Annotated in this window: 53 protein-coding genes (2 of these 53 only partly in view); 26 read left to right on the plus strand and 27 right to left on the minus strand. The window is 61.0% G+C overall.

Annotated features, from left to right (window positions below):
* On the plus strand, positions 1-119 hold the 3' portion of the coding sequence (locus AC1UK9_RS16070) for a DUF2986 domain-containing protein (protein ID WP_081794930.1). Its footprint begins 40 nt before the window's first position; 119 of the gene's 159 nt are visible here — the last part of the coding sequence; the start codon falls outside the window, past its left edge; the stop codon is at positions 117-119.
* Positions 120-134: 15 nt separating this feature from the next.
* Here the strand turns inward: AC1UK9_RS16070 and AC1UK9_RS16075 are convergent, their stop codons facing one another.
* A complete protein-coding gene (locus tag AC1UK9_RS16075) occupies positions 135-731 on the minus strand; it encodes a DJ-1/PfpI family protein (protein ID WP_025113475.1) in 597 nt (198 codons plus the stop codon).
* Positions 732-950: 219 nt separating this feature from the next.
* Between AC1UK9_RS16075 and AC1UK9_RS16080 the strand changes: the two genes are divergently transcribed.
* The 3 genes from AC1UK9_RS16080 to AC1UK9_RS16090 all read left to right on the plus strand — a co-directional run bounded on the left by AC1UK9_RS16080 (position 951) and on the right by AC1UK9_RS16090 (position 3220).
* On the plus strand, positions 951-1874 hold the full coding sequence (locus AC1UK9_RS16080; RefSeq protein ID WP_473012778.1) for a LysR family transcriptional regulator: 924 nt from the start codon (positions 951-953) through the stop codon (positions 1872-1874).
* Between the two features lie 104 nt (positions 1875-1978).
* A complete protein-coding gene (locus tag AC1UK9_RS16085) occupies positions 1979-2704 on the plus strand; it encodes an alpha/beta fold hydrolase (RefSeq protein ID WP_482577957.1) in 726 nt (241 codons plus the stop codon).
* Positions 2705-2950: 246 nt separating this feature from the next.
* The gene (locus tag AC1UK9_RS16090) at positions 2951-3220 is read left to right on the plus strand and encodes a hypothetical protein (RefSeq protein WP_482577958.1); all 270 of its coding nucleotides are present in this window, start codon (positions 2951-2953) and stop codon (positions 3218-3220) included.
* Positions 3221-3401: 181 nt separating this feature from the next.
* On the opposite strand, the gene AC1UK9_RS16095 is transcribed toward AC1UK9_RS16090, so the two are convergent.
* The 5 genes from AC1UK9_RS16095 to AC1UK9_RS16115 all read right to left on the minus strand — a co-directional run bounded on the left by AC1UK9_RS16095 (position 3402) and on the right by AC1UK9_RS16115 (position 8165).
* Positions 3402-4616, minus strand: a complete 1215-nt coding sequence (locus AC1UK9_RS16095; RefSeq protein WP_482577960.1) for an aldose 1-epimerase family protein — start codon at positions 4614-4616, stop codon at positions 3402-3404.
* A 229-nt stretch (positions 4617-4845) separates the two neighbouring features.
* Positions 4846-6198 carry an ATP-binding protein gene (locus AC1UK9_RS16100; protein WP_482577962.1) on the minus strand — a complete coding sequence of 451 codons (1353 nt, stop codon included), beginning with the start codon at positions 6196-6198 and terminating at the stop codon, positions 4846-4848.
* Positions 6174-6839, minus strand: a complete 666-nt coding sequence (locus tag AC1UK9_RS16105; protein WP_473012782.1) for a response regulator — start codon at positions 6837-6839, stop codon at positions 6174-6176. The genes AC1UK9_RS16100 and AC1UK9_RS16105 overlap by 25 nt, the downstream gene beginning before the upstream one ends.
* A gap of 96 nt (positions 6840-6935) precedes the next feature.
* Positions 6936-7373: a hypothetical protein gene (locus tag AC1UK9_RS16110; protein ID WP_482577964.1), complete on the minus strand. Its 438-nt coding sequence runs from the start codon at positions 7371-7373 to the stop codon at positions 6936-6938.
* 27 nt (positions 7374-7400) lie between these two features.
* Entirely contained in the window at positions 7401-8165 is a 765-nt protein-coding gene (locus AC1UK9_RS16115; protein WP_025113481.1) for a COG4705 family protein, read from the minus strand.
* A gap of 208 nt (positions 8166-8373) precedes the next feature.
* On the opposite strand from AC1UK9_RS16115, the gene mddA reads away from it, so the two are divergent.
* A complete protein-coding gene (gene mddA / locus AC1UK9_RS16120) occupies positions 8374-9177 on the plus strand; it encodes a methanethiol S-methyltransferase (RefSeq protein WP_482577966.1) in 804 nt (267 codons plus the stop codon).
* A gap of 122 nt (positions 9178-9299) precedes the next feature.
* Positions 9300-11681, plus strand: a complete 2382-nt coding sequence (locus AC1UK9_RS16125; RefSeq protein WP_482577967.1) for a DUF3772 domain-containing protein — start codon at positions 9300-9302, stop codon at positions 11679-11681.
* A 185-nt stretch (positions 11682-11866) separates the two neighbouring features.
* Here AC1UK9_RS16125 and AC1UK9_RS16130 read toward each other — a convergent pair whose 3' ends face one another.
* Complete coding sequence (locus AC1UK9_RS16130) at positions 11867-12259, minus strand: GFA family protein (protein ID WP_473012787.1); 393 nt, start codon at positions 12257-12259, stop codon at positions 11867-11869.
* A 156-nt stretch (positions 12260-12415) separates the two neighbouring features.
* Between AC1UK9_RS16130 and AC1UK9_RS16135 the strand changes: the two genes are divergently transcribed.
* From AC1UK9_RS16135 to AC1UK9_RS16150, 4 genes are all read left to right on the plus strand, one after another.
* Positions 12416-13084 carry a class I SAM-dependent methyltransferase gene (locus AC1UK9_RS16135; protein WP_482577968.1) on the plus strand — a complete coding sequence of 223 codons (669 nt, stop codon included), beginning with the start codon at positions 12416-12418 and terminating at the stop codon, positions 13082-13084.
* Between the two features lie 217 nt (positions 13085-13301).
* Complete coding sequence (locus AC1UK9_RS16140; protein WP_473012789.1) at positions 13302-13805, plus strand: VOC family protein; 504 nt, start codon at positions 13302-13304, stop codon at positions 13803-13805.
* Between the two features lie 35 nt (positions 13806-13840).
* Positions 13841-14674 carry a helix-turn-helix transcriptional regulator gene (locus tag AC1UK9_RS16145; RefSeq protein ID WP_473012790.1) on the plus strand — a complete coding sequence of 278 codons (834 nt, stop codon included), beginning with the start codon at positions 13841-13843 and terminating at the stop codon, positions 14672-14674.
* Between the two features lie 60 nt (positions 14675-14734).
* A complete protein-coding gene (locus AC1UK9_RS16150) occupies positions 14735-15550 on the plus strand; it encodes a type 1 glutamine amidotransferase domain-containing protein (RefSeq protein WP_482577969.1) in 816 nt (271 codons plus the stop codon).
* Here the strand turns inward: AC1UK9_RS16150 and AC1UK9_RS16155 are convergent.
* Positions 15501-16088, minus strand: a complete 588-nt coding sequence (locus tag AC1UK9_RS16155) for a LysE family translocator (RefSeq protein WP_482577970.1) — start codon at positions 16086-16088, stop codon at positions 15501-15503. The genes AC1UK9_RS16150 and AC1UK9_RS16155 overlap by 50 nt on opposite strands.
* Before the next feature lie 289 nt (positions 16089-16377).
* On the opposite strand from AC1UK9_RS16155, the gene AC1UK9_RS16160 reads away from it, so the two are divergent.
* Complete coding sequence (locus tag AC1UK9_RS16160; RefSeq protein ID WP_482577971.1) at positions 16378-20067, plus strand: hypothetical protein; 3690 nt, start codon at positions 16378-16380, stop codon at positions 20065-20067.
* Positions 20068-20105: 38 nt separating this feature from the next.
* Here AC1UK9_RS16160 and AC1UK9_RS16165 read toward each other — a convergent pair whose 3' ends face one another.
* Entirely contained in the window at positions 20106-22352 is a 2247-nt protein-coding gene (locus AC1UK9_RS16165; RefSeq protein ID WP_482577972.1) for an ATP-binding protein, read from the minus strand.
* Positions 22349-22963 (minus strand): biliverdin-producing heme oxygenase, encoded by a 615-nt coding sequence (locus AC1UK9_RS16170; protein ID WP_482577973.1) that lies wholly within the window; start codon positions 22961-22963, stop codon positions 22349-22351. Before AC1UK9_RS16170 ends, AC1UK9_RS16165 begins: the two co-directional genes overlap by 4 nt.
* Before the next feature lie 276 nt (positions 22964-23239).
* Here AC1UK9_RS16170 and AC1UK9_RS16175 point away from each other — a divergent pair, with 276 nt between their 5' ends.
* A complete protein-coding gene (locus AC1UK9_RS16175) occupies positions 23240-23860 on the plus strand; it encodes a LysE family translocator (protein WP_482577975.1) in 621 nt (206 codons plus the stop codon).
* Here the strand turns inward: AC1UK9_RS16175 and AC1UK9_RS16180 are convergent.
* Complete coding sequence (locus AC1UK9_RS16180) at positions 23857-24270, minus strand: VOC family protein (protein ID WP_482577976.1); 414 nt, start codon at positions 24268-24270, stop codon at positions 23857-23859. The genes AC1UK9_RS16175 and AC1UK9_RS16180 overlap by 4 nt on opposite strands.
* Positions 24271-24378: 108 nt before the next feature.
* Here AC1UK9_RS16180 and AC1UK9_RS16185 point away from each other — a divergent pair, with 108 nt between their 5' ends.
* From AC1UK9_RS16185 to AC1UK9_RS16195, 3 genes are read left to right on the plus strand one after another with little or no spacing between them, the layout of a single operon-like run.
* Complete coding sequence (locus tag AC1UK9_RS16185; RefSeq protein WP_482577977.1) at positions 24379-25461, plus strand: bifunctional transcriptional activator/DNA repair enzyme AdaA; 1083 nt, start codon at positions 24379-24381, stop codon at positions 25459-25461.
* A gap of 30 nt (positions 25462-25491) precedes the next feature.
* Positions 25492-26289, plus strand: a complete 798-nt coding sequence (locus tag AC1UK9_RS16190; protein ID WP_482577978.1) for an isocitrate lyase/PEP mutase family protein — start codon at positions 25492-25494, stop codon at positions 26287-26289.
* A 2-nt stretch (positions 26290-26291) separates the two neighbouring features.
* Entirely contained in the window at positions 26292-26951 is a 660-nt protein-coding gene (locus AC1UK9_RS16195; protein ID WP_482577979.1) for a DNA-3-methyladenine glycosylase family protein, read from the plus strand.
* An 11-nt stretch (positions 26952-26962) separates the two neighbouring features.
* Here the strand turns inward: AC1UK9_RS16195 and AC1UK9_RS16200 are convergent, their stop codons facing one another.
* From AC1UK9_RS16200 to AC1UK9_RS16210, 3 genes are all read right to left on the minus strand, one after another.
* Positions 26963-28060 carry an extracellular solute-binding protein gene (locus AC1UK9_RS16200; protein WP_482580480.1) on the minus strand — a complete coding sequence of 366 codons (1098 nt, stop codon included), beginning with the start codon at positions 28058-28060 and terminating at the stop codon, positions 26963-26965.
* A gap of 2 nt (positions 28061-28062) precedes the next feature.
* Entirely contained in the window at positions 28063-29184 is a 1122-nt protein-coding gene (aguA, locus tag AC1UK9_RS16205) for an agmatine deiminase (RefSeq protein WP_482577980.1), read from the minus strand.
* A 99-nt stretch (positions 29185-29283) separates the two neighbouring features.
* On the minus strand, positions 29284-30168 hold the full coding sequence (locus AC1UK9_RS16210; RefSeq protein ID WP_473012801.1) for a LysR substrate-binding domain-containing protein: 885 nt from the start codon (positions 30166-30168) through the stop codon (positions 29284-29286).
* A 207-nt stretch (positions 30169-30375) separates the two neighbouring features.
* Between AC1UK9_RS16210 and AC1UK9_RS16215 the strand changes: the two genes are divergently transcribed.
* Complete coding sequence (locus AC1UK9_RS16215) at positions 30376-30864, plus strand: GFA family protein (protein ID WP_473012802.1); 489 nt, start codon at positions 30376-30378, stop codon at positions 30862-30864.
* 119 nt (positions 30865-30983) lie between these two features.
* Here the strand turns inward: AC1UK9_RS16215 and AC1UK9_RS16220 are convergent, their stop codons facing one another.
* The 3 genes from AC1UK9_RS16220 to AC1UK9_RS16230 form a co-directional block, all read right to left on the minus strand.
* Positions 30984-32270, minus strand: coding sequence for an ATP-binding protein (locus AC1UK9_RS16220; RefSeq protein ID WP_025111471.1), 1287 nt, complete (start codon positions 32268-32270; stop codon positions 30984-30986).
* Positions 32271-32978, minus strand: a complete 708-nt coding sequence (locus AC1UK9_RS16225) for a response regulator (protein WP_025111470.1) — start codon at positions 32976-32978, stop codon at positions 32271-32273.
* 147 nt (positions 32979-33125) lie between these two features.
* Positions 33126-33734 carry a MiaE family protein gene (locus AC1UK9_RS16230; protein ID WP_025111469.1) on the minus strand — a complete coding sequence of 203 codons (609 nt, stop codon included), beginning with the start codon at positions 33732-33734 and terminating at the stop codon, positions 33126-33128.
* A gap of 158 nt (positions 33735-33892) precedes the next feature.
* Here AC1UK9_RS16230 and AC1UK9_RS16235 point away from each other — a divergent pair, with 158 nt between their 5' ends.
* Positions 33893-34756, plus strand: coding sequence for a universal stress protein (locus AC1UK9_RS16235; protein ID WP_482577981.1), 864 nt, complete (start codon positions 33893-33895; stop codon positions 34754-34756).
* 120 nt (positions 34757-34876) lie between these two features.
* On the opposite strand, the gene AC1UK9_RS16240 is transcribed toward AC1UK9_RS16235, so the two are convergent.
* Positions 34877-35347 (minus strand): DUF1289 domain-containing protein, encoded by a 471-nt coding sequence (locus AC1UK9_RS16240; protein WP_025111467.1) that lies wholly within the window; start codon positions 35345-35347, stop codon positions 34877-34879.
* 467 nt (positions 35348-35814) lie between these two features.
* On the opposite strand from AC1UK9_RS16240, the gene acnB reads away from it, so the two are divergent.
* Complete coding sequence (gene acnB / locus AC1UK9_RS16245) at positions 35815-38424, plus strand: bifunctional aconitate hydratase 2/2-methylisocitrate dehydratase (RefSeq protein WP_025111466.1); 2610 nt, start codon at positions 35815-35817, stop codon at positions 38422-38424.
* A gap of 161 nt (positions 38425-38585) precedes the next feature.
* On the opposite strand, the gene AC1UK9_RS16250 is transcribed toward acnB, so the two are convergent.
* From AC1UK9_RS16250 to AC1UK9_RS16265, 4 genes are all read right to left on the minus strand, one after another.
* A complete protein-coding gene (locus AC1UK9_RS16250; protein WP_482577982.1) occupies positions 38586-40232 on the minus strand; it encodes a SulP family inorganic anion transporter in 1647 nt (548 codons plus the stop codon).
* 80 nt (positions 40233-40312) lie between these two features.
* Positions 40313-41593 carry a serine/threonine transporter gene (locus AC1UK9_RS16255; protein WP_025111464.1) on the minus strand — a complete coding sequence of 427 codons (1281 nt, stop codon included), beginning with the start codon at positions 41591-41593 and terminating at the stop codon, positions 40313-40315.
* 254 nt (positions 41594-41847) lie between these two features.
* Positions 41848-42018 (minus strand): hypothetical protein, encoded by a 171-nt coding sequence (locus tag AC1UK9_RS16260; RefSeq protein ID WP_177327348.1) that lies wholly within the window; start codon positions 42016-42018, stop codon positions 41848-41850.
* 51 nt (positions 42019-42069) lie between these two features.
* On the minus strand, positions 42070-42264 hold the full coding sequence (locus AC1UK9_RS16265) for a hypothetical protein (protein ID WP_482577983.1): 195 nt from the start codon (positions 42262-42264) through the stop codon (positions 42070-42072).
* Positions 42265-42555: 291 nt separating this feature from the next.
* On the opposite strand from AC1UK9_RS16265, the gene AC1UK9_RS16270 reads away from it, so the two are divergent.
* The 3 genes from AC1UK9_RS16270 to AC1UK9_RS16280 all read left to right on the plus strand — a co-directional run bounded on the left by AC1UK9_RS16270 (position 42556) and on the right by AC1UK9_RS16280 (position 44779).
* Positions 42556-42939, plus strand: a complete 384-nt coding sequence (locus AC1UK9_RS16270) for a tautomerase family protein (RefSeq protein ID WP_473012807.1) — start codon at positions 42556-42558, stop codon at positions 42937-42939.
* Between the two features lie 206 nt (positions 42940-43145).
* Complete coding sequence (locus AC1UK9_RS16275; protein ID WP_482577984.1) at positions 43146-43670, plus strand: cysteine hydrolase family protein; 525 nt, start codon at positions 43146-43148, stop codon at positions 43668-43670.
* Positions 43671-43810: 140 nt separating this feature from the next.
* Complete coding sequence (locus AC1UK9_RS16280; RefSeq protein WP_473012809.1) at positions 43811-44779, plus strand: 2-hydroxyacid dehydrogenase; 969 nt, start codon at positions 43811-43813, stop codon at positions 44777-44779.
* Here AC1UK9_RS16280 and tssA read toward each other — a convergent pair.
* From tssA to AC1UK9_RS16305, 5 genes are read right to left on the minus strand one after another with little or no spacing between them, the layout of a single operon-like run.
* Positions 44776-45858 carry a type VI secretion system protein TssA gene (gene tssA, locus AC1UK9_RS16285; RefSeq protein WP_482577985.1) on the minus strand — a complete coding sequence of 361 codons (1083 nt, stop codon included), beginning with the start codon at positions 45856-45858 and terminating at the stop codon, positions 44776-44778. The genes AC1UK9_RS16280 and tssA overlap by 4 nt on opposite strands.
* Complete coding sequence (locus tag AC1UK9_RS16290) at positions 45855-49679, minus strand: type VI secretion system protein (protein WP_482577986.1); 3825 nt, start codon at positions 49677-49679, stop codon at positions 45855-45857. The genes tssA and AC1UK9_RS16290 overlap by 4 nt, the downstream gene beginning before the upstream one ends.
* Positions 49676-50440: a DotU/TssL family secretion system protein gene (locus AC1UK9_RS16295; RefSeq protein WP_482577987.1), complete on the minus strand. Its 765-nt coding sequence runs from the start codon at positions 50438-50440 to the stop codon at positions 49676-49678. Before AC1UK9_RS16295 ends, AC1UK9_RS16290 begins: the two co-directional genes overlap by 4 nt.
* 18 nt (positions 50441-50458) lie before the next feature.
* The gene (tssK, locus tag AC1UK9_RS16300) at positions 50459-51790 is read right to left on the minus strand and encodes a type VI secretion system baseplate subunit TssK (RefSeq protein ID WP_025111457.1); all 1332 of its coding nucleotides are present in this window, start codon (positions 51788-51790) and stop codon (positions 50459-50461) included.
* A gap of 46 nt (positions 51791-51836) precedes the next feature.
* Complete coding sequence (locus AC1UK9_RS16305; RefSeq protein ID WP_025111456.1) at positions 51837-52283, minus strand: hypothetical protein; 447 nt, start codon at positions 52281-52283, stop codon at positions 51837-51839.
* A gap of 226 nt (positions 52284-52509) precedes the next feature.
* Here AC1UK9_RS16305 and tssB point away from each other — a divergent pair, with 226 nt between their 5' ends.
* The 5 genes from tssB to tssF form a co-directional block, all read left to right on the plus strand.
* Positions 52510-53052 carry a type VI secretion system contractile sheath small subunit gene (tssB, locus tag AC1UK9_RS16310; protein ID WP_025111455.1) on the plus strand — a complete coding sequence of 181 codons (543 nt, stop codon included), beginning with the start codon at positions 52510-52512 and terminating at the stop codon, positions 53050-53052.
* Positions 53053-53081: 29 nt separating this feature from the next.
* The gene (gene tssC / locus AC1UK9_RS16315) at positions 53082-54566 is read left to right on the plus strand and encodes a type VI secretion system contractile sheath large subunit (RefSeq protein WP_320328514.1); all 1485 of its coding nucleotides are present in this window, start codon (positions 53082-53084) and stop codon (positions 54564-54566) included.
* Between the two features lie 77 nt (positions 54567-54643).
* Positions 54644-55138, plus strand: a complete 495-nt coding sequence (locus AC1UK9_RS16320; RefSeq protein WP_473012814.1) for an Hcp family type VI secretion system effector — start codon at positions 54644-54646, stop codon at positions 55136-55138.
* A 15-nt stretch (positions 55139-55153) separates the two neighbouring features.
* The gene (gene tssE / locus AC1UK9_RS16325; RefSeq protein ID WP_482577989.1) at positions 55154-55597 is read left to right on the plus strand and encodes a type VI secretion system baseplate subunit TssE; all 444 of its coding nucleotides are present in this window, start codon (positions 55154-55156) and stop codon (positions 55595-55597) included.
* On the plus strand, positions 55581-56710 hold the 5' portion of the coding sequence (tssF, locus tag AC1UK9_RS16330; RefSeq protein WP_482577990.1) for a type VI secretion system baseplate subunit TssF. The gene runs 664 nt beyond the window's last position; only the first 1130 of its 1794 coding nucleotides appear in the window; its start codon is at positions 55581-55583; its stop codon lies off the right edge, out of view. The genes tssE and tssF overlap by 17 nt, the downstream gene beginning before the upstream one ends.

Here is a 56710-nt window from a genome sequence, read left to right on the forward strand (position 1 = left end):
AGGCCAAGAAGGCCAGCGCCAAACTGGCGCCGAAAAAGCCCAAGTACATCAGCAAGGCTGATCGATTGAAAATCGCTGCCGAAGCGGCGTTGGAGCCGGTCGAAACCACAGAGGGCTGATCCCCTCCACGCGCCTTATAAAAACGGCGAAATATTTGCCAGCGCCCGCGTGATGTAGAGGTCTTTCTCGCCAACCGGTACCACGTAGTGCAGCGCATTGCGGGCGGCCTCCTCACCGGCAAGACGGGTGATAAACCAGGTCGCCAGATACTGTGAGGCCAGGCACCCGCCGGCAGTGGCGACATTGCCCTTGGCCACGAACGGTTGATTGAGCACCGCCACGCCAGCCTCCTCCACCCACGGTTTGGTGATCAGATCCGTACACGCCGGAACCCCGTTCAACAACCCGAGCTTTTCCAGAATCAGCGTGCCCGAGCACTGCGCCCCCAGCAGTTGCCGCGCCGGATCGAGCCGCAGACGCGACATCAGTTGGGCATTCGCCACGATGTCGCGGGTCAGGCTCCCGCTGCCGACCAGAACTGCATCCGCCTCGCAGGCCTCCTCCAATGACACCTGTGCCTCGACCACCAGGCCGTTCATTGAACGCACCTTTTGCGTCGGGCCGGCGATCGACACCCGCCAATCGGGCTGCTTGACCCGGTTGAGGATGCTGTAGGCGATGAACGAATCCAGTTCGTTGAAACCTTCAAAAGTCAGGATGGCGATGTGCATGATGAGCCTCGGGTCAGATTGCCGGTGACGCATCGTAAAATCGGCCGATCAATACAATCAAAAAATTGTCATGACTACATTCCTGACCGCTATCGACAGGCCAGCCAGGCCCAAGAAAAGGCTGCTGAAAAAACGCGTAGCCACGCCAAATCCGTAGCTTTCAGCCGATGGCTATAGGACAGTGGCGGCATCGACCGGTGAATCAAAAGGCAATACCGCATGAAGCCCCTGGATCTGACACGCTTCGACCTCAATCTGTTGGTAGTGCTTGAGGCACTCTGGGCGGAAAGGCACGTCGGGCGCGCCGCGCAACGGCTGCACCTGTCCCAGTCGGCTACCAGTCACGCCCTGTCCCGATTGCGGGCGGCTTTTGACGATCAACTGTTCATTCGCAACCCGCGCGGGATGGCGCCGACGCCGCTGGCGGTCGAGTTGATGCCCAGAGTCGCGGCGGTGCTCGAGTCGGTGCGGCTGGTTGCCAGTCCACGGGGGCCATTTGATCCGGCGCGTTTGCAAGCGACACTCTCGGTGGCGGCCACCGATCACGCGGTGTTGACCGTCATCGCTCCGGCGCTGGCGAATATTCAGGCCGCTGCGCCGGATATGGTGCTCAAGCTCGGGCCGGCGGATGGCGAATCGGCGATGCGTCAGCTGGACGCCGGAGAGATCGACATCGTGCTCGGCTCCGGCTCGTTTGCCCAGGTCCCGCAGCGCTTCGATTGCCAATTGGCGCACCAGGAGCGCTTCGTCGGCATCGCGCGCAAGGGTCACTCGGCACTGGTCAAACGTGGCAAGAAGCTGCACATGGAACTGGATGACTTTACCCGTCTGCCGCATATTCTGGTTTCGCCTCGCGGCGACCGTCGGGGCGCTGTCGACGATGCGCTGGAACTGCTCGGTCGCAGCCGCCAGATTAGCGTCACCTGCCCAGGTTTTCTGGCGGTGCCGTTCCTGGTCGGCGCTTCACAATCGATCGCCGTGTTGGCCGAACGGGTCGCCTTGCAGATGCAGGACACCGCGCAACTGAGCCTCTTCGAATTGCCGCTGGCGCTGCCCACCTGGGAGGTATTCGTTATCCGCGCGCGGGGGCGCGCCAACGAGCCCGCTGTCGAGTGGCTCACCCAAATGTTGATCGCCGACTGACGATCAATCTCGTGCATCGAGTTGCTGCGCCAATGCCATTGGATCGCACGCCTCGCTCCTCCTAGAGTGCGGATGTCGTTCATCCCGCCCGCCCGGAGTACCGCATGCAAACCCAATCCACCCTGGTCATGATCCCTTGCTTCGCAGGCGCACCCTGGCAGCTCGAACAAATGACCCACTTGCAGGGCCGCACCCTGCGCACCCTTCGCCTGCCCGACGACGTGCGCGACCTGGAAACACTGGCCAACGTCATCCTCGATCAGGTGCAGGATCTGCAGAGCTACGTGCTGGTAGGCGACTCCTACGGCGCAGTCGCCTCGATCGCGGTTGCAACGCGACAGCCCAAAGGCCTCAAGGGTCTGGTGCTGTCCGGCGGCTTTGCCAAAAACCCGATCACCTCGCCCCTCCTCAAGGCCCTTGCCGCGCTGGCGCCGTTCTTCCCGGGGCCGTTTTACCGCCAGACAACCCTGCGCTTCCACGCCGCGCAACTGGCTTCATCGTTCGACCAGGAAGGAGAAGTCTCTTGGTCAACGGCCAAGAGCCGCGCCTTCTTCATCGCGCAAACGCCGCACTCTGCCTACGTCAACCGCGTGCGCTCAATCGAGAAAATCGACTACACGCCCCTGCTGAAGAAGATCGACGTACCCACACTGATCCTGACCCCTGAAGAAGACAAGCTGATAGGCAAAGCGGCTGCGGGGATCCTGCTGAAGGGCATCAAGGGTTCGCAGGAAGTCATCCTGCCGCGCACCGGCCACATGTTCAGGTTCTCGCATCCGGGGGCGTATTCGCTGGAGGTCAGGAAGTTTCTGGAGCGGGTAGCGCTTTAAGCGAGTTTCTACGGGTGCTTGCTTATCTGTGCTCGTCTGCCGGGGACTGGTCAACCTCGAACTTGGGCAGTTCTCTCGATTTCAATAGTTTGTCAATAGTACAGGTGAGCGACTGTGCGACCGGCAACGCGGTAGTAGGCTTTCATGGCGTCACACTACGCGAATGCCCGATCTGTTCAGATCATTGATGAAGGCAGGTCAGGCCAATGTATAAGCCGCATGTCAGCTAACTGAAAGGATTCGAACATGAAAAAGTCCATTACTGCTCTGGCCGTATCCGCAACGCTCGCTCTCACCGCAACTGTCGCGAACGCCTCCGTGCATCCGACCACCCTCAAGAGTCCCCAGACCGTCAATCAGCTGACCGCTTCGATTGGCACTCCATTCGGAACCCATAAAACAGCGGGCACAATCCAAATGGCCAGCCTGGCCAGAAGTTGCTCCGATGATCGATATTCCTGGTGGGAATACAGCGGTTGGGAAATCGTCGCTTGTCTCGGAAGCGGCCAGTGGTAACTATTCAGCCGAGCCTGGTGCGTGACGTGTGGGGTGAGCACGCACCAGCGCCTGTTGCTCGATGCATAAGCGCTGTGGCGCTTCGCGGGTGTACATGAGGTCAAAGCACGAAGCCCGGGTATCCAGAGCTGAGTAAACCAGAACCCAGGCATTCGATAAGCCGAGACACTACAAGGGCCTGTCAACCCTTGGTCAGATCAACCAGCGGCGTCTGCCGCACCTCAGTCTCGCGCCCAGCCTGAATCTCGCTCACCTGCTTCAAGGCCTTAGCCACAGCCGCCTTATCCGCCAACAAGCTGTAACTGATGCGGAACTGTTTGTGTTCCTTCGGCCCGATTGTGGGTACCAGGTTCAGTGGCCGCTGATAATGGCGGTTGTAGGAAAAACTTGTCCCCGGCTCAAGCCCCGTGACATAACCCTGGCCTTGGGTATCGGTGTTTTTCCAAAGAGAAAACACCGGCAGTGTCTGCGTATTGAAGCCGACCGAAACGCCCAGGCTGCCGGCCTTGTTATGCAACACGGCCAACGTATCGCCCTTGGCATCGGCATACGGCACGATGTTGTAAACCGTTTCGTCGTAGTCCTTGGTTGGTGCGCGGTAGGTTTGCCATTCGGGCAGATCGCCCTTGGCCTTGTCGTTGAACGGCGACACCTGTTTTACCGGCGCAGCGAAACGAGCACCCTGCTCCAGGAACGGGGTGCTGAAGTTACTGTGATACAGCGCCTGGTATTCCTTCGGATAGTCACCGTTGTTGGTGAGGGTGTCATTCAGGGCGAACACGACGCTGCCGGGCTCGGTGACCAGTTCGGTCGCGACGGAGAAGTCGACCTTCTTGAACGCCTGCTCTTTCAGTTCGCCGCGCAGGGTGATGGCGTACGGTGGTAGTTCGTCGATGTGCAGGGTGACTTTGTTCGCAGGAATGTTGGCGGCCCGACCGTGCAGAGTCAGCAGTTCGCCGTTATCGACGCCGGGGTGGCCGACCCATTCATATCCGCAGCGGGTGACCAGTTCATTGAAACCTTCCAACCAGCCCAGACCACCGCGGCCATTGAGTTCGATGAAGGACGGATTGACCACTTCCTTGACCGGAGAGTCCCAGCCCATTCGCACATTGCCGACCGAGGCCTGCAAGACGTTCATTCCCCGTGTCGGCACCACCGAGAGCTTCATCGTGCCGTTATCGATGTCGACGATGCTGACGCCCTCCTGCCGACCGCCATGCAAGGTGCGCAGGGTAACGCTGAAGGGTTTATCGGTTTTCATGCCGAGTTGCTGGCTGGTGATCTGCCAGTTCTGGGCGGCTTTGTCGGTGTCGAGCAGAACGTAATCCCAGGCCATGGCGTGGGAGGCAGCGGACAGCGCGCTGAGGGCAACAACGAGTTTGAGCGGGGTCATGGCAGCAGCCTTTCTTGGAGTTGTGCCCTTTTTATAAACTTGATGAAACGTTTCAGCAAGCTCAAAAACGTCCCTGCACGGGTAAGTACCAGGAAAGATTCGGGACAAACAGGAGAATTGAGCCGATGCCATCGCGAGCAAGCTCTAACTCCCACTCTGGATCGAAGATGAGCACATTTTGTGAGCATTCAAAAAGCGTTTCGGTGGAGTATTTCAGGTGCCGCGATCCTCACGACCGGCCTTTCAACCACACCGAAACCCGCAAGCCACGCTGCCCCACCTCATCCACATACCCCAGGCCCACCCGTGCCCCGGTTCGCTCGGCGATTGCCATGACGATGGACAGCCCCAACCCGGACCCTGCCTCCCCCGTGCCGAGGCTGCGGTAAAACGGATCGAACACCAGCGCCTGCTCTTCAACGCGGATACCCGGCCCCGAGTCCTTGATGTCAATGAGCGCGCCCTGCTCCGCGGGTTCGACACTCAAGTCGACCCGGCCGCCCGCCGGGGTGTAGCGGATGGCGTTGTCCACCAGGTTCTTGATCAGGATGAACAGGTCCAGTTCGTTGATCACGACTTGCACGTCCTCGACGCTTTCCACACCGAGATCGATGCCCTTGTTTTCTGCCAGCGGCAGCAGATCTTCGAGCACCTGACGAAACACGGCGTGCACCGAAACCGTTACCTCTGAGCGTTGCACGACTGATTGCGCGGCGGCCAACGCCAGCAGTTGCTCGATGAGTTTGCGGCTGCGCTCAATGCCCTGGGCCAAGGGCATAAAGCTTTGCCGGGTCGCCTCGGACATGGGCGTGGACGCCAATCGCTCTGCCTGCAGCGATAGCGCGGTCATCGGCGAGCGAAGTTCATGCGCGGCATCGGCGATAAACCGCCGTTGCGTTTCCATGGCCTGCGCAACGCGCTTGAGCAACCGATTGATCGCCACGACAAAAGGCCTGATTTCGCTCGGCAGGTGCTGTTCATCGACAGGATGCAGCGCCTGCTGGTCGCGCTGATCAATCTCTGCCGAGAGCGTCGCGATAGGCCGGAACAGCTTGCGCACCAGGTCCCCGACCACCAACAGCAACACCGGGAACAGAATGAGAAACGGCAGCAGGCTGCGCCAGGCGCTTTCCCGCGCCTCCTTGTCGCGCACGTCGGCCTCTTGCGCGACCACGATGCGTTCGCCTGTCGAAGTGGTCCTGACCAGAACGCGAAAGTCTTCGCCGGCGATGTTCAGTGTCGACAGGCCGTCGGCCAGTGTCACCGGAAACGGCAACGGAATGCTGGCGTCATAGTTGCCGGTCGCTTTGGTGCTGTCGGCCAGGTACTGGACGATGATCCGCGACTCTTCGTCGTCGCCGACGATCCGTTCGGCACCGGGATAGCGCAAGGTCATGTGCTGGCGATCGAACAACACCGCTACCTGGTGCAAGCTTTCGTCCTGCATCTCGTGCGCCTCTTTGAGTGCAGAGATGAACGCGAACGCCCCGGCCAGCACGGCGACGATGAGAATCGCCAGCGACAGCGTGACGGAAAGCCGCAACTGCACCGAGTCGCTCAGACGCCTTTTGAAACCATCCATCCCATCCCCCTGACGTTCTTGATGACATGGTTCCCCAGTTTTCGTCGCAACGCGTGAATCAAAAACTCCACCGCGTTGCTTTCCACTTCGTTGCCCCAGCCGTAGATCCGGTCCTCCAGTTCACTGCGCGAGAGAATCGCTCCCGGGCGGATCAACAGCGCCTGCAACAGTGCGAACTCGCGACTGGAAAGTTGCACCTCGGCGAGGTCGACGGTGGAAGCTTGTTTGGAAACCAGGTTCAACGACACCTCGCCGTTTTCCAGCAACGATTGCGCGTTGCCACCGCGACGGCGCAGTACCGCGCGCATGCGTGCCAGCAATTCGGCCATGGCGAAGGGTTTGAGCAGAAAGTCATCAGCGCCGCCATCGAGCCCGCGCAGGCGGTCATCCAGACCATCGCGGGCGGTGATGATCAGCAGCGGCACGGGGTTGTTGCGTGCGCGAATGGCATCCAGCACATCGAGCCCGTCCTTGCCCGGCAGGCCGAGGTCCAGCAGCACCAGATCGTAGGTCTGGGTGTCGAGCGCCGCCAGCGCAGTCAGGCCGTTTTTCACCCAGTCGGTGGCGTAGCTCGCCTCCTTGAGCGCCCCTTCGATGGCATCCCCAATCATCAGGTCATCTTCGACCAGCAGAATCCGCATGCACCGCTCCGACAGAAAAGGCGCGACGGTGATCCCCGTCGCGCCTGTATTGAAGCACTTGAGCCGGCGTTTGTCCGCCGCCGGCTCAGTGCAGGCTCACTGCTGGCCTTTCATCGCATCGAACGCCTTGAGCAAGTCGTCCATGGCCGACTTGCAGTCAGCCTGCTTCGGCGTACTGGCGCGCAGGGCGTCGAGTGCGCGGTCAATGGCTTTGTCCAGCACATGCCAGTCAGCAGCGGCCCGAGGCTTGATGCCGGCTTCGGCGGAATCCCAGGAGGTTTCCAGATCCTTGATGCGGGTCTTGGCGGCGGGCAAATCATTTTTGTCGACGAGCGCGGTGACGTCGGCAGCGATGCTGCGGAACTCACTCAGATCGCCCAGCTTCGAGCCCGACTGCGCCGGCGCACTCATCGAGCTGGTGGGGGTACCGGCAGCAGGTTTGTCGACGGGTTTCGAACAGCCGGTCAGGCTGCCGAGCAGCACCAGAGACGAGATGATTGCTACATGGCGAAAAGGCGATTGGAAGGCGCGCATGTTGATTCCTTGATAAGTGTCTGAAGGTTATTGAATGGCGGTTTTGCGGTTGCCGAGGCTGATTTGCGCGACCGCCACCAACAGCACGATGACGGTCAGGAAAATTGCGCTGGTCCAGGCGGCGCCCATACCAAGGCCGCCATAAGTCTTGGCCTGAGTCAGCAGGTCACCAAGGGAAGCACCGAACGGGCGAGTGAGGATGTAGGCGATCCAGAAAGTCAGCACCACGTTGGCCCCCAGACGCCAGGCCAGCAGTGTCGCCGCAATCAGCGCACCAAAAATCACCGCACCGACGGTGAATCCCAACCCCAGCGCTTCGGTCGCCAGATCCCCGGCGGCGGTGCCTAGGGCGAAGGTGCAGAGCACGGTGGACCAGTAGAAAAGTTCGCGCCGCGGCGTGTTGATTTCGCGGATCGACAGGTTGTGCTCCAGGCTGAACCAGAGCAGGAAGTTCAACGCCAACAGCACCGAGAACACCGCTGTGCTGACGTACAGGCTGATGTCGAGCATGTCGGTCATGATGTCGGTGATCTGCGTGCCGACGATGCTCACCAGCACCACGGTCAACCAGTAGATCCACGGCGAGTAGGCGCTTTTGCGCATTTGCAGGAACAGCGCGCCACCGAGCAGCAGCGCCATGCCGATGCTGGTCCAGCCAGCGCCGAACCCCGCATCCACGGCGAGGAAGTCGGCGCCGGTTTCCCCTACGGTCGTCGATAGAATCTTGATCACCCAGAAGGCCAGTGTCACTTCGGGGACTTTATTCAGCCATCCGGCTTTAGCGGGATTCATGTGCGGGTAACCTCTCCTGAGCAGCGTCGAACTTGCGCTGAACAAAAGATACGGCCCGATACTTAGCTGAGACTGAGGGCCTCAACCGATTTCTACTCGCCACCCGGCCGCAATGGGCATACGCTGCCAGACTGAAGGATCAGCCTTCTTCAATCCCGACCCCAAGGTGCGAGTTTGCAGTCCACGCCATGACCGCGAGGCATGGATCATGAATACCCCTTCGCCAACACCCCAGCGATCAACTCGCCGGGCCACTCACCTGTTCTATCTGCTGTACAGCCTGACGAGCTATCTGCTGTTTCTCCTCTCCACCCTGTACCTGATCGGTTTTCTGGGCAGATTGCTGGTGCCCAGGCACATCGACTCGGGGCCGCAGCATGCTCTCGTGGTTCCGATAGTTGTCGATATCCTGCTCATCACCCTGTTCGGCGTTCAGCACAGCGTCATGGCCAGAAAAGGCTTCAAGGCCAGACTCGCCCGGGTAATCCCCGCCCCGATCGAACGCGCCACTTACGTGTTATGCAGCAGCCTGGTGCTGGTGCTGCTGTTGTACGCCTGGCGACCGATCGCCACACCGGTCTGGGACGTTACGTCGACAGTGACCGGCGCCCTGCTCTCGGGCCTGTTCTGGCTCGGCTGGGGGCTGGTATTACTGTCGACGTTTCTGATCAGCCACTTCGAACTGTTTGGTCTGAAGCAGGCCATTCGGGCCTTTCAGGATGCTCAGCCGCGATCTTCGCAGTTCCTCACGCCATCGCTTTACAAGGTTGTCAGGCACCCGATGTACCTGGGCTTTCTGATTGCCTTCTGGGCGACGCCGGTGATGAGCGTCGGGCATCTGCTGTTCGCCCTGACCAGTAGCGTGTACATCCTGATCGGCGCGCATCTGGAAGAGAAAGATCTGGTTAGCGCTTTCGGCCGCCAATACCTGGACTATCAGCAACGCGTCGGCATGTTGCTGCCGTTTCGCAAGGCATCGCGGGCGAGCAATAATCCGAAAAGCCCACCTTAGCCGGACGCACACAGGCCGCGGCTGGTGTACCGGCCAGCCCTGCGCGCCTGAAATTTTTCTCGGCTGCCGGTTCGATCACCTAACCTCATAGCGTGTGTGATCAACGAGAACCGGCCCTACTCATGCGCAACGCCTTGAAGTCATTGTTTTTTGTGACGCTGATCCTGCTTGCCCCGGGTGGTTCGGCGCTGTGGGCGGCAGAAATACTGACGCCATCGATGACCACCACGGTACCGCTGGTGGAAGTCTCGCAAAGTGATCTGCAAGCTCTGCAACTGCGCCTCGACGGCTTGAAGCAGCAGATTTCCGCTGCCAACAATTACAACCAGCTCGAAGGCCCGCAGGACCGGGTGCAGACGTTCATCCTGGATGTCGACCGGTTGTCCGCGTCGTTGTTGCCACAGCAGGCGCAACTGGCGGTGCAACTGGGTGTGCTCGGTGCCGCGCCGGATACGCAGATCGCCGCTGAACAAGTCGATATCGCCGCGCAACGGGCGACACTCAGTGAGCAAAAGACCAGGGTCGATACCACGCTCAAGAGTCTCGCTACGCTCAAACAAAGCGCTGCCGACCTGATCACGCAAATCGCCGGCATCCGGCGCACGCTGCTCGAAAGTGAACTGACGCTGCGAACCGACAGCATCCTGAGTCCGGACTTCTGGTCACCTCTGGTTTCGCCGGAACCGGACGACCGGCAACGGCTGGATTTTTTCATCGATCAGGTGAACAGCGCCTGGGCCATGGTCTGGGCGCCCGGACAGCGGTTTTTCACCTGCGTGCTGGTGCTGTTGGCGGCCGTGTTCTGGACTGCCGGACGCCGCCTTGCCGAGCGTGGGCTGACCTGGCTGTGCATCCACCGCATGCCTGAAGGTCGCCTGCGCCGTAGCGCACTGGCGTTCGCCTCGGCCCTGGCGACCGTGGGCACCACGGCCATTGCCCTGCACCTGCTGTTTTATGCCTGCACCCGCCACGAGCCGTTGCCGCCGATGCTTTCGACTTTTTCCGAGGAGTTCGAAAAAGCCGTTTATGCCTGCGTGATGATCACCGCGCTGAGCCGCGCGCTGCTGTCGACACAGCATCCCTCCTGGCGTCTGCCGGCAATTGCCGATGCCGTCGCGCTGACACTGAAGCCCTTCCCGCGGATTCTCGCCGCGACCCTGTTGGTGCTGGTGACGCTGGTGCAAGTGAGCAACGCCACCGGCATGAGCAGTCAGATCGTGATTGCCCAGCGCGGGGTGATCGCGATTGTAGTGATCGCAATTCTGGTGCCGATGCTGTTGCGCACTGGCAAGGTTCGCAAGGCGTTGATCACCGCCAATGACCCGGCAGCGGGCAGCACGTTTGCCGGGGTGATCTACAGCATTGCCACGGTGTCGATGTGCGTGTCGGCGCTGGCCCTGCTCACCGGCTATGTGTCGCTGGCACGGTTCATCACCTATGAACTGGTGTGGGCCTATATCGTGCTGTCGGGGTTCTATCTGCTGATCCAGGTGGTCAAGGACGCCTGCGAATACCTGTTCTCGCCGCGCTATTCGGCGGGCAAGGCGATCAAGCAGACCCTGGGCTTGGGCGACCGCCGGCTGGAGCAGATCTCGATCGTGCTGTCCGGCGTCAGCCGTGCCGGGTTGTTGTTGCTGGCGGTGATCACGCTGTTCGTCGGCGGCATCGGCACCACGCTCGGCCAACTGACCACCAACATCATGGGCATCCTCGGCGGCGCCGGGTTGCGCAAGCTGAACATCGTGCCCGGCCATCTGATCAATGCGGTGCTGGCGTTGCTGATCGGCATCTACCTGATCCGCGCCCTGCGCCGCTGGCTCGACCACGAGTTCCTGCCCAAGACCGACATGGACCCGGGCATGTGCGCGTCGCTCAGCACGCTGTTTTCCAACATCGGTTATGCCGCGGTCATCCTGCTGACCCTGTCGTCACTGGGTGTGCGCTGGACCAACCTCGCGTGGATCGTCAGCGCGCTGTCGGTGGGGATCGGCTTCGGCCTGCAGGAGATCGTCAAGAACTTCGTGTCCGGGCTGATCCTGCTCACCGAGCGCCCGGTGAAGGTCGGCGACCTGATCAGCATCAGCGGCGTCGAGGGCGACATCCGCCGGATCAATGTGCGGGCTACGGAGATCCAGCTCAGCGACCGCTCCATCGTCATCGTGCCTAACTCTCAACTGATCTCGCAGAACCTGCGCAACGTCACCCTCGGCGGCAGTGCCCAAGGAGTAGCGAGCCTGGAACTGATGTTCCCGCTGGACATCGACCCTGAGCAGGTCAAGGAACTGTTGCTGAACACCTACCGGGAAAACGAAAACATCCTCGACAAGCCGGCCTCCTACGTGCGCTTCAGCAAACTGTCGCCAGAGGGCATCACCCTGACGGTGACGGGCTACGTCGGCAGCCCGCGGATCGTCGGCGGGACCAAGAGTGATCTGCTGTTCGAGATTCTCAAGCGGTTGGGCGATGCCGGCATTGCGCTGGCGAAACCACCGACGAGTCCCTGACAGACCATCAAAACCTGTGGCAGCGGGCTTGCTCGCGAAGGCAACTTGTCAGTTGATACTGAGCTGACTGAACCACCGCTTTCGCGAGCAGGCTCACTCCTACATGCGGTGCACACACAAATATCCAAGCCACACAAAACCCTGTGGGAGCGGGCTTGCTCGCGAAGGCTGGTTTTGGGCTGCCATTATTCTTCTGTTCGGCCCGTGCTTTCACGGTCACGTTCGTAGTGGTGAGCCAGCGGCAGCACCGGTAACCAAGCCTCGCGACGGACAGTCCAGAGTTCATAAGTGGGTTTGAACTGGTTCGGCTCATCAAACGAGCCGACATTCACCTCAACTTCATCACCCGAACGCCCCAGCACGGGTGACCCACAGCGCGGGCAGAATACTCGCCCTTGATATTCCCCGGTGTTGCCGCTGACGGTCACCGCACTTTCGGGGAATATCGCCGACGCATGAAACAGCGCGCCGTGATGTTTGCGGCAATCGAGGCAGTGACAGAGGCCGACGCGGTAAGGTTGCCCGGTTGCCTCGAAACGTACATTGCCGCACAGGCAACCGCCGATGAATTGATCCATGTCGCACCTCCTCTGATTGCTTATGTCTTCAGTGTCTGAACGCAACACTGCGCACGCGTTTAAATTACATGAATCATTGCGGCAAAATCCGTTCCCCCCCGCGCTGCTTTGCGCAGTCCATACTGCATTCCTCATCCCCACATTTCGGACACTGACATGCCCTCCCCCGAAGCCACCCTTCTGCAGAGCTGGCACATCAACGCTGACGCCTGGATCGAGGTGATCCGCAGCGGTGCCATCGAAAGCCGCCGGCAGGTCACCGATCAGGCGATCCTGCTGGCAATCATGGGCCGTCAGCCGGAACGTGTGCTCGACTTGGGTTGCGGCGAAGGCTGGTTGTTACGGACGCTGGCCGATCGGGGCATTGATGCGACAGGAGTTGATGGCGATACGACGCTGGTCGAGGCGGCACGCGCGGCAGGGTCGGCCAAGGTGCAGGTCGCCAGTTACGAAGATCTGGTTGACGCCAAGGTCGATGTCGGCCGCGATTTCGAGCTGATCTGCGCGAACTTCTCGCTGCTGCATCAGGACATCATTGCGCTGCTCACGGCGATGAATGCATTACTTGTCCCCGGCGGCGCCTTGATCATCCAGACGCTGCACCCGTGGGCGGTTGCAGCAGGCGACTATCAGGACGGCTGGCGTGAAGAGTCCTTCGCCGGGTTCAAGGGCCAGTGGCAGCCGATGCCGTGGTACTTCCGCACGCTGTCGAGTTGGCTGAATGCCCTGGACATCGCGGGCTTCAGACTGATCGGCCTGCAGGAACCGCAGCATCCGCAAAGCGCGGTGCCGCAGTCGTTGCTGATGATCGCCGAATCGCGCTGACTCGGCAGCTCGAGCCTTTTGTAGGAGTGAGCCTGCTCGCGATGGCGCTGGGTCAGGCGACGCCCATGCAGGCTGTGCCGACGCCATCGCGAGCAGGCACATACCTACAAGGGGTTTGACTTCAATTGTTCGAATTGTCGATCTACGGCACCGCCAGTCGACCAAGGACTGACTACGCTGTTAATCCTGCGTGTCTAACCTGCCGAGGATGACTGCCATGCAACGCTTTCAAAAAATCACGCCGTGCCTGTGGTTCAACGATCAGGCCGAAGCGGCGGCGAAGTTCTACTGCTCGATCTTCGATCACTCGAAAATCACCGGCCTGACCCACTACAGCAAGGTCGGTCAGGAATTTCACGGTAAACCGGAGGGCGCGGTGATGACCGTCAGTTTCGAGCTCGACGGCCAGAGCTTCACTGGCCTCAATGGCGGGCCGATGTTCAAGTTCAGCGAGGCGATCTCGTTTCAGGTCAATTGCCAGAATCAGGAAGAAGTCGACCACTTCTGGGGCAACCTGTCTGCCGGCGGCCCGGTCGAGGCCCAGCAATGCGGCTGGCTCAAGGACAAGTTCGGGGTATCGTGGCAGATCGTGCCGGTGGCGTTCATGCACATGATGCTGGACGCCGACACCAGCAAGTCACAGCGGGCGATGCAGGCCATGTTCAAAATGAAAAAACTCGACATCGCCGAACTGGAGCGGGCCTTTGCCGGCCAGAACTAATACACTCCGGGACTGGCCTGCCGGGAACAATAACGATGAAACACGCTGCCGCCAAAAACCCTGAAAAAGCCCCGCGCTTCTGGCGCGATGACGCCCTGCCGTTTATCGAAGCGCGGGCCATCGCTGATGGCCGTGAGGTCTGCTACGCCCGGCATTCCCATGCGCATTTCTCGATTGGCGCAATCACCGCCGGGCGTAGCATTTATGTGCATGAACACGCGCAGTTCGAGGTCGCGGCCGGCACCGTGGTGCTGATGAATCCGGGTGACGTGCATGCCTGCAACCCGATCGATGACCAGCCGTGGTCATACCTGATGCTGTATGTGGAGACGCCCTGGCTGACGGATTTGCAGCATCAACTGGGGTTCAGTGCCGAACTCGCGTTTCGCCGATTCTCCACCACCCACTTGAATGACCCCCGACTGTTCCGGGACCTGCAAGGGCTTTACGACACGCTGGTCGATGAGCAGCAGGATGCGCTGCGCAAACAGAGCGCAGCGGTCGAGTTTTTCAGCGATCTGCAAGGGCACCTGAACCCGGCGGAACGACCGTTGCGCGAGCCGAATTTCAAGCTCGAACGCGCCGCCGACTTCATCCGCGAACGCTGCACTGCCCTGCTGAGCCTGGACGACATCTGCACGGCGGCGCAGTTGTCGCCGTCCTACCTGATCCGCGCGTTCAAGCTGCATTACGGCATGACCCCGCATGCCTTTTTGGTCAACCAACGCATCCAGTTCGCCCGCGAACGCTTGCGCAACGGGCAATTGATCGCCGATGTGGCGCTTGAAGCGGGATTCGCCGATCAGGCGCATTTTCAGCGGGCATTCAAACAGCACCTGGCCGCCACTCCGGGTCAATATCGCGGCTGACAGCCAAAACCGGCTACGCTGCAGATCAACCACCCGCCCTGGCTTGGGAGTTTGCCTTGGATGATCCTGATTCTTTTACCGTCCGCCGATTACGACCCGACTGAAAGCAGCGTGCCGTGGCAGGCGCTGCGCGACGCGGGCATCGAGGCACGCTTTGCCACGCCGCAAGGCCTGGCTGCCTACGCCGACCCACGGCTGGTGAGCACCGGGTTCGGGCCACTGAACCCTATTCTGATGACACGCAAGGCCGATCTGCACAGTTACGCGCAGATGATCGACAGCCCGGCGTTCCTTCAGCCCCTGGCGTACGCTGATGTCGACTCGACGCAGTTCGACGGTTTGCTGATCCCCGGTGGTCATGCCAAAGGCATGCGCAGCCTGCTGGAATCGGCGCAGGCACGAGACATCGCCCTGCAGTTTTTCAACGCACAAAAACCCGTGGCGGCGGTGTGTCATGGCGTGCTGTTGCTGGCCCGCACCCTCGACCCCGACACCGGACGTTCGATACTGTTCGGGCGCAAAGTCACGGCATTGCTGGGCTCGACCATGGAGCTTCCGGCCTGGCTGATGACGGCAGTCTGGCTCGGGCGCTACTACCGCACTTACAAGCAGACCGTCGAGGCAGAGGTCACCGCGGCGCTGTCGCACAAGGCCGATTTTGTACGTGGCCCGCTCATCGCCAAGCGCGATAGTGCACAAGCGCCGCAAACCGGGTTTGTGGTGCGCGACGGCCAACTGCTCACGGCTCGCTGGCCCGGTGATTGTCACCGATTCGCCGCAGAGTGGGTGGCCATGCTGCAAAGCAGATACGCCGAATACCCAGGATTCAAGGCAGCAGCAGATACCCTGCGCTCACCGCCAGCAGCAACGCCATGAGCCGATTGAACAGACGCATCCCCGCCGGATTGCCCAGATACCCGCGCAAAAACGTCCCGGCATACACCCAGCAACCCACCGACAGATAGCAGATCACCAGATACACCGCCGCAAACTGCCAGACCAGTCGCGCCTCGCCATCGGCCACAAAAGCGCCCATCCCTGCAACGCAGGCCAGCCAGGCTTTAGGGTTGAGCCATTGCATCACGGCGCCATAGAGCATCGTCGGTGCACGTCCCGCTTCCCCGGTACTCAACTGTCCATCATCAATCACCAGTTTCCAGGCCATGAACAACAGAAACGCGACCCCGGCCAGTTGCACCACACGGGTCAGTGACGGCCACAGTGTCAGGACTTCATGCAGCCCAAGGCCCATCAGGACCAGCAATAGCACAAAGCCCAACGTCGCCCCGGCCACATGCCGTTGACTGGCCCGGAAGCCGAACCGCGCACCGGAGCTCAGCGCGACGATATTGACCGGCCCCGGAGTGATGGACGCCACCAGGGCAAATGCGGCCATTGAAACAATCAGACTCATCGCACACCTGCTTCAAAACGAGGAACAAGATGACCACGGTAGCGAGTAGCGCGCCTGCGATATTGCACAAAATTACCCTGACACAATCTCCTTCGCCTCCACTATCGCGCATCCGGCCCGCGCACCTGAAAACGTCCCGACTCAATAACGATTAAAACAACCCACTCAAACACAGCCTGAAACCAATCACGCAAGTCAAAAGAACATAGAGATGGATATAGTTCCCACCCGGACATCAACTTCTACCGGATTCAAATAGAACTCTCTAAACCACGGACGGACTTCGGCAATGAAAATCCCCGCAAATCTTTTTCCCGGCGCACCCTTATCCGCACATCAACTAGAGCGCCGCGCAGCAGCCGAAACAATCAGAACCACACTGGACGCGCTGAAGAAACTTAAAGCATCTGACCCTTATCGCTACCCCACCAATCTTATTGATCTAAAACAACTGGTCGTATCGATTACCGAAGAAAGCCAGTTCTACGCCTTTCAGCTTTCGGCGCATATTGTGCTGCGTCAGTTAGTCCGACAACCGCCGTTCACGGCCATTGTCAGAGCCTTAAACTTGACCAGCGACAATTGGACTCTGATCAGCGAAGAAGGGTTGATCTTTCAGGTTTATGAAGTTGAAAAGCGGGGCGGCATTTTTCTCGAATTCATCAACATTACAGAACAGGTCCGCGCCGACGCTTCGCTCAAGACCGATGCCGAACTGGTGGCAAAAAATGCGTTTCTGACCGGCGCAATCGTTTCTTCCAGCAACCGCGTGCCACTGCTCAACTGGTTACAGTTCCAGCAATTGAGTATGCCGAAGACGATCGACGAAGCGCACAACCTGATCGCACTGCTCGAGCTGACGTTACCCTCTGCGCCGACACACGGTAACTACTGGGGCGTCTGCGGTGAAACCGGCGAAACGAAGCTCTTTATCGACGACGATGACCATTCGCAGATCTATCAAACCATCTACAAGCTGCTGCAACGCGGCGATACACGCCGAGAGCCGCTGATCAACTACTTGACCAACGCGTTACTTAAAAAAGAGACGGCGACGTTTCTGCGTGAATATCCGGAACAAAGCTGGACGCTGTTGATCGAGACAGACGAAGCCAAGGCATTCGCGCAATCCTGCCTTGATGCATTGGACCTGCCGCTACCAGCCAGCGCATCGCCCATCAGTACAGAACAACGCAGCCGTCTTTTGATTGCCGCATTGATGCTGGACTTTTCATTGGGCCGCGCCGACAAAAACCAGAGTTTTATCGCGCATAACATCTACACATCGAGCCATGTTCACGCCAACGCTTATGAGATCCGCAAGGCCCTGCAACAGTTGCTCACCAGGCACGGAGTCAATGAGCCTGCCGTACCGCTGGCAACCCAGCTGATTCTTGCCGGGCTCGCACCGGAGTGTCTGGTCAGGGCTCCGGCGGCACTGCAGCTTGGCACACCCGGCTGGGTGATGTTGCGCAAATCAGTATTGCTGGCCGAGAGCGTTGCCCCCGGACTTTCCCGTCAGATGTCCTATGAAAAACTGCTTGAGCTTGGGGCAATTACGCCAGTCAGCACTCAACAAGAGATGCTGCACGACTGGGCAAACCTGCACGCAATCAGGGACTGGGCGACCCTTAATGAAGTCAACCCGGTCAACGCCGATGTACTTCCGACACAGGAAATCATCAAGCAGGCCGCCAGTCACTACAACGCACACATAGAGGCCGTAACAACAGCGCTCGACGTGATCGCCACCCCACCCGTCAGTCGGCGGAAGTGGGCAATTGATGTACTGAATGAAACTAGCTGCCCACCGCTGACGCAAGTAGAGTTGCCTCGCGATCGCCGTTACAAAAGCCAGTACCATTCCGTGCTGGATATCTACATGACGCGTGATTTATTACGTCGACAGGAATACGACACCAGAACGGGCAAGAGCATCTACAAAAGATCCCCAAGCCTGTTAGCGCTGGAGCCGATCGACACCCTCTATACAACCAAGGTAAAAGAGCACTTCGAGAAATATAAATCTGCAATCGCTACGGTTTCACGGCTGGCGATGTCGCGCCTTCCCCTGCGAGACCGATTGGCGATCGAGCACGGTGAGCTGGCTATTTATCATGTGCGCAATACAACGCCGCGCGCAGGATTAGGAAGCAACAATCCACCGCGCGATGCCGCCAATACGGGAAGTTTTGGCGTGGTGATTCTATGCCGACTCGGCACGCAAATAAGCGGTTATGAATTATTCCCGTTACAGGGCATATGCCGCCGCAATCCAGAACTGGCTAAAGCCTACACGCAAGGCCGGACTCTCGATATTGGTGGGTGGTACACCGTCGGCCCTAATGGTGATGACGACCCTTTCAAGTCTTTGACCTTTCTGAATAACGCCGTTGTCGATATGGACGAGTATTTCAAAGGAAGCGAGCAAAGGGATGAAGAAGAATATAAAACAACGGGGGTCTTGCTCGAGCGCTTTGCTGAACTTGAAAGCCTGCCTGATAGGCCTCCGTACCTTCGCAGCCCGCTGCAAAGTTTCCACTCCGAACGTTTCAACATGATTGGAGAGAAGGTTGCCAACCATAATCCACCTACCACTTACGATCAGTTTTATGCCACGGGCTACGACAAAACCAAACTCCAAGAGAGGCTCGATCAAAACGACAACATCGTGGATACCATTCTTAATGTCATCATTCCGTTCAAACAGTGCATCGAAGGCATCGTTTCGGGAGACCGAGAGCGTCACAGCGAAACTGTATTCAGCTGTGTCATGGACCTTACCGCCATCCTCTTTGTCTTTGCCGGAGCGGTCGGCCCCTTCAGTAAAGCGCTGGCCAGCAGCTCAAAGCTGCTGAATCTGAGCAAGGTCGGCTCACGATTTTTGTTATCGGCGTTCAATCCGCTTGATGGCGTGCCAACACTGGCCTACGGAGGAGCCAAACTGGTTGGCAAAGGAGCGATGAAACTGAGTCACTTCGGCCATTCCGTGACCAAGGCTGGTGCAGGCCAACTGCGTGCGTTGACCGCAACAACCAGTGGCTCGTATGACCTGGTCAGGGCGCTGAACAAGACAGGCGTCGCCGCCGATATTCGCATGACGCTGCCGACAGTGGCTCACGCCCGAGCTCTGTTCAACGATGATGCGCTGGAAACGGTCGAACACATCGTCGCACGACTGAGTGGCGAGGCGGTTTCCGTCCCCAAAGGCACGTCCTCGGCAGAACTGCAGCATCTGTTCAACAATGCGACGAGAGAAGCGACTCAGTCCTCGAAAGGTTTCCGAGACCTGGAGTCATTGATCGGCCATGCCGCAGCGAACGACGTACTGATCACCTTCACAAAAAGCAAAGGCCCTCAGTTCAACGGCACCAAGTTCACTACAAACGCGGGTGACTATTCCGACACACTTGGCTTCCTGGCCGAGCTCGAAACAAAGAAAATCAACTACCTCAAGAGTCATCAGCAAAGCGTCTTGAAGCTGGATCTGGGCAAGCCGCCCTACACCGACGTAATGCCGGAATCTGCTTTCAACCCCCGGGGTTTCACCGACCATGCACAGAGGGCCGGAGCCTGGATGGTCAAGGGCTCGACCTCCGATAACGAACTGGAACACATCGTTGCGATCCTGCGTGAATACACGGGCAACAACAAATCCCTGACCGACGCGGCCGTGGTCAAAGAGATCCACAGCCGACTGGTTCCTCAACTGGCAGGGACTGTGCGTGAGGCCGGGGCGCCCTCAAAATATGGCAGCAGCGTCAGTGGTTATGCCTTGTTGGAGCAACATCTGAAGCAACTGGATGCCGCCCATGATCACTTCGACAAGCACTTGCTGGCAGCCATTGCAGGTTTTCAGGGCTTCGGCGATGGCAATGGCCGCACCGCCAGCGCGGTGTACGCGATCAGCCAGCTACGCAACCACCGATTTACACCGATGCCGAAACACGTATTCATATTGTTGAGTGACCTGGGTTGACCCCGGGTCCGTGCCCCGTTCGCCGGGGCACGGACTATTCATCGGTTTTCAACACTCACCGGCACGGTGAACCGAAACTCGGTGCCCTTTCCCGGCTCGCTGCTGGCCTCGATCCGCCCGCCATGGGCTTCAACGATGCCCTGAGTGATGTACAAACCCAGCCCGGTTCCGGTCGGATTGCCCTCCTTCACCGTCCAGTAGCGGTCAAACACATGCGCCAGGTTTTCCTTGGGAATGCCTTCGCCGGTATCACGCACGGTGAACACGATTTCGTGACCCACCGACTTCGCCAGCACGCCCACCGAGCCCCTGTGTGGCGTGAACTTGATCGCGTTGCCGATCAGGTTCGACAGCACCTGAAACAGACGTTCCGGATCGGCATGGATTTTCAGATCGGCGTCGGCTTCAAACGAGATGCTGATGTCCTTGTCCAGCGCCAGCGGCCCGAGCAGCGCCTGGGTCTCCTCGAACATCTGCCCGACATCCAGAGTCTGCGGTGCGATGCTGTAGCGCCCGGCGTCGATTTTCGAGGTATCGAGCAGGTCTTCGAGCAGCGTGTTCATGCGCCCGGCCGCTTGCTGCATGGTGTCGATGGCTGTGGAAATCCGCCGTGAGGTATGCGGGCCGTCGGAGCTGAAGGCTTTCTGCATCATGCCGCAGAGCATCGAAATCACCGTCATCGGGTTGCGCAGGTCGTGGGAGACCACCGCCACCAGCTCGTCCCGTGCTCGCACCGCCTCCTGCTCGCGGCGCACTTGCCGGGCCAGATCGTTTTCCAGGGCCGAGCGGCGCAGGTCATTGGCGGCAAACCGGTCACCGTGGCTCCATTTGGTGGAGATTCCGGCCATCTCGACTTTCCAGATTTCGAATGACGTGCGCGGGCGCAGCCGCAGGCCGGCGTCGGAGTTTTCCAGATCCAGCGGTTTGCGTGGATCGCCGCTCCAATTGATGTTCTCTTTCACTTCCGGGCGGAACCACAGCACACCGTTGTCCACCGGTTTGGGCAGGCTCATCGCAAGGACGCCGCTGGCCACTTGCTGAAACTGCGCGGCGGGCGGGTACACACTGGCCAGGTGATGACTGGCGAACACCGCCTCGCCGCTGTCCTGCAACCAGCGGTGCAAGGCGCGGATGTCATCCGGCTCCGGGCAGTTGCCGTAACGGTGCAACTGCTTGTCTTCGATGATCGCGATACCTCCCGCCCCGGCCAGCGCCATCAGCACTTGCGGCTGCTGCGCCAGACCGTCGAAAACGTTTTGCGGCGAATCGATCATTGCCTGATTGAGCAGCGCCAGCGCCTCAACCTTTTCTTCACGCTGACGGCTGATTTCCAGCGCTTCCATGGCGCTGATCTGCAGCGACAATACCTGGCCGATGGTCTGACAGGCGCTGCGCAGCTCATGCGGCACGTGCAGCGGCTGGCGGTTACCGCAACTGATCAGGCCCCACAATTTGTCGCCCTTGAGCAGGGAAATGCTCATCGATGACAGCACGCCCATGTTCTTCATGTACTGACAGTGGATCGGCGAAACGCTGCGCAGCGTGGCGAAACTCAGGTCCAGCGCGGTCTGGGTGTCAGGACGCAGCTTGGGCACCAGCGGCACCGGCTGGTAATCGGCGTTGGGGATGATCCGCAGCCAGTTGGTGCGATACAGCTCACGCGCCTGCTCGGGGATGTCAGAGGCCGGGAAGAACAGACCATTGAACACTTCCATCGACGGATCGGACGCCTCGGCAATCACCTGGCCGTGCCCCTCCTCTTCGAATCGGTAGATCAGCACCCGGTCGTAACCGGTCATCGCCTGGATTTCCTTGACGCTGATGTCGTAAAGCGCCTGCAGGGTGGTCGCCGCTTGCAGGCGCTGGAGCATGCGCCCCAGGTGGGTCTGGTTGCCGGCGACGTTACGCGGCTGGAAGTTCTCGACGTGGATTTCCAGTTCCAGAATCAACACGCCCTGATGGCGGTGCAGCAGGCCTTCGAACGCGGTGCCGTTGAGGTGAAAATGCAGCGGTCCCGCGTCGGAAAATGACGCTTGCTGCATGGCTGCGCGCACGGCAGCGGCATGCACGTCGCCGAGCAGACTATGCAGCGGCTGGCCGATCAGTTGTTCTGCCGGGCGCGCCAGCAAGGACTCGACGTTGGCGCTGATCTGAATGATTTCCAGAGCAGGCTCGCTCAGGGTCAGCAACAGGCCATGGGGCTGGATTGCGCCGGGAAAGCGGATCGGTTCGTCGGCGCAGTTGGCCAGCAGTTCTTCAAAGGCTTGTTGGTCTTGCGGGGTCATGCCAGTACCTCCCGGCTTTCGAGCCAGCGCTCGAAACAGCTGAATGTGGTTTGAGCCGCGGCGACAACAGCCGCGCGCTCGTCGACGTCCATCGGGCACGCGCCCAGGTATTCAATGAAATCGCGCCAGCGGCGGCCGGTGGCGGCGCCGTAAACGTCGAGAAAGGCTGCACCGTTGTCGGCGTCCAGACTCAGGCGCGTGGCGATTTCGCGGCGCAGGATCTGCCCGCCCAGCGTCGCGCCTTCGAGCACGTACAACACGCCCAGGCACGCCGCGCCGGAATCGATGACCGGCAATTGGCGACAGATCGGCAAGCGCTCCAGCCCCTGGGTCGACTCGCCCATGTTGTGCAGATCGCGTTGCAGGGTTGGGGTCTTGAGTCGCGGGGCGAGATCGAAATCGGCGGGAATGCAGGCGCTGTCGAGCAAGGCGGTTTCCAGTGGCTGGTAAAACCCGTAATAGGCCTGCATCAACCGGTGGAAGGCGTTCGCATCGAGCTGATCGGAGAAAAAAGGAAGGCGTTTTTCCAGTGCGATGTGCAGTTCGGCAGTGCCGGCCCGCAGATCTTGCAGCACTGGTGGCACATAAACATCACGAGCCTTTGATTGCATGTATTTCGCTCTTGGTGGGGCCGCCTGGGGCCTTGCAGGGTTGGTATGGCAGAGGGCGAAGTTATCACGGCCTCCGCCCATGCTGACTGGGCAGGCAATTTTTTTCTGCCGCAGCCACCCCCTTCGAGTCTTTCTGAGTGGCCGTGGCAGCGTAAAGTTCGACCGGGTTGATCAACGAGCATCGACGCTGTACCGCGACAGCGTCGCTTGACTGTACGGGGCGCTTCGCCCGGGGGCTGTGATAAAAATGCGCATCCACGTTTCTGGAGTGCCACCATGGACCTCGCCACGCTCACACTGTTTCTCCCGGCCTGTTTCGCCCTGAACATGGCCCCCGGCCCGAACAACCTGCTGTCGGTGAGCAATGCCACCCGTTATGGTTATCGACGTGCCTGCGCGGCCGGTATCGGGCGGATTCTGGCGTTCGCCGGGATGATCGCCCTCGCTGGCGCGGGACTGTCGGTGGTGCTGCAAACCTCGGAATGGCTGTTCCACGCGATCAAGATCATCGGCGCGGCGTATTTGTTGTACCTGGCGTGGCAACTGTGGCGGGCCAATCCCGATGCCGGGCAGCAGCTAACAGGCACCTCGGTTGGCTTTTTCCGCCTGGCGCGCCAGGAGTTTCTGGTGGCGGCGGGTAATCCGAAAGCGATCCTGCTGTTCACCGCGTTTCTGCCGCAATTCGTCGACCCGAGCCGTCCGGTACCGGCGCAATTCGCCGTGCTCGGCGCGCTGTTCCTGCTGCTGGAATGGATCGCCATTGGCGCCTACGCCTGGATGGGCCTGCACATGCGCCGCTGGTTCGCCGAGCCGCGCGGCAAACGCATCTTCAACCGTTGCTGCGCGGGACTGCTGTCGGCGGCGGCTTCGGTGCTGCTGATGGCGAAACGGGCTTAAGCCTCGGACGGGCCTTTGAGTTCGACCTGATTGCCGTCCGGGTCGAAGCAGTACAGCGACAGACCATAGCCCTCGGCGCCAAAACGTCTGGCGGCTTTTTCGACGCTCAGGCCGTGCGCCTGCAAGTGTTTGGTCAGCGCCGGTTCATCGAACGGTTCGATGCGCAGGCAGAAGTGATCGACGTTGCGCCGCTCGGCACCGGCCGCCCCGCCGCCCTTGCGCCCCAACTCACCCTGCAAGTCGACAAGATCGATCATCGAACTGCCGGCACGCAGGTGCACCAGCCCCAGTTTCTCGTTTTGCCTGACCACTTCGGCACCGAATACCTGGCCGTAAAAATCGATACTGCGCTGCAGCTCTGCGACGCGCAGGACGATGTGGTCGATACGTTGGATGATGAACGGTTGCATGGGGTTGCTTCCTCAAATCGGCGACCCGCTGATTGTGGTGCAGAATCAAAAAAATTCATTGTCGATTTTTCGGTGGAGCCATCGAAATCCTGGATTTAAGCTCTGGCCATGAACATACAAACCGCAATCCTGCCGCCCCACGCCGAGATGGTTCGCGCCATGCTCGAACGCGACACCGCCTATGAGGGGGTGTTTTTCACGGCCGTGAAAACCACCGGGATCTTCTGCCGCCCCAGTTGCACGGCGCGCAAGCCGAAACCGGAAAACGTCGAATTCTTCGCCCATGCCGATGAATGCCTGACGGCCGGCTATCGCGCTTGCCTGCGCTGCAAACCGCTGGACGCCGCCGCGATTGCCCCCGAATGGGTGCAGCGCCTGCTGACCGCCGTCGATGCGGCCCCGGAGCTGCGCTGGAGCGACGCTCAGTTGCTGGCCGCAGGCATCGAGCCGCTGAAGCTGCGGCGCTGGTTCAAGCAGCATTTCGGCATGACTTTCCACGCCTGGCTGCGCACCCGCCGGCTGGGCATGGCGCTGGGCGGAATCCGCCAAGGTACGTCGATTGACCATGCGGCGTTTGATTCCGGCTACGAATCGCTCAGCGGTTTTCGCGATGCGTTCCAGAAGTCGTTCCACATCACCCCGGGCCGGGCGGCCAACAGTGAACCGCTACTGTTCACCCGCCTGACCACGCCGTTGGGGCCGATGATCGCCATGGCCGAACATCGCGGGCTGGTGTTGCTGGAGTTTCTCGATCGCCCGGCACTGACCCGCGAGATCGATGAGCTGCAGACCCGCCACGGCTACGTGGTCGCACCGGGGCACAACGCCCATCTACAGCAGATCGAGCAGCAACTGAACGAATATTTTGCCGGTACGCGCAGCGTGTTCAGCGTACCCTTGCACCTGCCCGGCAGCGAGTTCGCGCGGCAAGTCTGGCGCGAACTGCTGAACATCCCTTATGGCCGCACCAGCACCTACGGCAGTGTCGCCGCACGCCTGGGCAAACCCGGCGCCAGTCGTGCGGTGGGGCTGGCCAACGGGCACAATCGCCTAGCGATCGTGGTGCCGTGCCATCGGGTGATCGGTGCGGATGGCTCGCTGACCGGCTATGGTGGTGGGCAGCCGCGCAAGGCGTTTCTGCTGCGGCTGGAAAACGCCGCCGTGCAGCTCACGCAGCCACTGGCTTTCTGACCACGGCACAACATAAGAGAAGGGATTTCGATGAGCACACTCGACACACAGTTTCACCAGCTGCACCAGGATGGCCTGCTGATCCTGACCAACGTCGCCGATGCCACCGGTGCGCGACTGGTCGAGCACGCGGGCGGCAAAGCGGTCGCCACCAGCAGCGCGGCAGTGGCCTGGGCCCATGGTTATCCGGACGGCAATACCCTGCCCCTCGAACGCTTGATGTCCACCGTGGAGTCCATCGCCCGGGTGATCAAGGTGCCGCTGAGCGTGGACATCGAAGCCGGTTATTCCGATGACCTGGGGCGCGTGGCCGAGGTCATCGATGCGGTGCTGGCCGCTGGTGCGGTCGGGATCAATATCGAGGACGGCAGCGGCGCACCGGAGCTGTTGGCGCGCAAGATCGAAGTGGCGCGGCAAGTCGCTCAGAAGCGTGATGTGAAGCTGTTCATCAACGCCCGCACCGACGTTTACCTAAAAGGCTTGGTCCCGGCGCAAGACCGCGTCGCTGAAACCCTGCGGCGCTCGGCGCTGTACCAGGCGGCCGGGGCTGATGGTTTGTTCGCGGCCGGCGTCACCGCTGCCTATGAAATCGAGGCGATCTGCAAAGGCACATCGTTGCCGGTCAACGTCCTGGGGTTCGCCAGCCTGCCCTCGCCCGAGGAGCTTCAGGCCCTGGGTGTGCGCCGTTTGAGCGCCGGCTCCGGCATCGCCGAGTTCCTCTATGGCGCAATGGATACCCTGGTGAAAAGTTTCCTTGCCAGCGGCAAGCTCGACACCCATGCGCTCAAGGCGCTGACCTACGGCGAAGTCAACGGTCTGCTGAAATAAGCATGGCCGAGCGTTATCAAGCGGCCCGCAAACATCTGGCCGCACTCGACGAGGACTGGCAGCGGCACATCAGCGCTGTCGGCCCCTGCCTGCATCAACCGCACCCGGCGCGTGATCCTTACGAGTCGCTGGTGCGGGCGATTGCCTATCAGCAACTGCACGCCAAGGCCGGCGACGCGATTGTCGGGCGTCTGGTGGCGTTGTTTCCCGGGCAGACGTTCCCCCGACCTGCGCAGATTCTGGCGGCGGGCTTCGATCAACTGCGCGGCTGTGGCTTCTCGGCGGGCAAGATCGCGACGATTCAGGGCATCGCCCAGGCAAGCCTGGACGGCGTGGTGCCGGATTATCCCACCGCGCTGGCGATGGACGACGAGGCGTTGATCGAGCGCCTCGTCAGCCTGCGCGGGGTTGGCCGCTGGACTGTGGAGATGCTGCTGATTTACAGCCTGGAGCGCATGGATATCCTGCCAGCGGACGACTTTGGCGTGCGCGAGGGCTACCGGCGATTGAAGGGGCTGGAAGTGCAGCCGACGCGCAAGCAGATGATCGAAATCGGCCTGACGTGGAGCCCGTACCGGACGGTGGCAGCGTGGTATTTGTGGCGCGTGGCAAAACCGTTGCCCTCACCCTTGCCCTCTCCCTCCATGAGAGGGCAAGGGTGAGGGTTGGCTTTTCACAGACCTGATTTCAACTTGCTGAACGCCCGGATCAACGCCCGGTTGAACACCTTGCCATTGTCATTCTTGCTGTACAGCGAAGCCCGCACCGCCTCTGACGGGTACGTCCCCGGATCATTGCGGATCGACGCATCCACCAAGCCGTCCGCCGCCGTGATCGCGTTGGCGTAGTGGATGGTGTCGGTGATTGGCGCAATCACCTCGGGGGTCATCAGGTAATCCATCAACGCCAGCCCGGCCTGCGGATGCGGTGCATCCTTGGGAATGACCATGGCGTCAAACCAGATCAGCGTGCCTTCTTTCGGGATGCGGTAACTGAGCTTGAACGGCTTGTTCGCCGCCTGCGCCTGCCCTGCCGCAATCGCCACGTTGCCGTTCCACGACATCGCTACGCAGGTGTTGCCGTTGGCCAGGTCGCTGATGTTCAGGTCATTGTCGAAGTAGCGAATGTACGGGCGGATCTTCGCCAGTTGCTGCTCGGCGAGTTTCAGGTCGTCGAGGCTCTGCCGGTTGATGTCCAGGCCCATGTATTTCATGACCGCCGCGAACACCTCGTTCGGGTCGTTGAGCAGGCTCACCCCGCAATCGGCAAATTTCGATACCACCGCCGGGTCGAACAGCATCGCCCAGCTGTCGGTTGGCGCATTCGGCAGGCGCTGCCGGATCGCGTCTTCCCGATAACCCACCCCGGTGGTGCCCCAGGCATAGATCCCGGCGTAGCGGTTGCCCGGATCGAACACCGCCATGTGCTGGCGAAACTCTTCACCCACCCCGGTAAAGTGCGGCACCCGTGCCTTGTCCAACGGCTGGATCGCGCCGCTCTCGATGGCCCGCGACAGGTGCTGGCCGGCGGTCAGCACCAGGTCATAGCCACTACGTCCGGTGAGTAGTTTGGTCTCCACGGTTTCCAGCGAATCGAAGTGATCGGCGACCACGTGAATGCCGGTTTTTGCTTCGAAATTCTTCAGCGTATCCGGGGCCAGGTATTCGCCCCAGATGTACAGGTTAACCACCGGTTTGGCCGTGTCGGCGGCCTGCACACACAGGGGTGCAAGCACCAGCAGTAACGCTTGAGTCAGTTTGTGCAGGCCCATCATTACACCCCCTTTTTGTAAGGCGTGCCGGCGTACTGCGGCATGGTGATACACGCGACGTTGCCGCCACCGAGAAGGATTTCCCGGGAGTTTTCAATGCCGACGATCTTGTGCTGCGGGAACAGTTCGGCAAGGGTCGCCAGTGCCACCTGATCGTTGCGATCACCAAACAGCGGCACCACGATCGAGCTGTTGCCGGCGTAGTAGTTGATGTACGACGCACAGATTTTCGTGCCGGCCTGACGGGTGTGGGTGCTGTCCTGCTGATCAAGGCCTTCGGCTTCTTCGGCGGTCCACTCCAGCACGTCCGGTTGCGGCAGCTTGTGCACGATCAACTCGCGACCGCGACTGTCGCGGGTGCTGCGCAGGATGTCGTAGGCCTCCTGATAGATTTCCCATTGCGGGTCGTTGCGGTTGTCGGTCCATTGCAGCACCACTTCGCCGGGACGCACGAAACATGCGAGGTCATCGACATGGCCGTCGGTTTCATCGAACTTGCAGCCACGTGGCAGCCAGATCACCTGCTCGGCACCGAGGTAATCGGTCAGGCGCCGGGTGACTTCGTCCTTGCCCAGATGCTGGTTGCGATTGCGGTTGAGCAGGCATTGTTCGGTGGTGAGGATGCTGCCCTGGCCGTCGCTCTGGATGCCGCCCAGTTCGGCAATCAGCGGTGCGCGGTAGCGGTCGAAACGCTCGATTTCGAGGATCTTGCTGGCGATCTGATCGTCCTTGTCCCACGGGTAGTAGAGACCGCCGTCCAGGCCACCGTAGGCGTTGAACTCGAAATCGACGCCGCGCACTTCGCCGCGCTCATCGTTGACCACAAAGCAGGGGCCGCTGTCGCGGAACCAGGTGTCGTTGCAGGTCATCTCGACCACGCGCACTTGCGGCGGCAACTGGCGGCGGGCGGTGGCGAATTGCGCGGCCGAAGCGCAGACGGTGACGGGTTCGCTGTGGGAGATCGCCGTGACAATCTGCACCCAGACTTTCTGCGCCGGTTTCGCGCCGTTGCGCCACACGTCGGTGCGCTCCGGCCAGCCGAGCCAGCAGCCGGTCTTGCGTTCGAATTCGCCGGGCAGACGGAAGCCGTCGCGTTTAGGGGTAGAGTCGAGCAAACGTGCCATGATCAAACCTCGTCTTGGGGATGGGAATGACCACAGGCTACGGTCGCGGACGCGTGGCCCGCCAACGATGATTATTTCGGAACCGTTGAATTCAATTCATCAATCGGCCAACTGATCGTTGAACCATTCGAGCATCTGCGCGACCGCCGGACGCTCCAGGCGCAGCCGTTCGCAAACCAGCGCGTATTGGCCGAGCGCGGTCATGCTGGAGGTGAATGGCCGCACCAGTCGCCCGCTCAGCAAGTCCTCGTGCGCGGTAAGGTTGTCGCCCATCGCCACCCCCTGCCCCTGCGCCGCCGCTTCCAGCGCCAGCCCGGCATGGGCGAAATACAGTTGGCGCTGCGGACGTAGATCGCCGGCATGACTGGTGAGCCACGCGGTCCAGGTCTTGCCGTCCTGGTCGTCGTGCAGCAGGCAATGGCGCGCGAGGTCTTTCGGGGTTTTCAACGTGCCCTGGTTGAACAGCCCGGGGCTGCACACCGGGAAGAACTGCAGCGCCGGCAACGGCCGCACGAAGTAGGCGCTGCTATCCACCGGGCCTGTGCCGTAGGTGATCGCCAGATCGATGTCTTCACCGGGCGCGCTGGCGTCGATCGGCTGTTCGTAGAGATGCAGGGTGATGTGCGGGTAGCGCGCATAGAAATCGGTGAGGCGGTTCATCAGCCACTTTTGCGCCAGTTCTGCCGTCACAGCCAGGCGCAATACCGCCAACGACGAGGGGTCGCGCAGTTCATCGCAGGCCTCGCCGATCAGTTCAAAGGCTTGCTGCAGGCTTTGCATCAGGCGTCCGGCGGCGATGGTCGGGCGGATCTGCCGGCCTTCGCGGATGAACAGCGAAACGCCGAGTTGCTCTTCGAGCTGACGGATCTGGTGGCTGACCGCACTGTCAGTGACGCACAGCTCAGCGGCAGCGCGGCCGAAATGCGCATGACGGGCGGCGCACTCGAAGGTTCGCAGAGCGGCCAGTGAGGGGAGTTTTCGCATGGGGTGATCCCTTTTTTGTGGGCCATGCTGACCGGGCTGGCGGTGGGCGTCCAGTGGCTGCGCGTTATCGTTCTTCGCGAGCAAGCCCGCTCCCACATTTTGAAATGCGTTCCCCCGTGGGAGCGGGCTCGCTCGCGAAGGCGTCAGCATGATCGCCACAAACCTTCTAGGCTGAACCGGACTACTTCAGCCCACCGGAGGCCCCTCATGCACCTCGAAGGCTCCTGCCACTGCGGCGCCGTCACCTTCAGCCTGACCAGCGCCCACCCTTACCCTTATCAACGCTGCTACTGCTCGATCTGCCGCAAGACCCAGGGCGGTGGTGGCTATGCGATCAACCTCGGTGGCGACTCGACAAGCCTCAAGGTCCAGGGTCGCAAGAACATCAGCATCTACCACGCGAAAATGAAGGACGAAGGCGAAAAGCGCGCCCACCGCAGCACCGCCGAACGGCATTTCTGCTCACAGTGCGGCAGCGCTTTGTGGCTGTTCAGCCCGCAATGGCCGGAGTTGATCCACCCGTTCGCCTCGGCCATCGACACGCCATTGCCGACACCGCCGGAACATACGCATTTGATGCTCGGCTCGAAGGCGCCATGGGTTGAGGTGGACGCAACGCCTGGGGACAAGCAGTTTGAGGTTTATCCCGAAGAGTCGATTGCGCAGTGGCATGAACGGTTGGGGCTGGTCAAATGAGTCGGGAATTGCGGTGTGATTGATGGCCTCTTCGCGAGCAAGCCCGCACCCACATTTGGAATGCATTCAACCTGTGGGAGCGAGCCTGCTCGCGAAGAAGCCGGGACTGGCAACGCAGATCAATCCAGATGCGCCCAGGTCATCCGAAACGACGCCCCACCCCAAACCGACTCCCCCACTTCGACCTGCCCGCCATGGGATTGCGACACCCGCCGCACCAGTGCCAGCCCCAAACCAAAGCCGCCCGTGCGCCGATCACGGCTGGCATCGAGCCGCGAGAACGGCTCGAAGATCTTCTCCCGCCCGTCCACCGGCACACCCGGGCCGTCGTCGTTGACCCGCACCTCGTAATAATCACCGGTGCGCACCAGCGTTACTTCAACGCGCTGTTCGGCATAACGAATAGCATTGCGTAGCAGATTGATCACCGCCCGCGCCATGAATCGCGGCTCGATGCGCACTGTGTCGATCCGACAATCACCGATCAGCAATTGCACCCCCGCCGCTTCTGCCTCCAGCGCCACGCTGCCGACCACGCTGTCGAGCCAGTTGGCGGCCTGAATGTTCTCACGCTTGATCACCGTTGCACCGCGTTCCAGGCTGGCGTAGGTCAGCAGTTCGGAGACCATTTCCTCCAGCTCGCCAAGATCGGCGTACATGTCGGCGATCAGTTCGCGGTTCTGGCTGGCGTCCGGTTGCTGCTTGAGCTGATCGAGCTCAAACGACAGCCGCGCAATCGGCGTACGCAGTTCATGGGATACGGCGTTGGTCAGCTCGCGCTGATTGGCGATCAGGCTCTCGATGCGCGCCGCCATCAGGTTGAAGTGCTCGGCCAGGTCGCGGATGTTCGAGCGCTTGGACAGTTGAATGCGCACCGACAGGTCGTTATCGCCAAAGCGCTCGGCGGCCAGGCGCAGTTTCTCCAGATCGCGCCAGTGCGGGCGCACCCAGAAGAACAAGACGATGCCGATCAGCACCGCGAGCATCGCGTAAGCCACCGCAATGTAGAACGGCATCAGGCTCGGCTCCGGCGGCAACTTGATGCTGAGCAACTGCGAACCACCGTCGATGTTGCTGATGAACTGGGTGTAGTTGTCGCGAATCACCAGCAGGTTCTGCGCCAGCTCGGATTTTTCTTCAGGGCTGAGAGCCAGTTGATCAGCCTCCACCAGCTTCAGCGACAAGCCGTAGTGCGGGCGCAGCGCCTCCAGTTGCTGCTCGCGCGCCGCGCCTTGCTGATCGCGCATGTGCTCGACCAGTGACCACGCCTGCCCACGCACCGCTTCACGGTTGTAGGCCTGCATCTGATTGTCGAGCAATGCGTTGAAGGTGTGCTCGACGGTTTGCAGGGCCAGCACCAGCCCCACCGTCATCACCAGAAACAGCCCGAGGAATAACCGCAGCATCTACAGCTCCCACGCGAACGGATTGAACAGATAGCCCTTGCCCCACACGGTCTTGATGCAGACCGGCTCGCGGGGATTGTCCTTGAGCTTGTTGCGCAATTTGCTGATGTACACGTCGACACTGCGATTGAGCCCGTCGAAGGCAATGCCGCGCATGCGGTTGAGGATGTCATCGCGCGACAGGGTCTTGCCGGCAGCGCTGGCCAGCAGCCACAACAGCTCGAACTCCATGGTGGTCATTTCAATGATTTCGCCGGCCAGGCGCACTTCGCGACAGCTGCGATCAATGCTCAACCGGCCGAACTCCAGCGAGCTGACGACGCCGCTGTCCGGCACCTGGCGCCGCTGCAAGGCGCGCAGCCGCGCCAGCAGCACCGGCGGCTTGATCGGTTTGATCACGTAGTCATCGGCGCCGGATTCCAGGCCGAGAATGTGGTCGAGGTCGTCTTCCTTGGCGGTGAGGATGACAATCGGCGTGTCCGACACGCTGCGGATTTCCCGGCACACGTGCAGCCCACTCTGCCCCGGCAGCATCAGGTCGAGCACCACCACTTTGGGCTGGAACTCGAGAAACGCGGCCATCGCCAGATCACCGCGATGCACTGCGCGCACCTCGTAGCCATGCTGTTCGAGAAAGTGCGCAATCAGCGTGGCCAGACGCTCATCGTCTTCGACCAGCAGGACTTTGCCAAAACCCAGGTTATCCATAACGACCGTCTGCCAACCCATGTGTGAAGTGGCCGACATTATGGCGGCAATCGCGGGTGTGGCGTGGTTGCAGGCAGCAAAAACCGGCCACTGGGGCCGGTTTTCGGTGATATTTCATACTCTTAAGAGTTTTTAACAGTTTGTGTGTCAGGCCGCGGCCGGCACACCGCTGTGGAAGCGAAACTCTTCATCCGGCGATTCGATCAGTTCCTGCTCGGCAGCGCGGACCTTTTCGATCACCTGGGCGATGTCCTTCGCGTCGCCGTACTGGTAAGCCAGCTTCAGATAACCCTGAAAATGCCGCGCCTCGCTTTTCAGCAGGCCGAAATAGAACTTGCCGAGTTCTTCGTCCAGATGCGGCACCAGCGCCTCGAAACGCTCGCAACTGCGTGCTTCGATGAACGCGCCGACCACCAGCGTATCGACCAGTTTCACCGGCTCGTGACTGCGCACCACTTTGCGCAGGCCGGAGGCATAACGCCCGGCATGCAGCTGGCGCAACTCGATCTTGCGGCGCTTCATGATGCGCATGACTTGTTCGTGGTGCACCAACTCTTCCCGGGCCAGACGCGACATCATGTTGATCAGGTCGACGTGGGAATGGTACTTGGCAATCAGGCTCAGCGCGGTGCTGGCGGCCTTGAACTCGCAGTTCTTGTGGTCGATCAGCAGTGTTTCCTGGTCGGCCAGTGCAGCCTGGACCCAGGCGTCGGGCGTGCGGCAGCCAAGGAATTCGTGGATTTCGGGCAGGATCATGGGGCTCACGGTAAAGGTATTGGCGCGAAGGGCGCCGATTATACCGGCCTGCCCGCAGACCACCAGTCGCAGGCGTTGATATGCATCAAGTCGCAGGCCGATGAGCAGCAACTATAGTTGTGCAACGCCGTGCCTTTTCTTTGCTGGAGACTCCGCTCATGCAAGCCATTCGCAGCATTCTGGTGGTCATCGAACCCGAACATTCGGAAAGCCTGGCGCTCAAGCGCGCCAAGTTGATCGCCGGCGTGACCCAGGCGCATCTGCACCTGCTGGTGTGTGACCGCAAACACGACCACGCCGGCATGCTCGGCGTGCTCAAAGCCGCGCTGATCGCCGACGGCTACAGCGTGACCACCGAACAGGCGTGGAACGAGAGCCTGCACGAAACCATCATCGATGTGCAGCAGGCCGAAGGCTGCGGGCTGGTGATCAAACAGCACTTTCCTGACAGCGCGCTGAAAAAAGCCTTGCTGACCCCGGCGGACTGGAAACTGCTGCGTCACTGCCCGACCCCGGTGCTGCTGGTGAAAACCTGCACACCATGGAAGGACCGGGTGATTCTGGCAGCGGTCGACGTGGGCAACGCCGATGGCGAACACCGGCATTTGCACACGACGATCATCGATCACGGCTTTGACATCGCCAGCCTGGCCAAAGGGCATCTGCATGTAATCAGTGCGCACCCGTCGCCGATGCTCTCGGCGGCTGACCCGACCTTTCAGCTCAAGGAAACCATCGAGGCCAGGTATCGCGAGCAATGCCGGGCGTTTCAGGCCGAATTCGATGTCGATGACGCTCATCTGCACATCGAAGAAGGCCCGGCGGATGTGCTGATCCCGTTCATGGCGCACAAGCTGGAAGCGGCGGTGACCGTCATCGGCACTGTGGCGCGGACCGGGTTGTCAGGGGCGCTGATCGGCAATACCGCCGAAGTGGTGCTTGATTCGCTGGAAAGCGATGTGCTGGTGCTCAAGCCGCAGGAGGTTGAGGACCATCTGGTGGAGCTGGCGGTGAAGCACTGAGAATTGCGCTGTATTGGATGGACCCTTCGCGAGCAAGCCCGCTCCCACATTTGAAATGCACTCCTACCTTTGGAATGCATTCCTCTGTGGGAGCGGGCTTGCTCGCGAAGCTTTTGATCTTCAGGCGCCAAAGGCGTCCTTGAGGAAGCCGGGCGCAATGTAGCGCTGGTAATGCGCTTCCGACAGCAGGAAGAATTCCCGATCAATGGCATCGCGCAGTTCCGGCAGGTTCCAGTCGCGGAACTCCGGCAGCAACACCATCCCATAGGCTTCCAGATTAATGATCACCCGCGCCCCGCGAGCAATCAGCTGATAGGCCCAGCAATATTCCGACTGGTGCGGCACGAAGCGGATCTTGCGCTGCTCCAACTGCTGGCGCAGGCGCGCCGAATCGAAGATCTCGACCTTGCCCGCCATCACTTGTGACAGCAATTGCTCAAGACGCAACCACACCGCGCGCTTTTCCTCCTCGTTGTAACCATTCCAATTGATCACTTCGTGGTGGAAACGCTTGCAGCCGCGGCACACCAGATCTCCGTAAACAGTGGAGCAGAGGCCGACGCAGGGGGTCTTGATGGTCTGATTGGGCATAAATTGGCAAAACACTGAAACGCGGAACAGGCCGGCATGTTAGCCCTTTGTCGGGCATTGATCACCCCTCAAACGTCAGGGACAAGCGCTGGATCGCGGTTTGCTCCGCCCGCGCACAACGCCACCAAAGTCCAATAGAGTCCGACTTACCTTTAAATTTTTTTTGCCGTAGAATCAGCCAGCCTTTTAAGGCGCCAATGTCCGTTAGAAGCTGTTTTCAAAGCGTCACGAGCACAGTCGTTCCTTCAGAGCGGTGTTGGCGAAGGGTTTTTCCAGCGGGGAAAAGCCCAACGCCAACCCTCATCAGCTCCCCGTTCTGCAGGCGTAAAACTTTGAAAGCAGCTTCTGTAAGGAATTGCCGGTAATTCTGGCCAAACGACCCACAACGTCGTGAGGTGCATGAGTACGGCAATTTCGGGATGAGCGTCCCGGACACCCATTTGGGACCACTGATGAGGGTAATAACTGTGCTTGAAGCCTACCGCAAACATATCGAAGAGCGTGCAGCCCTGGGTATCGTTCCCCAGCCGCTTAACGCCGAACAAACTGCAGGCCTGGTCGAGCTGCTGAAGAATCCTCCGGCTGGCGAAGAAGCTTTCCTCGTTGACCTGATCACCAATCGCGTACCACCTGGAGTGGACGAAGCCGCTTACGTCAAAGCCGGTTTCCTGTCGGCTCTGGCCAAAGGCGAAGTCTCCTCCCCTCTGCTGGACAAGAAGCGCGCTGTAGAACTGCTCGGCACCATGCAGGGCGGCTACAACATCGTGACCCTGGTCGAACTGCTGGACAACGCCGAGCTGGCGCCCGTGGCTGCCGAAGAACTCAAGCACACCCTGCTGATGTTCGATGCCTTCCACGACGTGGCTGAAAAAGCCAAGAACGGCAACGCTCACGCCAAAGCCGTGCTGCAATCCTGGGCTGACGGCGAGTGGTTCAAGAAGCGCCCTGTTCTGGCCGACAAGATCAGCCTGCGCGTGTTCAAGGTCACCGGCGAAACCAACACCGACGACCTGTCCCCTGCTCCAGATGCCTGGTCGCGTCCTGACATCCCGCTGCACGCCCTGGCCATGCTGAAAATGGCCCGTGACGGCATCGTTCCGGACGAGCAAGGCAAGACCGGCCCGATGAAGCAGATCGAAGAAATGCGCGGTCAAGGCTTCCCGATCGCCTACGTCGGTGACGTGGTCGGTACCGGTTCCTCGCGTAAATCCGCAACCAACTCGGTCCTGTGGTTCTTCGGCGATGACATCCCTTACGTGCCGAACAAGCGCGCTGGCGGTTTCTGCTTCGGCAGCAAAATCGCTCCGATCTTCTACAACACCATGGAAGATGCCGGCGCACTGCCAATCGAGTTCGACGTTACCAACATGAACATGGGCGACGTGATCGACCTGTACCCGCATGCTGGCAAAGTCTGCAAACACGGCACTGACGAAGTCCTGACCACCTTCGAAATGAAGACCCCGGTTCTGTTGGACGAAGTACGTGCCGGCGGCCGTATTCCGCTGATCATCGGCCGTGGCCTGACCGAGAAGGCTCGCGCCGAACTGGGTCTGCCTGCGTTCGATCTGTTCAAAAAGCCTGAAGCACCGGCTGAAAGCACCAAGGGTTTCACCCTGGCGCAGAAAATGGTCGGCAAGGCGTGCGGTCTGGCAGAAGGCCAAGGCGTACGTCCTGGCACCTACTGCGAACCGAAGATGACCACCGTAGGTTCTCAGGACACCACCGGTCCGATGACCCGTGACGAACTGAAAGACCTGGCGTGCCTGGGCTTCTCCGCTGATCTGGTCATGCAGTCCTTCTGCCACACCGCGGCGTATCCGAAGCCGATCGACGTGACCACCCACCACACCCTGCCTGACTTCATCATGACCCGCGGCGGCGTTTCCCTGCGTCCGGGCGACGGCATCATCCACTCGTGGCTGAACCGCATGCTGCTGCCAGACACCGTCGGTACCGGTGGTGACTCGCACACCCGTTTCCCGATGGGCATCTCGTTCCCGGCCGGTTCCGGTCTGGTCGCGTTCGCCGCTGCCACCGGCGTCATGCCGCTGGACATGCCGGAATCGATCCTGGTGCGCTTCAAAGGCAAGATGAAACCTGGCATCACCCTGCGTGACCTGGTTCATGCCATTCCTTACTTCGCCATCCAGAACGGTCTGCTGACCGTCGAGAAGAAAGGCAAGAAAAACGCCTTCTCCGGCCGCATCCTGGAAATCGAAGGCCTGGAAGGTCTGACCCTGGAACAGGCGTTCGAACTGTCCGACGCCTCGGCCGAACGTTCGGCTGCCGGCTGCACCATCAAGCTGTCGAAAGAGTCGATCACCGAGTACCTGAACTCCAACATCACTCTGCTGCGCTGGATGATCGGCGAAGGCTACGGCGACGCACGTACCCTGGAACGTCGCGCTCAAGCGATGGAAGCCTGGGTTGCCAACCCGGAACTGATGGAAGCCGATGCCGACGCCGAATACGCCGAAGTCATCGAAATCGATCTGGCCGACATCAGCGAGCCGGTACTGTGCGCGCCGAACGACCCGGACGATGCCCGTCTGCTGTCCAGCGTTGCTGGCGAGAAGATCGACGAAGTGTTCATCGGTTCGTGCATGACCAACATCGGTCACTTCCGCGCTGCCGGTAAACTGCTGGATCAGGTCAAGGGTCAGCTGCCAACCCGTCTGTGGCTGTCGCCACCGACCAAGATGGACGCTCACCAACTGACCGAAGAAGGCTACTACGGCATCTACGGCAAGGCCGGCGCACGCATGGAAATGCCAGGCTGCTCGCTGTGCATGGGTAACCAGGCACGCGTTGAGCCGAACAGCACCGTGGTCTCGACGTCCACCCGTAACTTCCCGAACCGTCTGGGCGACGGCGCGAACGTCTACCTGGCTTCGGCCGAACTGGCGTCCGTTGCTTCGATCCTGGGTCGCCTGCCGACCGTCGAGGAGTACATGGAATACGCTGGCAAGATCGACAGCATGGCGGCCGATGTCTACCGCTACCTGTCCTTCGACCAGATCGCCGAGTTCCGTGAAGCTGCTGCGAACGCCAAGATCCCGGTCGTTCAAGCCTAACGTTGCAACGCAATGAAAAACGCCGCCCATCGTGAGATGAGCGGCGTTTTTTTATGCCTGAATGACCTGTGGGAGCGGGCTTGCTCGCGAATGCGGTGTGTCAGCTACATTTTTATCGACTGACACAACGCTATCGCGAGCAGGCTCACTCCTACAGGGGGTTATGGGTTGAGCTTGCGGGCCTGCTGCACCGCGCCATCCACGCTCAACCCACTGAGGATCACCCCGTTGGCCGTCACCTCCGGCAACGCCTCCAGCACCGCCAGCGCTTCATGCTTGAGCCGCGCCAGAATCAGCCGCTTGCCTTCCTGATGCACCCGCAGAAAAAACTCCTGCATCGCCTCGATACTGGTGCCATCCAGATCCGGGGTTTCTTCAAGACTGAAGATCACCGTGTGCACCGGCGCGTCCGAATGCCGGATCAGACGCAATGCCGCGCCGAGAATCCGCTCCACATTGGCAAAGAACAACGCCTCACTGGGCCGCACAATCAACACCCCCGGCTCAGAGACAGCCGTCGGATGGCGCTGCAGATCGACAAAATCATGCCCGCCGTCGATCCGCCCGAGCACCTGAATATCCGCTGCCGACATCTGCTTGAGCATCAGCAACACGCTGATGGCCACCGACACCAGCAGTCCATCCAGAATCCCCAGCACCAGCACCGCCCCTACCGCACACAACACCAGCACCCGGTCCCGGCGCCAGATGAAATAGCGTCCCAGCGGCTGCAGACTCAAACCACGGCCCAGCGCATGCATGACGATGGCGGCCAGAATCGGTTCCGGTGTCAGGGCAATCCACGGCAATACGGTCAGCACGATCACCAGCACCACCAGCGCCGCCACGCCCCCGGCCCAGCGTGAAGTTGCCCCGGCCGCCTCGTTCGCCGACGTCGCCGAATACCCTGCCCCCGCCGGCATGCCATGAAACAGCCCGGACAACAGGTTCGATGCACCCAACGCCAGCAGGTCACGGTTGGAGGTCACACGATCACCGTGCTTGAGCGCGAACGAACTGATCGAGCCGTAAGACTCGGCATACAGAATCATCACCAGCGCAAACCCTACTTCGCCCAGCCGCAGCCAATCGGCGAACGGCAGCACCGGCAGGTTCGGCACCTCCAGGCTCAGGTCGATCAAGCCGATCAGCGGCACGCCATGTGCCGGCAGATTCAGCCATTGCCCGGCAACGATGCCGATCACCACCACCAGCAAACCACCGGGCACCCGTGGAAAGCGGGCAAACAACCCCAACAATACCAACGCGACCGCCGCCACAGCGGCGGCCGGCCAGTTCCATTGCGGCAATTGTTCAAGCAGTTGCGGGGCGAAACGCACCAGATTGGCATCAGTCAGGTGCACGCCGACCACACTGGCGACCTGCTTGAGAATGATGGTCAGCGCCAGGCCGAAGGCAAATCCGCGCAACACCGGTTTGGCGATAAACGAGGTGACGCTGCCGAAACGAAAGATCCCCGCCAGCAAGAACAGCCCGCCAGTGACCAGCACCAGCCCGACCGCCAGCGTCGCGCGCAACTGCGGGTCACCATTGGCCATGGTCGCGGTGGCCGCCGCCAGTACCGCCGCAGATGAAGATGTCGCCGAAACAATGGCAAAGCGGCTGGTGCCAAACAGCCCATAGCAGAGCAGCCCGGCAAACAGCGCGATCACCCCCGCCTGCGGCGCCAGCGCGGCGATGGTCGAATAAGCGACCGCTTCGGGCAACAGCAGACCGGCAATCGACAGACCGGCGAGGATGTCCTGCCAGCGATTGGGTGGTGCTACAGGTTGGGGCGCGCTCGACAATCCACTGTCTCCAGACGAAAAAAAGCCGCTGTGCGCATCACGCACAGCGGCCACTGTAGCTGAGTATCCGGCGCTTTGGCTTACGCCGTCAGCGAATAAATCACCGCCGAAATGGCCACCAGACCTACCGCGGTAACGAACACGTTCGATGCCTGACCGCGATAGCGCGCCATCGCTGGCACTTTGCGAATCGCGTACATCGGCATCAGGAACAGGATCGCCGCGATCACCGGACCACCGACAGCCTCGATCATCCCGAGAATGCTCGGGTTCAGGGTCGCAACGATCCAGCACACCACCAGCATGAACGCCGCGACGATGCGATCCAGGGCCTTGGCGCCCGGACGCTTGCCGCTTTTGACGATCAGGCCCTTGAGGCCTTCGCTGGCGCCGATGTAGTGACCGAGAAACGACTTGGAGATCGCCACGAATGCAATCAACGGCGCCGCAAACGCAATGGCCGGGTTGCTGAAGTGGTTAGCCAGATAGGACAGGATCGACAGGTTCTGCGCCTTGGCTTCAGCCAGTTGCTCCGGCGACAGGGTCAGCACGCAACTGAAGACGAAGAACAGCACCATCACCACCATCAACAGGTGTGCACGGCAGAGGATCTGCGAGCTGCGCTGCTCCGCATTGGCACCGTAACGACGCTTCTGGTCCACCGCGAACGCCGAAATGATCGGCGAATGGTTGAACGAGAACACCATCACCGGGATCGCCAGCCACAGCGTGTGCAGCAATGCCGACGGCGCTGGCACTTGCGATGCCGTGGTGAGAATACCGCCGGTCCAGTGCGGGATCAGGTACACCGCGAGGAACAGCAGCGCGACGATGAACGGATAGACCATCAGGCTCATCGCCTTGACGATCGCCGTTTCGCCGCAACGCACCACAGCCAGCAGGCCGAGGATCAGCACGAACGACAGCAACACGCGTGGCGGCGGCGTGATATGCAGTTGGTGTTCAAGGAAGCTGGCGACCGTGTTGGTCAGGCCGACGCTGTAGATCAGCAGGATCGGGAAGATGGCGAAGAAGTACAGCAGGGTGATCAGCGCACCGGCCTTGATGCCGAAATGTTGCTCGACCACGTCGGTGATGTCGGCGCCTTCGCGACCGGAGAGCACGAAGCGGGTCAAGCCGCGGTGGGCGAAGAAGGTCATCGGGAAGGCCAGCAGCGCGAGGATCACCAGCGGCCAGAAGCCACCCAGACCCGCGTTGATCGGCAAAAACAGGGTACCGGCGCCAATGGCCGTCCCGAACAGTCCCAACATCCACGTGGTGTCATGGCGATTCCAGCTCGACAGTTCAGCTGGTGCTGCCGCTTCATAGCGTGCGTCGACGCTATTGGCCTGATCATTCATCCGGTCGGATCTCCGCATTCCGGTCACTTGCCACTCGGTCAGGACGCGTCGGAAAAAACCGACAGACATGCTCCGGCCGAAACAGGGGCGCGATTCTCCGCGATAAATGAGCAGAAGCAAAGACTTAGCTGAGGAATGGTTGTACGGATCAGATAACCAGGTTGTCGTTTTCTGGAAAATGACTGTCGGCAACAGGTATGCGCCATGTCGTTTTCTGGCAAGCTTCAGTGCAATGTGCGATCGGGAAGACTTGATCAGATCGATCGGGCCAGGAGGAATCCGAGTGACATGCAAAAAAGGCCGAACACCAGCATTCCCCAGATTGGGTACATATCGCCCTTGTTTTTAATACGCATTCTTTCCTCCCACTCATCGTGCTCTCGTTCCAGTTCTTCCATTCTGGCTTTGTGGTCATAGGTGCTCATGTCGATGTCCCTTGCTGAGTGATAGACCTGTCTGTCGTGAAACGCGCACGCTCAATACTTGAAAAAAAAGCCTGCTACTGCAGTGATGGCTGTCGCAATCCCAGCCAATACTGCGAGCGGATACAAATTCGTTTCCCTGCTTAGCTTTTTTTCTTCCGCCAGAAGTTTTTTTCTTTCGGCTATGAGTTTGCGTGTTTCATTTTGGAGCCGTTCGAGCTCCAGATGTTCTCGATTGTTTTGAAGCATTCGCCTTCCTTGGCTGTTGGCAGTGACTGCCCGGGCTGCTCTGTGCCCACATGATTTCGCGTTCATCGCCGTTCCGATAGCAGATGCATCCGCCAACTTCGTAGGCAGAATCCGCAAGTTTCGTAGGTAGCCACCGACGCTTTCGCAAGCTGGCTCATACCCACAGGTGATCACCTTCCAAAGGTGGGAGCGAGCCTGCTCGCGAAGGCGTCGGTTCAAGCACCCGATACTTTCAATTTCGCCCAATTCATCTAGCGTCAATGAGTCCCCTGCCCCATGGAGTCTCTGCCCATGCCCCTCGTCCGCGTCGAAATCAAGAAACACGCCGATCCCACGTTCGCCAAACGCATCGGCGAGCAGATCTACGCCGCCATGCGCAACACCATCAACGTACCGGAGCATGACAACTTCCAGATCCTCAACGAGCACGATGCCGAGCATTTCATCTTCGACCCGCAATATCTCGGCATCCAGCGCACAGACCAACTGGTGATCATCCAGATCACCCTCAACGAAGGCCGAACCCTGGAGCAGAAAAAAGCCCTGTACCAGACCATCGCGCAAAGCCTGAACACGCAACTGGGCATACGCTTGGAAGACGTGTTCATCAATCTGGTGGAGGTCAAAAAGGAGAACTGGTCGTTCGGCAATGGCATCGCGCAATACGCCAGTTGACAGCCCTTCACTGCCGCCAGCATGATCGGCCCATGAACCTGCGCCCGCTGCACCTCACCCGTACCACCACGACCGCCACCGGCGGGTCTTGGTGTGGCTGTCTGAGGTGAATCCAGCGCAGTGAACCCAAGGCCCCGCCAGCAATGGACGGGGCCTTGTTGTTTCTCCCGTCCGTGCGGCACTTGCAACCCTCAAGGAGAAACACCATGTCCGCAGCTCTGTTGGTAATCGATATGCAGGTCGGTCTGTTCCATGGCCCGGAAAAACCCCACGACGGCGCACGGGTGCTGGCCAACATCCGGCACCTGATCAATCTGGCACGTCAGCAGCACATGCCGGTCTACGCCGCACGCCACACCGGCCCGCAAGATTCGCCGATAGGCGCCGGCAGTCCGTTCTGGCAATTGCTGCCGGAACTCGAACTGCGCGCTGACGCCGACCACCTGTTCGACAAGTCCCGGCCCAATGCCTTCCACGGCACCGGACTGGCGCAGCAGCTCAAAGCCGCGGGGATCGAAGACCTGTACCTCGTCGGCATGAAGACTCAGTTCTGCATCGATGCCACCTGCCGTGCCGCCGCCGACCTGGGCTTCAAACCGGTGCTGGTGGCCGACGCACATACATGCATGGACACCCCGGTGCTGCCGGCCAAAGCCATCATCGAGCACCACAACGCCACCCTCGGTGGCGCCTTCGCGCGACTGATCAACAGTGCCGACGCGAGCTTCTGACGAAGCGTCCACGCGCCCCCCGTTTCAGCTCCTACACTGGCTGAAGCGGGGCTGCAGCCACCATTGCCAAACCGCTCTGGAATCAGCACTCTGACACGACTCTCGCGACCGAACCGCCATTGATCAACAGGAGCCGCGCAATGCCCGCCACCGTTCTGGTACTGGTTGAAACCATCAATGACTATCTGCCGATTCTCGAGCATCAGGGTTTTCACCTGATCCTCGCGCCAACCCCTGCCGAACGGGCGCAAGCCATCGCCACCCATGGCTCGCGAATCGACGCCGTACTGACCCGAGGCCCACTGGGCCTGACCGCCGATGAAATCGCAGCCCTGCCGATCCTGAAGATCATCACCGTGATCGGTGCCGGGTATGAACACGTTGACCTGCAGGCGGCCAGCGACCGCGGGATCACCGTGACCAACGGCGCTGGAGTCAACGCCTCGTCGGTGGCCGACCACGCGATGGCGATGCTGCTGGCATTGGTGCGCGACATTCCGCGCTGCGACGCCGCCGTGCGCCGGGGTGAGTGGCCGAAAATCATGCGCCCGTCGCTGGCCAATAAACGCCTGGGGATTCTCGGCCTGGGCGCGGTGGGCATGGCGATTGCCAAGCGCGCCCACCTCGGTTTTGACATGCAGATCAGTTACCACAACCGCCAGGTTCGCAGCGATGTGCCATACGCATTCTGTTCGACGCCGACCGAACTGGCGCGGGCCGCGGATTTTCTGATCGTTGCCACGCCCGGCGGCATCGGTACCCAGCATCTGGTAACCCGCCCGGTGCTCGACGCATTGGGCCCGAAAGGTTTCATCGTCAATATTGCAAGGGCCAGCGTGATCGCCACCGCCGACCTGATCATCGCCCTTGAGCAACGGCGGATTGCCGGCGCTGCACTGGATGTGTTCGATCACGAACCGCAAGTACCGGATGCGCTGAAAACCTTGAACAACGTGATTCTTACGCCGCACGTTGCGGGGCTGTCACCGGAAGCCACCCGAGGCACGGTAGAACTGGTAGGGAAAAACCTCGTGGCGTTCTTTTCCGGTCAGCCGGTGCTGACGCCAATTGCGCTGCCGCCGCGCCTGGGCAATCAGCGGGTGCACTAAAGCACCCCGAGCAAGGTCCACAAGCGCCGCGATTCGGCGTCCGCCGAGATCAACTCGCCGAGTAACTCACTCAACGGTTTATTGCCCCACTCCACCCCGCGACGAATCAGATACGGCACAGGGCTGTGCGGTTCGGTGCGGGCCAGGTACTCGGCAATCAGCAGCAGTTGTCGGTAAGCCTCTTCACGACTGGCCGGCTCGCGAAACGCTTGCGCAGCCGGCGCCTCTGCATCCGGTTGCGCCACGGCGACAGGAACCTCAACCACCGCAGGTGGCGGTGCCGGCTGTTGTGGGTGCATGGCAATGAACTCCTGAACCAGCGTCAGCAACGCTTGAATGGTTTCCTGCAAGGGGCGAAATCCCGGCCCCTGCTCACCCAGATACGCATCGCTCCAGGCGTCCAGCCGCTGCAGATGCTGCAGGCTCAGCAGCAGATTGCCCTGCATGCGCAACCAGAACCCCATGGGTGTAACGCGGATCTGGTCGCCGAGTTTCTTCTGTTCGTTGCGCGCGGTGTCAGCCGAAGTCTTGGCGTTTTTGCTGTCATTGGCCTTGACCTGCTGCACCTGCAAGCGGCGCCAGACGTCCAGGGTGTAGACCTCGAAATCACTGTTGTGCGCGCCGAACAGTGGCACCCGCGTCAGCAGGACTTCACTGTAGCGGCGCACCAGCCATTCCAGCGGAATCACCCGCCACGACTGGTCGCCGTCCTCGGCTTGCGGGTGCACTTGCTCGGGGTAGCGCTCGCACAGGCCGGCGATCAGCGCGAGGCTGCCGGGCAAGCCGTCCAGTGCTTGCAGATGCAGCCACGCCTCGCCCAGCCACGCGGCAAGCATCAGATCTTTGCTGCGCTCCAGCAGCAGCGTCGTGGTGAGCGCTTCCACGTCCGGCCAGCTCGCCCGCTTGATCGCCGACTGCCAGACCCCGGTCGGCAGGCTGGTGTCATCCTCGCGGCGCAAGTCACGCAACTGGTCGTACTCGCGCTCATAGCGCAAATCCACCCCGCAGGGTTGCTCGACGCTGATGGGCGCCAGCAACTGATCGATCAGGTCCGGCAAAGTCGTCGATGGCAGGCTCACAGCCCCTCCTCTTTACGCACGTCCAGGGCGGCGGTGGCGCCGGTCAGTTGATACGGCGAACGCGGTGCACGGGTCGGCAACGGCGGAATCGCCAGCGGCAGTTTCGAACCCTGACTCATCAGCGACAGGCGCACGAACATCCGCGTGAATTCGCTGGTGACGCTGTCGGTCGCCGCCGTCACCGGCAGGCGCAGCGCCAGTGGAAAGTCGGTGTAATCGAGGTTTGGCTGACGCTGCACGGAAAAATGCGCACGCATCAGCCGCAGTAACGACCAGGGGCCGCCGTACTCCCAACCGGCCTCCATGTCGCGCACCACCAGGTTCGGTTGCAGCGGGTCGTTGACCGGGCGCTCCTTGCCGTTACGCGCCCAACGCAAGGTCAGGCGAATCGGCTGGCCGACCATCCAGCGCAGGTTCGGCTGTTCCGCGCCGGGGTAGCTGATCTGCTGATTACCCGCCAGCAGGCCCCAGGCAATCACCTGATCGGCCCCCCTTTCTTCCTCGCGATCGGTGCGCCAGCGCACGTCGAGCTCAACCCCGAGAATGCCGCTCTTGTCACGCACGAACAGCGGCGTCAGCCACACGCTGGCCTGCTTCAGGCGATTGAGAAAATCTTCGGCGGCCAGCCGCTCCGGAGTCTGGCTCAGGACCAGTCCGGCCTGGGCGACCGCCAGACGCTTGTCGACGATTTCCAGAAAGTGCTGGACCCGCGCCGGGTCGGCATCTTGCGCCTGTACACCGTTGGCAAACGGAAAGCGATCGGCGAGGTATTGGTTGAAGTAGGTCGCCAGCTCGTTCCACGCCGCCGCAGCCTGCTGCTGTTGCAGGAACTGGCAGCGCTGCATGGCGCTCTGTTGCAACTCCACCGCGCGCATCGCCAGAGTGCCACGGCCACCGGCGATGTTGGCCGACTGCAACAGCTGCACGCAGGTGCCGGTGTCCATCTCGACAAAGTCACGGCTGACCAGTTGCTCGATCTGCGCGGGCGAGCTGGCCGGGTTGGCGTCCTTGTACTTGAGCAGTTCGTCGTTGAGCGCGCTGAACTGGGTCACTCGTTCGTAATCGATCGCCGACAGATTGCCCTGCTGCGTCATCAGCCACTGCAACGCCGAGGTGCGCCGCTCGGTGATGCCGAGCATGGTATTGAATTGCTGCTTGAGGCTCAGCTTCAGGTCCTGCACATCACTGGCGCCGTACAGTTGCAGACCGAGGTTTTTCGAGCCGTCCCACTGGCTGATTTCGGTACGACCGCCGAACAACGGCTGCGCGGTGATTTCCTCCAGGCCGCTGACGATCTGCGCCAACGCCCGCCGGTTCAACGCCCCCTGCAGGCGCGACGCCAGATCGCTGCGATGCACCTCGACGAAGGCTTTCTGCAGGGCCATCGCCTGCTCTGCCTGCACGTTGAACACGGCGTAAGGATGAGTCTGATCGTTGTGATCCTTGAGGCTCAGCCACATCGCCTGAGCGGCGGCGCTTTCAGCGGCCTGCAGCAAGGCTTCGCGATACGCCGGCGGGATGCGCGGCAACTCTTCGGCGACATAACTCTTGTAGCTGGCGAAATAGCTGAGCGAGGTATTGAGGTCGTCACCGTCGACCGTCTGGCCCTGCAGGTTGACGTTGTCCTGGCTGGCGCGCATCGCAACCGACACGAAGTCGCGCTTGAACAGCGCCTGCACCGCGTTGTTGAGCTTGACCACCTGTTCCTGCAACGCCAGTTGCCCGCTGCCCTGCTGCACCAGCAAGTTACCGCGCGAACCGACCTGGGCAATCCACTGATCGCGAAAGCTCTGTTGCAGCTTGCTCGCCTGCTGGTCCAGTTGCTGCTCGACCGCCGGCCCGAGCAATGAACTCTTGCGCACCTTGTCGAGGAAATCGCGATAGCCCGGCACCAGTTCCTGGCCCTTGCCGCGACTCCAGGTCGAGTTGGTCAGGGCGATGGCCGCTTGCAGATCGTCGATCAGCGCACGCAGATCCTCCAGCTCGCTCAGGCTGTTACCACTGCCCGCCTCCAATTGCTCAAGATGCAGCTTGAGGTAACCGGCCTTGCTGACGAAGTTGTCGGCGAGGAAATACTGATCGAGCCAACGCTCCATCATCCCGGTGAAGTTGCTGACGATCAGCGGCCGCTCCACGCTCAGGTCCAGCGCCTGCAACTCGCCGCTGTCGCCCGCCGCCAGCAGCCGATTGTAGTAAGCGGCGTGGGGCAAGGTGGCGGAGTTGAGGTTCAGTGACAACGCGCTGTTGCTCAGTTGCACCAGATCATCCAGCGGCACCCGCTGGTTATTCTGCACTTCACCGAACAGCTGGTTCTGTTGCTCAAGACGCAGCGCGCGATCCACCAGATCGCTCGCTTTCTGATAGTTCTGCCACTGCGCCGGGTCTTCGCTTTCCACACTGTTGCGTCGGTCGGTGCTGCGGATTGCCTTGATTTTCGCCAGTTCCGCGACCAGCAGGTCGTGCAGCGGTACCAGCATGTGGCGCTGGGTGGAGCGAAACAGCTCCTGCTCCAGCCGGGTGTCGAAGGAGGAAAACCACGAGCTCGGAAACACCAGCGACGCGTAATGCCAGTGCGGGGCTTTTTCCAGCACCCGCCAGAAGCTCTGCACGTTGCGCCGGGTCGGCTCGATCCGGTGCGCCTCGTCGGTAACCGCGACATAACTCTTCTGCGCGCCCTGCATCAGCCGCGCCAGTTCGTGAGCATCGCGCACCGCATCGCGCCAGATCCAGACCATCGCCACCGCCCACACCACCCCGACCACCAGCGCAACACCGGCGGTGATCCGCTGCCAACGCTGGCGCAAACGCAACAGACGCGGCACGCCCTGGGCCAGGCCCCGTTCGCCCACCAGTCGCTCGCGCCACAACGGACGCACGAACGCACTGCGCTGCAAGCCGCTGTCGTCCGCGGAAAAACCGTCCAGCGCATCTTCCGACGGCTGATTGGCGGTCAGATACACACCGCGAAAACACGGCGCCTCACCTTGAGCATTACCCTGAAATACCGGCTCGAGCACATTCTGCAAGCCGCGACGCAATGTCTCCAGGCGCTCCGGCAAGGCATACAGGTCGGCACTCAAGTGCCCGGACAACGTGCCGATTTCGATCACCGCTTCTGACACCGCGCGGTGCAGGCAATCCAGCGCCTGATCGCTCCACTGGCCCTGCCACACCGCGTCGCGGGCGTAGGGTGACGACCAGCCCAGGGTGCGCTCGCGAACTTCGTCGGGCAGTGCGCTGATCAGTTCCTGAAACCCGGGCAACTCCTCAAGGCCGGTGATGATCACGTACACCGGCACACTCAAGCCGAAACGTTGCAACAGGTCGATGAAGCGGCGGCGCGCCGCCAGACCGAGCTGGGTGGCCTGCTCCAGATTGCCCAGACGATTGGCCGGTACGGTCCAGATCACCCCGTCCAGCGGGCGCTTGCTGCGCAGACGCAACATCAGCCCGAGCAGACGCCACCAGCCACCACGCTGCAGGTGCATGCCGTCTTCGGGCAGGAACAACGCCTGCGGCACCACCAGCACCGCACCTTCGGGATCGGACCACCAGCGACCGAACCACGCCGGTTTGTCGGTCGGCTGCAAACGCCATTCGCTGACCAGTTGCGTGCCCTGGGCTTCATCGCCGAGCAACAGCAGCCATGGCAACTGATAACGATCGTGACTGCCCTGTTCTTGCTCCATGTGCCGCACCGCAGCATAAAAGCTGCGAATTGCCGCCCCGCTCTGGGTGCGCAACCACCACACGGCTAAGGCGATGATCACCAGCAGCAACAGCAGCGCGACGCCCCACGCGACCATCGACAGGACGCTCATGAGTCTTGCTCCGCCGTGATCGCCGGATCGCTGACTTGCAGCACAGGCTCCAGCTCCGAGCGAATGTCACGCCAGAAAAACTGCCCGAGGCCGGTCAGCAGCAGCACCATCGCGAGAATGCCCAGCGCCAGCCGAAAACCGTCCGGCAAAGCGCTACGCACCGGCAGTTGCAGCGGCGCGCCCCGTGAAGGCTGCAGCAGCCGCTGGCTGACATCGGCGTAACTGGCGTTGTCCTGCCAGGCAAAATTGAACAACGCCAGACGCCATTTCTCCAGTTGCGCCTGGCTGTGTTCGCCGCGCAGACGACCGTGGAAACCGAGGATCAGGCACTGCAGATAGACGTTGGCCAGATCACGGCTGGTGGGTTGCTGTTCGTCGAGCAGCGTCTGTATCGCCGCCGGCAGTTGCTCGCCGGCCTGCCGACTGGCGTACAGCCGCGACTCCAGCGGCTTGTCCTGCCAGGCGGCCTGTCCGGGCCAGGGCGTAAACAGCAGCGTTTCATCGACCAGTGCGACAAACGCGTAAACCAGCGCCTTGACCTGTTCGGTCGCCGAATCGCCGACCCGCGAATACGCCGTGCGCCACAACCGTTGCGAAGCCTGGGTCGACAACTCGACCACGGTGTCCACCAGCGCCGCTTCGTCTTCGCTGTCCTTGGGCAACTGGCTCCAGTCCACTTGCCATTGCTGCCAGGTCTGGCGGAACGCGCTGCTCAGCGGTGCGTCCTGCAACCCCAGGCTTGCGGCACTTCCTTGGGACATACGGCGTTCCTTGTGTGATCAGGCACTTTCGCTGTTCTGGGCGACAAACAGCACCACTTGCCACGGACTGCTGGTCAGCTTCGCGGCGGGCGCGGCGATCATCAGCGGCAGTTGCGCGTCGAACCACGCCCCTTGGGCAGTGACCACGAACAGCCGCGTGTCCTCACCGACGCTATATGCCACCTGCTCGCTGCGACTCATCGCCTGATGCGTCAGACCGCTCATGCGCTGGCGGCTGAGCAAGGCGATGTGCGGCGCCGAAGCGATGATTGCGCCCCGCAGCCAGTCACCGGCGGCCTGCTCGCTGGCACCGTTGGGCATGCGCAGGCCGATCACCAGTCGCTGGCTCGGTTGCTCATCGGGCAACTGAATGGAGAAGCTCTGCTCACCGCGTTCGAACGGCAGGCTGCGATAACCGGCACGGATCAGTTCGAGGGTGGTTTCCAGCCATTGCAGCACCGCGTCGTAACCGCGCTGCAGCTCCAGAAAATCCAGCGGCGCGAACGCCGGCACCCCGGCCAGCGGATCGAGTGCCGACCATGCGCCGGCCAGGCCCAGCAGTTGCACATACACACTCTGCGGATGGGCGATGCGGCTGTTGAGCGCGCCTTCGACTTCCGGCAGGCGTGCCCACAACGCGGTCAATTGCCGGCGAATCTCCAGCGCATCGTCCTGATTGCCGGCCTGTTGCGCCTGACGCAGACGGCCCCCGAGGAACATGCATTTCTCCCGGGCCCGCGCGCATAGCCCGGCGACACGCCGGCCCAATGGCGCGTCGGGCAACAGCACCGGAGTTGGCGGTGTATAGGCCAATGGCAGGAAACCACCACCTTCCTTGCGGACTTTCAACAGCGGCAGACAGATCGAATCGGCCCTGTTCGCTTGCGTGCACAGGCGCGGATTGGGCCGCCACACGGTGATCGATTCCGGGAATTCGCCACTGGTGAGATCCGGCAATGCCTCGCCGACCACCGACTGCAAACGCCCCTTGAGCGGCAGCAGTTGCCCGGCGCGCCACAACGGGCTGATCGCCAGGTACACCGTGACGGTGGCATCGTCGGTGGCGCTGATTGCCGCGCTGACATCCAGCTCCAGCATCGACCCGCTGCCGGCTTGCAGATTCACCGGCAAACCGTCGGGCATCGTTCCCTGCAACGACAGCAGCCGCACCACGCCACCGCTCAGCGCCGAAGGGTCGAAATCCATGTGGCTGACGCCCCAGAACCACGGATTGCAGGCTTGCGCCAGGTGCGCGCCGAGGGCTTCGGCTCGCAGGCCCTGCAACTGAAAATGCTGGGGCAGCAATTGCATGCCTTCGTGCCAGCAGACCGCGTCAGGTAGCAGACTCATACGACTCCCTTCGACTGCACCGCGAACCGGCGGCGGACGGTGTGTTTCAGTTTTCCTTGCTGACCAGGCTCATCTCGCGACTGTCGAACTTGAGCCACGCTTCGCTCTGATCGTCCAGCCGCAAGCGGTGTGCTCCGGGTGTGTTATAGCTGGCGAAGACCAAAAGTCCAGCGGCCTTCTTGCCCCCCAGCGGGAACGGTTGGCGGTCGATGAATTGCCCCGGCACCAGCTCCACACCCCACACACTCATCAGCTGACGATAGTCGCGCTGATACTGCTCGCGCTCGGCAAACCACTGGCTGGCACTGATGCCTGACAGTTGCTTGAGCAGGTCCGGGTCGTTGACCGCGATGAAGTCCACGGCAATCGGCGTGTCGTCATTGGCCTTGGGCGCGACGTCGAGGGTCAGGCTGTCGAGATCCACTTTCGGCCCGAACAGGGAACACCCAGTCAGCAGCGCCAACAAAAACGCTACAAAAAATCGTCCGCACAAAATGAATTTTCCTTTTCCCGTGGCAGTCCAAAATCGTTTTTGCTTGCTTTTTTATAGACCTGTTCTAGCGTCTTGGGTAGTTCGGTTCCCGCAGCCGAATGAGGAAGGTTTGTCAAAGGAACGACAGGTCATCTGCCACCCTTTCTAACCTACGGTCCAGTAAGGGAAAGCGATGAACGGGCCTCCCCGATGCATTGCGCCCGCCTTCGCATCGGAGTCAACCACCATGGCAGAAAGTACTCAGCACAAGCTCGACCGGGTTCGCCCGCCCCGAGTGCAAATCACCTACGACGTCGAAATCGGCGATGCCATCGAGAAAAAGGAATTGCCGCTGGTGGTCGGGATCCTCGCCGACCTCTCGGGCAAGCCGCTCGAACCATTGGCAAAACTGAATGAACGGCGTTTTACCGAAATCGACCGCGACAACTTCAACGAAGTGCTCGCCTCGATCGGTCCACGTGCGACCTTGCAGGTCAACAACACCCTCAGCGGCGACGACAGCAAGCTCAACATCGAACTCAACTTCAAACACATCGACGACTTCGACCCGGTCAGGGTGGTGGAGCAAGTCACCCCGTTGCGTCGCCTGTTCGAGGCACGCCAGCGCCTGCGCGATCTGCTGACCAAACTTGATGGCAACGATGACCTGGACAAACTGCTGCGCGACGTCATCGCCAACACCGAAGGCCTGCAGGAAATCAAGTCGGCTCGCCCAGACACCGCTACCCCGGCCGCTGACGCCGAGGCTCCGGCCGAACCGCAAGCCTGATCATCCACCTAACGAGGGGAGAATTCGCCATGCCCGCCGCCGCCCAGAATCAAGCCAGCGACAATGCTGCAGCCGAAACCTTATCCCTGCTCGACCGAATCATCGCCGAGGGCCGCATGGCCCACGATGACAGTCAGCAGGACTACGCCCGCGACATGCTCGCGGAGTTCGCCACCCAGGTCCTTGACGAAGGCATGGCCATCGACAAGGACACCGTGGCGATGATCAACGACCGCATCAGCCAGATCGACGAACTGATCAGTGCCCAGCTCAACGAGGTGCTGCACCACCCCGACCTGCAAAAACTCGAAGCATCCTGGCGCGGCCTGCACATGCTGGTGCAGAACACCGAAACCAGTACTCGCCTCAAGTTGCGCCTGCTCAACGTCACGCAGAAAGAGTTGCAGAACGACCTGGAAAAAGCCGTCGAATTCGACCAGAGCGCGCTGTTCAAGAAGATTTATGAAGAGGAATACGGCACCTTCGGCGGGCATCCGTTCAGCCTGCTGGTGGGTGACTACACCTTCGGCCGGCACCCGCAGGACATCGGCCTGCTGGAGAAACTGTCGAACGTCGCCGCCGCCGCCCACGCCCCGTTCATCGCTGCCGCCAGCCCGCGTCTGTTCGACATGAACAGCTTCACCGAACTGGCCGTACCTCGTGACCTGTCGAAAGTCTTCGAGAGCCAGGAGCTGATCAAGTGGCGCTCGTTCCGCGAGAGCGAAGACTCGCGCTACGTGTCGCTGGTGCTGCCGCACTTCCTGCTGCGCCTGCCGTATGGCCCCGAAACCTCGCCGGTCGAGGGCATCAATTACGTTGAAGACGTCAACGGCACCGACCACAGCAAATACTTGTGGGGCAACGCCGCGTGGGCGCTGTCGCAACGCATCACCGAAGCCTTTGCCAAGTACGGCTGGTGCGCAGCGATCCGTGGCGCGGAAGGCGGCGGCGCGGTTGAAGGCTTGCCGGCGCACACTTTCCGCACCAGCTCCGGTGACTTGTCGCTCAAGTGCCCGACCGAAGTGGCGATCACCGACCGCCGCGAAAAAGAGCTCAACGACCTCGGCTTCATCGCCCTGTGCCACAAGAAGAACAGCGACATCGCGGTGTTCTTCGGCGGCCAGACCACCAACAAGTCCAAGGTCTACAACACCAACGAGGCCAACGCCAACGCGCGGATCTCGGCGATGTTGCCGTACGTGCTCGCCGCTTCGCGTTTCGCCCATTACCTGAAGGTGATCATGCGCGACAAGGTCGGCAGCTTCATGACCCGCGACAACGTGCAGAGCTACCTCAACAACTGGATCGCCGACTACGTGCTGATCAACGATAACGCGCCGCAGGAAATCAAGGCGCAGTACCCGTTGCGCGAAGCTCGCGTGGATGTCACCGAAGTCGCCGGCAAGCCGGGCGCCTATAAGGCGACGGTGTTCCTGCGCCCGCACTTCCAGCTGGAAGAACTGACGGCATCGATCCGCCTGGTCGCCACCCTGCCGCCTCCGGTAGCAGCCTGACCTGCCTGCGCCCGCAGGATTTTCCTGCGGGTGCTCCCCCGTTTGTCTAGCGCGATAACCTTCAGGAGTTTCAAGCGATGGATGCAATCATTCTCGACCTCGGCGGCGACATCAAAGGTGACAGCCTGCTCGAGGGTTACAAGGACAAGATCGAGGTCATGTCCTACAGCCACAACGTGGCGATGCAGGTGACCAACGACGTCAGCAACTCGGAACGGACCTCCGGCAAGCCGCACATCGGCGAGTTCACCCTGACCAAGTTCGTCGACAGCTCCACGCCGTCGCTCAATGGCTACTGCTGCGCCGGCAAACCGATCCCCGAAGCCAAGATCACCATCGGCCGCAACGCCGCCGAGGGCAGCGGGCAACTGATGCCGTTCATCATCTACACCCTGACCAACGTGGTGCTGTCGAACGTCAGTGTCAGCGGTGGCACCGGCGGCAAACCGGTGGAAACCATTTCCCTGAACTTCACCAAGATCAAATGGGAACTCACCGCACAGAAAGACGACGGCACCAAGGAAGGTACGGCCGCCTCGACCTGGGACATGGCTGCCAACAAGTCAGCCTGACCGGACGCATAGGCCATGGCCGGCACTGGCATTCTCCCGCCGCTGTTCGAACGCCTCGCATCCGGCGAGGCCGACAGCGTGCAGGCGTTCGATCGCCAGGGCTTGCTCGACTCGGTGCATGCCGAGTTGGCGCGCCTGTTCAACAGCCGTCGTGGCCCGCGCACCTTCACCCAGCCACCCAGCGTGATTGACTACGGCATCGCGGATTGGAGCGCATTGCAACAACAGCGCAGCGATGACCGTCGTCGACTGGCGCGGGATATTCGCGAAGCCATCACCCATTTCGAGCCGCGCCTGAAACTGGGCGAAGTTCAGGTCAATCCCCTGCCTGACCAGCCACAACGCCTGAGCATCCGTCTCGTCGGCGAGTTGCGCAGCGGCCTGCAGTATTGGCCGGTGGCGTTTGTCATCGAGCCCGGCGGCGAAGGGCTGGAGGTGCGCCATGAGCGACTCGATTGACCCGCAACTGCTCGACTACTACCAACGCGAACTGACCTGGCTGCGCCATGCCGGCAGTCAGTTTGCCGAGCGCTATCCGAAGGTCGCGCGACGTCTGGAACTGTCACCCGGCGAGTGTCCGGATCCGCACGTCGAACGCTTGCTCGAAGGCTTTGCCCTGCTCGCCGCGCGCCTGCAACGCAGACTCGATGACGACTACGCCGAATTCAGCGATGCCTTGCTCGAACAGCTTTATCCGCTGGCGGTGCGGCCACTGCCGTCCTGCGCCATCGTCCAGTTCGAGCCGGACCCGAGCAAGGGCAACCTCGACGGCGGCTATCCGCTGCCCCCCGACACACCGCTGTTTGTCACCACCAGCAAGGGTGAGAGCATTCACTTTCGCACCTCGGCCCCTGTGCATTTGTGGCCGATCGAAGTGAGCGAAGCGTTGCTGCTTGGCAGCGATGAGGCGCAAGCGCTGACCGGTGTGGCGCAAGCGCGTTCGGCGTTGCGCCTGAGCCTGCGTTGTCTCGGTGAAAGCCAATGGGTCGCGCTTGGCATCAAGCAACTGCGTATTCATCTGGCCGCATCTCCGGTGATCAACGCCGGCCTGTATGACCTGCTCGGCGCCCATGCGGTGCAGGTGCTGGCCGGCTCGCCCGGGAGTATTCCGACGCCGGTGAAAGGCTTGCCGAAGATCGTCGGTTTCAGCGATGACGAAGTGCTGCTGCCCGACGAAGACGGCGTGCACCCGGGCATGCGCCTGCTGGCGGAATACTTTGCCTTCCCGGACAAATTTCATTTCTTTGATCTGCCGCTGAGCGACGTTTCCAGCGACAGCCAGACGCTGTACCTGTACATCGTTTTCGACCGCGCCCCGGGCAGTCGTCTGCATTTGCAGGCCAGTGACATCGCCCTCGGCTGCGCTCCGGCGATCAACCTGTTCCCGCGTACCTCCGAGCCGCTGCGCCCGGACGGCACCCGCAGTGAATACCGTTTGATCGCCGACAGCCACCGCGAGAACAGCGTCGAGATCCACAGTATTCGCGGCATGCGCGCCAGCTCCAGCACCGGGGTACAGCGGCTACCGGCGTATTACGGCAGCCAGCACAGCGGCGGCGATCAACAGCGTTA

It is taken from the genome of Pseudomonas sp. AK-TSAG1-1, from assembly GCF_056821665.1.

Bases quoted from the DNA above. Each gene is read 5' to 3' on its own strand.
- AC1UK9_RS16075 (WP_025113475.1), bottom strand. From the start codon at position 731: ATGCACATCGCCATCCTGACTTTTGAAGGTTTCAACGAACTGGATTCG.
- AC1UK9_RS16080 (WP_473012778.1), top strand. From the start codon at position 951: ATGAAGCCCCTGGATCTGACACGCTTCGACCTCAATCTGTTGGTAGTG.
- AC1UK9_RS16085 (WP_482577957.1), top strand. From the start codon at position 1,979: ATGCAAACCCAATCCACCCTGGTCATGATCCCTTGCTTCGCAGGCGCA.
- AC1UK9_RS16090 (WP_482577958.1), top strand. From the start codon at position 2,951: ATGAAAAAGTCCATTACTGCTCTGGCCGTATCCGCAACGCTCGCTCTC.
- AC1UK9_RS16095 (WP_482577960.1), bottom strand. From the start codon at position 4,616: ATGACCCCGCTCAAACTCGTTGTTGCCCTCAGCGCGCTGTCCGCTGCC.
- AC1UK9_RS16100 (WP_482577962.1), bottom strand. From the start codon at position 6,198: ATGGATGGTTTCAAAAGGCGTCTGAGCGACTCGGTGCAGTTGCGGCTT.
- AC1UK9_RS16105 (WP_473012782.1), bottom strand. From the start codon at position 6,839: ATGCGGATTCTGCTGGTCGAAGATGACCTGATGATTGGGGATGCCATC.
- AC1UK9_RS16110 (WP_482577964.1), bottom strand. From the start codon at position 7,373: ATGCGCGCCTTCCAATCGCCTTTTCGCCATGTAGCAATCATCTCGTCT.
- AC1UK9_RS16115 (WP_025113481.1), bottom strand. From the start codon at position 8,165: ATGAATCCCGCTAAAGCCGGATGGCTGAATAAAGTCCCCGAAGTGACA.
- mddA (WP_482577966.1), top strand. From the start codon at position 8,374: ATGAATACCCCTTCGCCAACACCCCAGCGATCAACTCGCCGGGCCACT.
- AC1UK9_RS16125 (WP_482577967.1), top strand. From the start codon at position 9,300: ATGCGCAACGCCTTGAAGTCATTGTTTTTTGTGACGCTGATCCTGCTT.
- AC1UK9_RS16130 (WP_473012787.1), bottom strand. From the start codon at position 12,259: ATGGATCAATTCATCGGCGGTTGCCTGTGCGGCAATGTACGTTTCGAG.
- AC1UK9_RS16135 (WP_482577968.1), top strand. From the start codon at position 12,416: ATGCCCTCCCCCGAAGCCACCCTTCTGCAGAGCTGGCACATCAACGCT.
- AC1UK9_RS16140 (WP_473012789.1), top strand. From the start codon at position 13,302: ATGCAACGCTTTCAAAAAATCACGCCGTGCCTGTGGTTCAACGATCAG.
- AC1UK9_RS16145 (WP_473012790.1), top strand. From the start codon at position 13,841: ATGAAACACGCTGCCGCCAAAAACCCTGAAAAAGCCCCGCGCTTCTGG.
- AC1UK9_RS16150 (WP_482577969.1), top strand. From the start codon at position 14,735: ATGATCCTGATTCTTTTACCGTCCGCCGATTACGACCCGACTGAAAGC.
- AC1UK9_RS16155 (WP_482577970.1), bottom strand. From the start codon at position 16,088: ATGAGTCTGATTGTTTCAATGGCCGCATTTGCCCTGGTGGCGTCCATC.
- AC1UK9_RS16160 (WP_482577971.1), top strand. From the start codon at position 16,378: ATGAAAATCCCCGCAAATCTTTTTCCCGGCGCACCCTTATCCGCACAT.
- AC1UK9_RS16165 (WP_482577972.1), bottom strand. From the start codon at position 22,352: ATGACCCCGCAAGACCAACAAGCCTTTGAAGAACTGCTGGCCAACTGC.
- AC1UK9_RS16170 (WP_482577973.1), bottom strand. From the start codon at position 22,963: ATGCAATCAAAGGCTCGTGATGTTTATGTGCCACCAGTGCTGCAAGAT.
- AC1UK9_RS16175 (WP_482577975.1), top strand. From the start codon at position 23,240: ATGGACCTCGCCACGCTCACACTGTTTCTCCCGGCCTGTTTCGCCCTG.
- AC1UK9_RS16180 (WP_482577976.1), bottom strand. From the start codon at position 24,270: ATGCAACCGTTCATCATCCAACGTATCGACCACATCGTCCTGCGCGTC.
- AC1UK9_RS16185 (WP_482577977.1), top strand. From the start codon at position 24,379: ATGAACATACAAACCGCAATCCTGCCGCCCCACGCCGAGATGGTTCGC.
- AC1UK9_RS16190 (WP_482577978.1), top strand. From the start codon at position 25,492: ATGAGCACACTCGACACACAGTTTCACCAGCTGCACCAGGATGGCCTG.
- AC1UK9_RS16195 (WP_482577979.1), top strand. From the start codon at position 26,292: ATGGCCGAGCGTTATCAAGCGGCCCGCAAACATCTGGCCGCACTCGAC.
- AC1UK9_RS16200 (WP_482580480.1), bottom strand. From the start codon at position 28,060: ATGGGCCTGCACAAACTGACTCAAGCGTTACTGCTGGTGCTTGCACCC.
- aguA (WP_482577980.1), bottom strand. From the start codon at position 29,184: ATGGCACGTTTGCTCGACTCTACCCCTAAACGCGACGGCTTCCGTCTG.
- AC1UK9_RS16210 (WP_473012801.1), bottom strand. From the start codon at position 30,168: ATGCGAAAACTCCCCTCACTGGCCGCTCTGCGAACCTTCGAGTGCGCC.
- AC1UK9_RS16215 (WP_473012802.1), top strand. From the start codon at position 30,376: ATGCACCTCGAAGGCTCCTGCCACTGCGGCGCCGTCACCTTCAGCCTG.
- AC1UK9_RS16220 (WP_025111471.1), bottom strand. From the start codon at position 32,270: ATGCTGCGGTTATTCCTCGGGCTGTTTCTGGTGATGACGGTGGGGCTG.
- AC1UK9_RS16225 (WP_025111470.1), bottom strand. From the start codon at position 32,978: ATGGATAACCTGGGTTTTGGCAAAGTCCTGCTGGTCGAAGACGATGAG.
- AC1UK9_RS16230 (WP_025111469.1), bottom strand. From the start codon at position 33,734: ATGATCCTGCCCGAAATCCACGAATTCCTTGGCTGCCGCACGCCCGAC.
- AC1UK9_RS16235 (WP_482577981.1), top strand. From the start codon at position 33,893: ATGCAAGCCATTCGCAGCATTCTGGTGGTCATCGAACCCGAACATTCG.
- AC1UK9_RS16240 (WP_025111467.1), bottom strand. From the start codon at position 35,347: ATGCCCAATCAGACCATCAAGACCCCCTGCGTCGGCCTCTGCTCCACT.
- AC1UK9_RS16255 (WP_025111464.1), bottom strand. From the start codon at position 41,593: ATGAATGATCAGGCCAATAGCGTCGACGCACGCTATGAAGCGGCAGCA.
- AC1UK9_RS16260 (WP_177327348.1), bottom strand. From the start codon at position 42,018: ATGAGCACCTATGACCACAAAGCCAGAATGGAAGAACTGGAACGAGAG.
- AC1UK9_RS16265 (WP_482577983.1), bottom strand. From the start codon at position 42,264: ATGCTTCAAAACAATCGAGAACATCTGGAGCTCGAACGGCTCCAAAAT.
- AC1UK9_RS16270 (WP_473012807.1), top strand. From the start codon at position 42,556: ATGCCCCTCGTCCGCGTCGAAATCAAGAAACACGCCGATCCCACGTTC.
- AC1UK9_RS16275 (WP_482577984.1), top strand. From the start codon at position 43,146: ATGTCCGCAGCTCTGTTGGTAATCGATATGCAGGTCGGTCTGTTCCAT.
- AC1UK9_RS16280 (WP_473012809.1), top strand. From the start codon at position 43,811: ATGCCCGCCACCGTTCTGGTACTGGTTGAAACCATCAATGACTATCTG.
- AC1UK9_RS16290 (WP_482577986.1), bottom strand. From the start codon at position 49,679: ATGAGCGTCCTGTCGATGGTCGCGTGGGGCGTCGCGCTGCTGTTGCTG.
- AC1UK9_RS16295 (WP_482577987.1), bottom strand. From the start codon at position 50,440: ATGTCCCAAGGAAGTGCCGCAAGCCTGGGGTTGCAGGACGCACCGCTG.
- tssK (WP_025111457.1), bottom strand. From the start codon at position 51,790: ATGAGTCTGCTACCTGACGCGGTCTGCTGGCACGAAGGCATGCAATTG.
- tssB (WP_025111455.1), top strand. From the start codon at position 52,510: ATGGCAGAAAGTACTCAGCACAAGCTCGACCGGGTTCGCCCGCCCCGA.
- tssC (WP_320328514.1), top strand. From the start codon at position 53,082: ATGCCCGCCGCCGCCCAGAATCAAGCCAGCGACAATGCTGCAGCCGAA.
- AC1UK9_RS16320 (WP_473012814.1), top strand. From the start codon at position 54,644: ATGGATGCAATCATTCTCGACCTCGGCGGCGACATCAAAGGTGACAGC.
- tssE (WP_482577989.1), top strand. From the start codon at position 55,154: ATGGCCGGCACTGGCATTCTCCCGCCGCTGTTCGAACGCCTCGCATCC.